Annotated in this window: 59 protein-coding genes and 1 pseudogene (2 of these 60 only partly in view); 26 read left to right on the top strand and 34 right to left on the bottom strand. The window is 73.3% G+C overall.

Annotation, left to right across the window (positions count from 1 at the left end; genetic code table 11):
• From ACFUUZ_RS03665 to ACFUUZ_RS03650, 4 genes are all read left to right on the top strand, one after another.
• Positions 1-476: the 3' portion of a tellurite resistance TerB family protein gene (locus ACFUUZ_RS03665; RefSeq protein ID WP_378692180.1), read on the top strand. It extends 22 nt beyond the left edge of the window; 476 of the gene's 498 nt are visible here — the last part of the coding sequence; its start codon lies beyond the left edge, outside the window; the stop codon is at positions 474-476.
• A 121-nt stretch (positions 477-597) separates the two neighbouring features.
• Entirely contained in the window at positions 598-1,422 is an 825-nt protein-coding gene (locus ACFUUZ_RS03660) for an alpha/beta fold hydrolase (RefSeq protein WP_378692178.1), read from the top strand.
• A 79-nt stretch (positions 1,423-1,501) separates the two neighbouring features.
• Positions 1,502-2,152: a DUF3159 domain-containing protein gene (locus ACFUUZ_RS03655; RefSeq protein WP_378692176.1), complete on the top strand. Its 651-nt coding sequence runs from the start codon at positions 1,502-1,504 to the stop codon at positions 2,150-2,152.
• Between the two features lie 80 nt (positions 2,153-2,232).
• Positions 2,233-2,649: a hypothetical protein gene (locus tag ACFUUZ_RS03650; RefSeq protein ID WP_378692174.1), complete on the top strand. Its 417-nt coding sequence runs from the start codon at positions 2,233-2,235 to the stop codon at positions 2,647-2,649.
• 10 nt (positions 2,650-2,659) lie between these two features.
• Here the strand turns inward: ACFUUZ_RS03650 and ACFUUZ_RS03645 are convergent, their stop codons facing one another.
• Positions 2,660-3,535: a DUF5995 family protein gene (locus tag ACFUUZ_RS03645; protein WP_378692173.1), complete on the bottom strand. Its 876-nt coding sequence runs from the start codon at positions 3,533-3,535 to the stop codon at positions 2,660-2,662.
• An 18-nt stretch (positions 3,536-3,553) separates the two neighbouring features.
• Complete coding sequence (locus ACFUUZ_RS03640; protein ID WP_378692171.1) at positions 3,554-4,453, bottom strand: alpha/beta hydrolase family protein; 900 nt, start codon at positions 4,451-4,453, stop codon at positions 3,554-3,556.
• 62 nt (positions 4,454-4,515) lie between these two features.
• Here ACFUUZ_RS03640 and ACFUUZ_RS03635 point away from each other — a divergent pair, with 62 nt between their 5' ends.
• The 3 genes from ACFUUZ_RS03635 (at position 4,516) to ACFUUZ_RS03625 (ending at position 6,485) form a co-directional block, all read left to right on the top strand.
• Positions 4,516-5,061 (top strand): TetR/AcrR family transcriptional regulator, encoded by a 546-nt coding sequence (locus ACFUUZ_RS03635; protein WP_378692169.1) that lies wholly within the window; start codon positions 4,516-4,518, stop codon positions 5,059-5,061.
• Between the two features lie 16 nt (positions 5,062-5,077).
• Entirely contained in the window at positions 5,078-5,671 is a 594-nt protein-coding gene (locus ACFUUZ_RS03630) for a hypothetical protein (RefSeq protein ID WP_378692167.1), read from the top strand.
• 64 nt (positions 5,672-5,735) lie between these two features.
• Positions 5,736-6,485: an enoyl-CoA hydratase-related protein gene (locus tag ACFUUZ_RS03625; RefSeq protein WP_378692165.1), complete on the top strand. Its 750-nt coding sequence runs from the start codon at positions 5,736-5,738 to the stop codon at positions 6,483-6,485.
• Here the strand turns inward: ACFUUZ_RS03625 and ACFUUZ_RS03620 are convergent, their stop codons facing one another.
• Positions 6,486-7,475: an NAD-dependent epimerase/dehydratase family protein gene (locus tag ACFUUZ_RS03620; protein WP_378692163.1), complete on the bottom strand. Its 990-nt coding sequence runs from the start codon at positions 7,473-7,475 to the stop codon at positions 6,486-6,488.
• A gap of 40 nt (positions 7,476-7,515) precedes the next feature.
• Positions 7,516-8,088 carry a TetR family transcriptional regulator gene (locus tag ACFUUZ_RS03615; RefSeq protein ID WP_378692161.1) on the bottom strand — a complete coding sequence of 191 codons (573 nt, stop codon included), beginning with the start codon at positions 8,086-8,088 and terminating at the stop codon, positions 7,516-7,518.
• Between the two features lie 142 nt (positions 8,089-8,230).
• Here ACFUUZ_RS03615 and ACFUUZ_RS03610 point away from each other — a divergent pair, with 142 nt between their 5' ends.
• Positions 8,231-9,889, top strand: a complete 1,659-nt coding sequence (locus ACFUUZ_RS03610) for a class I adenylate-forming enzyme family protein (RefSeq protein WP_378692159.1) — start codon at positions 8,231-8,233, stop codon at positions 9,887-9,889.
• Here ACFUUZ_RS03610 and ACFUUZ_RS03605 read toward each other — a convergent pair whose 3' ends face one another.
• The 3 genes from ACFUUZ_RS03605 to ACFUUZ_RS03595 all read right to left on the bottom strand — a co-directional run bounded on the left by ACFUUZ_RS03605 (position 9,890) and on the right by ACFUUZ_RS03595 (position 12,555).
• The gene (locus ACFUUZ_RS03605; RefSeq protein ID WP_378692157.1) at positions 9,890-10,975 is read right to left on the bottom strand and encodes a dihydrodipicolinate reductase; all 1,086 of its coding nucleotides are present in this window, start codon (positions 10,973-10,975) and stop codon (positions 9,890-9,892) included. It abuts the gene before it with no gap.
• A complete protein-coding gene (locus ACFUUZ_RS03600) occupies positions 10,972-11,976 on the bottom strand; it encodes a Rieske 2Fe-2S domain-containing protein (protein ID WP_378692155.1) in 1,005 nt (334 codons plus the stop codon). Before ACFUUZ_RS03600 ends, ACFUUZ_RS03605 begins: the two co-directional genes overlap by 4 nt.
• 75 nt (positions 11,977-12,051) lie before the next feature.
• Positions 12,052-12,555 carry a flavin reductase family protein gene (locus tag ACFUUZ_RS03595; protein ID WP_378692154.1) on the bottom strand — a complete coding sequence of 168 codons (504 nt, stop codon included), beginning with the start codon at positions 12,553-12,555 and terminating at the stop codon, positions 12,052-12,054.
• Between the two features lie 122 nt (positions 12,556-12,677).
• On the opposite strand from ACFUUZ_RS03595, the gene ACFUUZ_RS03590 reads away from it, so the two are divergent.
• Positions 12,678-15,005 carry an enoyl-CoA hydratase-related protein gene (locus ACFUUZ_RS03590; RefSeq protein WP_378692152.1) on the top strand — a complete coding sequence of 776 codons (2,328 nt, stop codon included), beginning with the start codon at positions 12,678-12,680 and terminating at the stop codon, positions 15,003-15,005.
• A gap of 92 nt (positions 15,006-15,097) precedes the next feature.
• The gene (locus ACFUUZ_RS03585) at positions 15,098-15,502 is read left to right on the top strand and encodes a DUF3052 domain-containing protein (protein WP_378692150.1); all 405 of its coding nucleotides are present in this window, start codon (positions 15,098-15,100) and stop codon (positions 15,500-15,502) included.
• On the opposite strand, the gene ACFUUZ_RS03580 is transcribed toward ACFUUZ_RS03585, so the two are convergent.
• From ACFUUZ_RS03580 to ACFUUZ_RS03550, 7 genes are all read right to left on the bottom strand, one after another.
• Positions 15,499-16,728: an NAD(P)-binding domain-containing protein gene (locus ACFUUZ_RS03580; RefSeq protein WP_378692148.1), complete on the bottom strand. Its 1,230-nt coding sequence runs from the start codon at positions 16,726-16,728 to the stop codon at positions 15,499-15,501. The genes ACFUUZ_RS03585 and ACFUUZ_RS03580 overlap by 4 nt on opposite strands.
• Positions 16,728-17,294 carry an OsmC family protein gene (locus ACFUUZ_RS03575; RefSeq protein WP_378650677.1) on the bottom strand — a complete coding sequence of 189 codons (567 nt, stop codon included), beginning with the start codon at positions 17,292-17,294 and terminating at the stop codon, positions 16,728-16,730. The genes ACFUUZ_RS03580 and ACFUUZ_RS03575 overlap by 1 nt, the downstream gene beginning before the upstream one ends.
• Positions 17,295-17,320: 26 nt before the next feature.
• Positions 17,321-17,896, bottom strand: a complete 576-nt coding sequence (locus ACFUUZ_RS03570) for a CoA-binding protein (RefSeq protein WP_378692146.1) — start codon at positions 17,894-17,896, stop codon at positions 17,321-17,323.
• A gap of 146 nt (positions 17,897-18,042) precedes the next feature.
• Positions 18,043-19,341, bottom strand: a complete 1,299-nt coding sequence (locus ACFUUZ_RS03565) for an O-acetylhomoserine aminocarboxypropyltransferase/cysteine synthase family protein (protein WP_378692144.1) — start codon at positions 19,339-19,341, stop codon at positions 18,043-18,045.
• A 32-nt stretch (positions 19,342-19,373) separates the two neighbouring features.
• Positions 19,374-19,889, bottom strand: coding sequence for an OsmC family protein (locus tag ACFUUZ_RS03560; protein WP_378692142.1), 516 nt, complete (start codon positions 19,887-19,889; stop codon positions 19,374-19,376).
• Positions 19,890-20,019: 130 nt separating this feature from the next.
• Positions 20,020-20,658 carry a carboxymuconolactone decarboxylase family protein gene (locus ACFUUZ_RS03555; protein ID WP_378692141.1) on the bottom strand — a complete coding sequence of 213 codons (639 nt, stop codon included), beginning with the start codon at positions 20,656-20,658 and terminating at the stop codon, positions 20,020-20,022.
• Between the two features lie 27 nt (positions 20,659-20,685).
• A complete protein-coding gene (locus tag ACFUUZ_RS03550; protein ID WP_378692139.1) occupies positions 20,686-21,252 on the bottom strand; it encodes a VOC family protein in 567 nt (188 codons plus the stop codon).
• 54 nt (positions 21,253-21,306) lie between these two features.
• On the opposite strand from ACFUUZ_RS03550, the gene ACFUUZ_RS03545 reads away from it, so the two are divergent.
• From ACFUUZ_RS03545 to ACFUUZ_RS03520, 6 genes are read left to right on the top strand one after another with little or no spacing between them, the layout of a single operon-like run.
• Positions 21,307-21,933 carry a TetR/AcrR family transcriptional regulator gene (locus ACFUUZ_RS03545; protein ID WP_378692137.1) on the top strand — a complete coding sequence of 209 codons (627 nt, stop codon included), beginning with the start codon at positions 21,307-21,309 and terminating at the stop codon, positions 21,931-21,933.
• Complete coding sequence (locus ACFUUZ_RS03540; protein WP_378692135.1) at positions 21,930-23,153, top strand: CaiB/BaiF CoA transferase family protein; 1,224 nt, start codon at positions 21,930-21,932, stop codon at positions 23,151-23,153. The genes ACFUUZ_RS03545 and ACFUUZ_RS03540 overlap by 4 nt, the downstream gene beginning before the upstream one ends.
• Positions 23,150-24,058 (top strand): hydroxymethylglutaryl-CoA lyase, encoded by a 909-nt coding sequence (locus tag ACFUUZ_RS03535; RefSeq protein ID WP_378692133.1) that lies wholly within the window; start codon positions 23,150-23,152, stop codon positions 24,056-24,058. The genes ACFUUZ_RS03540 and ACFUUZ_RS03535 overlap by 4 nt, the downstream gene beginning before the upstream one ends.
• Before the next feature lie 24 nt (positions 24,059-24,082).
• A complete protein-coding gene (locus ACFUUZ_RS03530; RefSeq protein WP_378692131.1) occupies positions 24,083-24,457 on the top strand; it encodes a nuclear transport factor 2 family protein in 375 nt (124 codons plus the stop codon).
• Positions 24,454-25,614, top strand: a complete 1,161-nt coding sequence (locus tag ACFUUZ_RS03525; RefSeq protein ID WP_378692129.1) for an acyl-CoA dehydrogenase family protein — start codon at positions 24,454-24,456, stop codon at positions 25,612-25,614. The genes ACFUUZ_RS03530 and ACFUUZ_RS03525 overlap by 4 nt, the downstream gene beginning before the upstream one ends.
• Complete coding sequence (locus ACFUUZ_RS03520; RefSeq protein WP_378692127.1) at positions 25,605-26,876, top strand: phosphotransferase; 1,272 nt, start codon at positions 25,605-25,607, stop codon at positions 26,874-26,876. Before ACFUUZ_RS03525 ends, ACFUUZ_RS03520 begins: the two co-directional genes overlap by 10 nt.
• Positions 26,877-26,944: 68 nt before the next feature.
• On the opposite strand, the gene ACFUUZ_RS03515 is transcribed toward ACFUUZ_RS03520, so the two are convergent.
• The 8 genes from ACFUUZ_RS03515 to ACFUUZ_RS03480 all read right to left on the bottom strand — a co-directional run bounded on the left by ACFUUZ_RS03515 (position 26,945) and on the right by ACFUUZ_RS03480 (position 33,495).
• Positions 26,945-28,483, bottom strand: coding sequence for a long-chain-fatty-acid--CoA ligase (locus ACFUUZ_RS03515; RefSeq protein WP_378692125.1), 1,539 nt, complete (start codon positions 28,481-28,483; stop codon positions 26,945-26,947).
• A 137-nt stretch (positions 28,484-28,620) separates the two neighbouring features.
• On the bottom strand, positions 28,621-29,454 hold the full coding sequence (locus ACFUUZ_RS03510; protein ID WP_378692123.1) for an ADP-ribosylglycohydrolase family protein: 834 nt from the start codon (positions 29,452-29,454) through the stop codon (positions 28,621-28,623).
• 112 nt (positions 29,455-29,566) lie between these two features.
• Positions 29,567-29,704 (bottom strand): hypothetical protein, encoded by a 138-nt coding sequence (locus ACFUUZ_RS03505; protein WP_378692121.1) that lies wholly within the window; start codon positions 29,702-29,704, stop codon positions 29,567-29,569.
• 9 nt (positions 29,705-29,713) lie between these two features.
• Complete coding sequence (locus ACFUUZ_RS03500; RefSeq protein ID WP_378692119.1) at positions 29,714-30,232, bottom strand: metallophosphoesterase family protein; 519 nt, start codon at positions 30,230-30,232, stop codon at positions 29,714-29,716.
• A gap of 27 nt (positions 30,233-30,259) precedes the next feature.
• Positions 30,260-30,775, bottom strand: a complete 516-nt coding sequence (locus ACFUUZ_RS03495; protein WP_378692117.1) for an ANTAR domain-containing protein — start codon at positions 30,773-30,775, stop codon at positions 30,260-30,262.
• Positions 30,776-30,878: 103 nt separating this feature from the next.
• A complete protein-coding gene (locus ACFUUZ_RS03490; RefSeq protein ID WP_378692115.1) occupies positions 30,879-31,853 on the bottom strand; it encodes an ATP-binding cassette domain-containing protein in 975 nt (324 codons plus the stop codon).
• The gene (locus tag ACFUUZ_RS03485; RefSeq protein WP_378692113.1) at positions 31,854-32,627 is read right to left on the bottom strand and encodes an ABC-2 family transporter protein; all 774 of its coding nucleotides are present in this window, start codon (positions 32,625-32,627) and stop codon (positions 31,854-31,856) included.
• Between the two features lie 37 nt (positions 32,628-32,664).
• On the bottom strand, positions 32,665-33,495 hold the full coding sequence (locus tag ACFUUZ_RS03480) for an ABC transporter permease (RefSeq protein ID WP_378692111.1): 831 nt from the start codon (positions 33,493-33,495) through the stop codon (positions 32,665-32,667).
• 190 nt (positions 33,496-33,685) lie between these two features.
• Here ACFUUZ_RS03480 and ACFUUZ_RS03475 point away from each other — a divergent pair, with 190 nt between their 5' ends.
• Positions 33,686-34,327, top strand: coding sequence for a TetR/AcrR family transcriptional regulator (locus ACFUUZ_RS03475; protein WP_378692109.1), 642 nt, complete (start codon positions 33,686-33,688; stop codon positions 34,325-34,327).
• Positions 34,328-34,507: 180 nt separating this feature from the next.
• Positions 34,508-35,740 carry a PucR family transcriptional regulator gene (locus tag ACFUUZ_RS03470; protein ID WP_378692107.1) on the top strand — a complete coding sequence of 411 codons (1,233 nt, stop codon included), beginning with the start codon at positions 34,508-34,510 and terminating at the stop codon, positions 35,738-35,740.
• Here ACFUUZ_RS03470 and ACFUUZ_RS03465 read toward each other — a convergent pair.
• The gene (locus ACFUUZ_RS03465) at positions 35,677-37,047 is read right to left on the bottom strand and encodes an ABC1 kinase family protein (protein WP_378692106.1); all 1,371 of its coding nucleotides are present in this window, start codon (positions 37,045-37,047) and stop codon (positions 35,677-35,679) included. The two genes, ACFUUZ_RS03470 and ACFUUZ_RS03465, sit on opposite strands and share 64 nt — an antisense overlap.
• 263 nt (positions 37,048-37,310) lie before the next feature.
• Here ACFUUZ_RS03465 and ACFUUZ_RS03460 point away from each other — a divergent pair, with 263 nt between their 5' ends.
• On the top strand, positions 37,311-38,126 hold the full coding sequence (locus tag ACFUUZ_RS03460) for an RNA polymerase sigma factor SigF (protein WP_378692104.1): 816 nt from the start codon (positions 37,311-37,313) through the stop codon (positions 38,124-38,126).
• Positions 38,127-38,315: 189 nt separating this feature from the next.
• Here ACFUUZ_RS03460 and ACFUUZ_RS03455 read toward each other — a convergent pair whose 3' ends face one another.
• Positions 38,316-38,576 (bottom strand): hypothetical protein, encoded by a 261-nt coding sequence (locus tag ACFUUZ_RS03455; RefSeq protein ID WP_378692272.1) that lies wholly within the window; start codon positions 38,574-38,576, stop codon positions 38,316-38,318.
• A gap of 212 nt (positions 38,577-38,788) precedes the next feature.
• A complete protein-coding gene (locus ACFUUZ_RS03450; protein ID WP_378692103.1) occupies positions 38,789-39,352 on the bottom strand; it encodes a TetR/AcrR family transcriptional regulator in 564 nt (187 codons plus the stop codon).
• On the opposite strand from ACFUUZ_RS03450, the pseudogene ACFUUZ_RS03445 reads away from it, so the two are divergent.
• Positions 39,289-39,765: pseudogene (locus ACFUUZ_RS03445) on the top strand (FAD-dependent monooxygenase); the annotation flags it as partial. The gene ACFUUZ_RS03450 and the pseudogene ACFUUZ_RS03445 overlap by 64 nt on opposite strands.
• A gap of 329 nt (positions 39,766-40,094) precedes the next feature.
• Complete coding sequence (locus tag ACFUUZ_RS03440; RefSeq protein WP_378692270.1) at positions 40,095-40,517, top strand: hypothetical protein; 423 nt, start codon at positions 40,095-40,097, stop codon at positions 40,515-40,517.
• On the opposite strand, the gene ACFUUZ_RS03435 is transcribed toward ACFUUZ_RS03440, so the two are convergent.
• Together ACFUUZ_RS03435 and ACFUUZ_RS03430 are read right to left on the bottom strand one after the other, a co-directional pair.
• Positions 40,490-40,657: a hypothetical protein gene (locus ACFUUZ_RS03435; protein WP_378692264.1), complete on the bottom strand. Its 168-nt coding sequence runs from the start codon at positions 40,655-40,657 to the stop codon at positions 40,490-40,492. The two genes, ACFUUZ_RS03440 and ACFUUZ_RS03435, sit on opposite strands and share 28 nt — an antisense overlap.
• A 21-nt stretch (positions 40,658-40,678) precedes the next feature.
• Positions 40,679-41,209: a DinB family protein gene (locus ACFUUZ_RS03430; RefSeq protein WP_378692101.1), complete on the bottom strand. Its 531-nt coding sequence runs from the start codon at positions 41,207-41,209 to the stop codon at positions 40,679-40,681.
• A 97-nt stretch (positions 41,210-41,306) separates the two neighbouring features.
• Here ACFUUZ_RS03430 and ACFUUZ_RS03425 point away from each other — a divergent pair, with 97 nt between their 5' ends.
• Entirely contained in the window at positions 41,307-42,257 is a 951-nt protein-coding gene (locus ACFUUZ_RS03425; protein ID WP_378692100.1) for a helix-turn-helix transcriptional regulator, read from the top strand.
• Between the two features lie 59 nt (positions 42,258-42,316).
• Here ACFUUZ_RS03425 and ACFUUZ_RS03420 read toward each other — a convergent pair whose 3' ends face one another.
• Together ACFUUZ_RS03420 and ACFUUZ_RS03415 are read right to left on the bottom strand one after the other, a co-directional pair.
• The gene (locus tag ACFUUZ_RS03420; protein ID WP_378692099.1) at positions 42,317-43,540 is read right to left on the bottom strand and encodes a hypothetical protein; all 1,224 of its coding nucleotides are present in this window, start codon (positions 43,538-43,540) and stop codon (positions 42,317-42,319) included.
• Between the two features lie 213 nt (positions 43,541-43,753).
• The gene (locus tag ACFUUZ_RS03415; RefSeq protein ID WP_378692098.1) at positions 43,754-44,248 is read right to left on the bottom strand and encodes a hypothetical protein; all 495 of its coding nucleotides are present in this window, start codon (positions 44,246-44,248) and stop codon (positions 43,754-43,756) included.
• A 494-nt stretch (positions 44,249-44,742) separates the two neighbouring features.
• On the opposite strand from ACFUUZ_RS03415, the gene ACFUUZ_RS03410 reads away from it, so the two are divergent.
• Complete coding sequence (locus ACFUUZ_RS03410) at positions 44,743-45,036, top strand: hypothetical protein (RefSeq protein ID WP_378692097.1); 294 nt, start codon at positions 44,743-44,745, stop codon at positions 45,034-45,036.
• A 6-nt stretch (positions 45,037-45,042) separates the two neighbouring features.
• Here the strand turns inward: ACFUUZ_RS03410 and rho are convergent, their stop codons facing one another.
• From rho to ACFUUZ_RS03395, 3 genes are all read right to left on the bottom strand, one after another.
• Entirely contained in the window at positions 45,043-46,158 is a 1,116-nt protein-coding gene (gene rho / locus ACFUUZ_RS03405) for a transcription termination factor Rho (RefSeq protein ID WP_378692096.1), read from the bottom strand.
• A gap of 231 nt (positions 46,159-46,389) precedes the next feature.
• Positions 46,390-47,385, bottom strand: a complete 996-nt coding sequence (locus ACFUUZ_RS03400) for a DUF3349 domain-containing protein (RefSeq protein WP_378692095.1) — start codon at positions 47,383-47,385, stop codon at positions 46,390-46,392.
• A 54-nt stretch (positions 47,386-47,439) separates the two neighbouring features.
• The gene (locus tag ACFUUZ_RS03395) at positions 47,440-48,945 is read right to left on the bottom strand and encodes a phytoene desaturase family protein (RefSeq protein ID WP_378692093.1); all 1,506 of its coding nucleotides are present in this window, start codon (positions 48,943-48,945) and stop codon (positions 47,440-47,442) included.
• A gap of 131 nt (positions 48,946-49,076) precedes the next feature.
• On the opposite strand from ACFUUZ_RS03395, the gene ACFUUZ_RS03390 reads away from it, so the two are divergent.
• The 3 genes from ACFUUZ_RS03390 to ACFUUZ_RS03380 all read left to right on the top strand — a co-directional run bounded on the left by ACFUUZ_RS03390 (position 49,077) and on the right by ACFUUZ_RS03380 (position 50,802).
• A complete protein-coding gene (locus ACFUUZ_RS03390) occupies positions 49,077-49,493 on the top strand; it encodes a nitroreductase family deazaflavin-dependent oxidoreductase (RefSeq protein WP_378692091.1) in 417 nt (138 codons plus the stop codon).
• 93 nt (positions 49,494-49,586) lie between these two features.
• Positions 49,587-50,162 (top strand): TerD family protein, encoded by a 576-nt coding sequence (locus ACFUUZ_RS03385; protein ID WP_378692089.1) that lies wholly within the window; start codon positions 49,587-49,589, stop codon positions 50,160-50,162.
• A 19-nt stretch (positions 50,163-50,181) separates the two neighbouring features.
• On the top strand, positions 50,182-50,802 hold the full coding sequence (locus ACFUUZ_RS03380) for a tellurium resistance protein (protein WP_378692087.1): 621 nt from the start codon (positions 50,182-50,184) through the stop codon (positions 50,800-50,802).
• Positions 50,803-50,822: 20 nt separating this feature from the next.
• On the opposite strand, the gene ACFUUZ_RS03375 is transcribed toward ACFUUZ_RS03380, so the two are convergent.
• Positions 50,823-51,935, bottom strand: a complete 1,113-nt coding sequence (locus tag ACFUUZ_RS03375; RefSeq protein ID WP_378692086.1) for a hypothetical protein — start codon at positions 51,933-51,935, stop codon at positions 50,823-50,825.
• Positions 51,936-52,068: 133 nt separating this feature from the next.
• Positions 52,069-53,290: the 3' portion of a nitrate/nitrite transporter gene (locus tag ACFUUZ_RS03370; RefSeq protein WP_378692084.1), read on the bottom strand. The gene runs 35 nt beyond the window's last position; 1,222 of the gene's 1,257 nt are visible here — the last part of the coding sequence; its start codon lies beyond the right edge, outside the window; it ends in the stop codon at positions 52,069-52,071.

Below are 53,290 nucleotides of genomic sequence, written 5' to 3'. Positions count from 1 at the left end.
TGAGTTCCGGCCACACCGTCACCCGGCTGATGGACCTGGTGGACAAGGCGCCGCAGTGGCGCTCGCAGCTCATGACGAAGAAGAACGAATTCACCAGCGGCGCGTTCCGGGACGCGGTGATGGGGATGTGCGCGCTGGTCGCCGCCGCCGACGGCACCGTCACCGCCGAGGAGCGGGCGCAGGTCGCCGGGCTGATCACCGCCGACCCGGTGCTGGACAACTTCCCCGCCGACCAGCTGCGCACCCTGTTCGACGGCAACTGCGACCGCCTGGTCCATGACCCCGCCTTCGGCCGCGCGCACGTCATGCAGCAGATCACCAAGGTGGCGAACAAGCCGGAGCAGGCGCGGGCGGTGGTGCAGATCGGCATCATGATCGCGAACGCCGACGGCACGCTCTCCCCCGCCGAGGTGCACGCCGTGCGCGACGCCTGCGCCGCCCTCGGCATCCCGCCCATGCTGGAGCTGCCGCGCTGACGGCAGCGCCCGCTCGAAGCCTCCGCAAACCGTCGGCACCCGCGTAGCGAATCTCCGGTATGGCACGCTCGGAGCAGTCCGCGCCCGGTGCCGTGCGTCCCGACGATCGACGGAGGAACCCATGAACGCCCGACGAACCGCCCGCTTCCGGAGCCGCGCCGCGGGCACCGCGATCGCCGCCGCCCTCGCGCTCGGCATCGCCGCCGCCCCCGCGCAGGCCGCCCCCACCCCGACCGTGGTGCTGGTGCACGGCGCCTTCGCCGACTCCTCCGGCTGGTCCGACGTCGCCGACCGGCTCGCGGCGGACGGCATCGCGGTGCGCACCTTCGACACCCCGCTGCGCGGGATCGCCAACGACGCCGCCCGGCTGACCGAGTTCCTGGCCGGGATCGACGGCCCGATCGTGCTGGTCGGCCACTCCTACGGCGGCGCCGTCATCACCAATACGCACGACCCGGACGTCACGGCCAACGTCTTCGTCGCCGCCTACGCCCCGGAGCGGAACCAGCTGCTGGCCGAGCTGGTGAACCCGCTCGCGCACCCGGGCAGCCTGCTGCTTCCGCCCGCGCTGCTGGTGAAGCCGGTCGCCGACCCGGCGGGGCCCGCCGGGGTGAACCTGGACGCCTTCGTCACCGAGCCGTTCTTCCGCGAGGTCTTCTGCCAGGACGTCGCGCCCGCGAAGGCGGCCGAAATGTACCGCAACCAGCGCACCCTCGCCGCGACGGCGAATCTGGAGCGCACCGGCGACCCCTCATGGGCGGACACCCCGAGCTGGTACCTGGTCTCCACCGAGGACCGGGTCATCCCGCCCGCGCTGCAGCGGGAGACCGCGCAGCGGGTGGCGCCGGGCCGCACCGCCGAGGTCGCCGCCTCGCACGCCTCCTACGTCTCGCAGCCGGACGCGGTCGCGGGCATCGTCGCCGAGGCGGCGCGCGCCGCGGGCTGACCCGCGGAACCAGCCCTTGACTGTGCCGCTGCGGCACGGCCGAGACTGCGTGTCGTACCGCTCGACCGAGAGGAACGACATGACCGCGTGCACCGTCACCGAACCCGAGACCACGCCTCCGACCACCCCGCGCCACCCCGTTCTGGATCAGCTCGGCGGGCCCGCGGGCATGGTCTACACGACCGTCCCGGTGGTCGTCTTCACCGTGGCGAACGCCGTTGTCCCGCTGACCGCCTCGATCACCGTCGCGCTCGCCGCGGCGCTGCTGATCGGGGTGGTCCGGCGGGTGCGCGGGGAAACCTACGCCGCCGCGTTCGCCGGAGTCACCGGAGTGGCAGCGGCCTCGGCGGTCACCGCCTGGACCGGCTCGGGCCGGGACTTCTTCCTGATCGGCATCGCCGCCAGCCTGGCCGGAGCCGTCACCGCCGCCTGCACGCTGCTGATCCGCCGCCCCCTCACCGGAATGCTCTGGAACCTGCTGCACGGCAAAAAATTCCGCTGGCGCGACGACCGCGCGGTGCTGCGCGGCCACGACCTCGCCACCGCGACGCTGCTGCTGCTCTTCGGCTCCCGCTTCCTGGTCCAGTACCGGCTGTACGAGGACGAGGCCACCGGCTGGCTGGCCTTCGCCCGGATCACCATGGGCATCCCGCTGCTCGCGCTCGCCCTGGTCGTGGTCTTCTGGGCATTCCGCCGCTCCACCCGGCGGCTGATCGGACGACCCGTCTGACACCGCCCGGACTCACACCTCGCGGACGCTGGTAGCGTGGACGCTTCCGCCGTCCGGCGCGACGAGAGGATGACGAGTTCGTGGAAGCCGCATCGGCGCCGTGGTCCGAGCCGGGGCTGCCCCGGCGCCGGATCGAGGGGCTGCCGGTCCCGTGGATCACCCCCGTCTGGTGGGGCGCCGCCGACTGGAAGTGCGTCGACACCGACCGCCTGCGGCGCTGCCAGGCCGAATGGCTGTGCCAGGTCTGCGGCGACCCGCTGCCGGAGCGCGCCTGGGTGATCGTCGAGGCCGGCGACTGGGTGCTCGGCGACGCGGCACTGCACGAGACCTGCCTGCGCATCGCCCGCCGCTGGTGCCCGCACCTGGACGGCCTCGGCTGCCCGCGCGTCGAGGTCGACCGGGCGGGCATTCTCGCAGGCGGTCGGCGGCTCAGCGAGATCACCGAGTACGGCGACGAGGAACTCCGCTGGACCCTGGACCCGCACCGCGGGGAGTGAGCGGAGCCGCTCAGAGCCCGCCCAGCCGGGTCAGCACCTCGAAGGCGGCGTCGTCGGCCCGCCAGAGCGCGTCGATCTCGGCGCGCGCCGCGGGCGCGGTCGCCGGGTCCTGCAGCGCGAGGCCGTTGGCGAAGATCAGGACATTGGCGCCCGCGTCCGCGGCGCGCAGCAGGGCACCGCTGCCCACGCCCGCGCCGACCACCCGATCCAGCCCCTCCCCGACGAAGTAGAAGCGCCAGAGCGGGCCGAGGTCGCCGCCGTAGACGTCGCGGGTGCCGTCCACGATGAGCGAGCCGTGCCTGGCGATGGTGTCCACGATCAGGAAGTGGTCGCCCGCGTTCGCCTCGGTCGCGCCGGTGGCCGCGACGGCGTACGCGAGATCGACCGCGAGGTGCGCGTTGTACCCCGCCATGGCGACCCTGGCGGCGGAGAGCTCGCACTGCCCGGTGAGCGCGAAGTAGTGCGCCCACTGCGGTTCGACGGCCCCGCCGGTGAGCTCGGCGTGCAGGTTGTCCAGGAAGCGGGAGAGCAGGTCGAGGCTGATCCGGTGCGCCCAGTCCGGGTCCGCGAAGGAAGCGGGGTCGCGCTGCAGCGGCATGACCGCCTGCTGCTCGACGGCGTCCAGCCCGAGCGCGAAGACGCCGCGCCGATCCCCGTGCCGCACCAGCGTTCCGGTGATCCGGTGGTGCCGGTCGACCGCCGCCTCCAACCGCTCCATCGGCGATCCGGCCAGCGTCGCGGTGTCCGACCAGGCCACCAGGTCGGCGTGCTCGGCCGCGCTCGGCGCCGTGCCGCACACCGCCTCCGGCGCGGCCGCCGCCGAGGGCGCGGCGACGATCGTGGTGCAGAGCGCGGACAGGACGAGCAGGAGCATTCGGCCGATCATGGCCTCGACGCTACCGGCTCATTTGATCTCGATCCGACCGAGCGCCGGGTCGGCGAACGCGGCGCGCGCCTGTTCCCACTCCGGATTCCCGGGATGGAGGGCGCTGCGCAGGAAGGCGGTGCTGAGGGTCTGGACGGCGCGCACCCGGGCCGGGTCGGCGTCGGTGGTCTCGGCGGCGTCGTAGCCGGGGATCCCGCCCAGCGAGTGCTCGGCGCCGGGCAGGGTGAGCAGGGCGCGGGCGCCGGGGCTCAGGTGGTAGGGGTCGGTGAGCCAGTCCGGGCCGCGGGTGGTGAGCGAGCTGGAGTCGGCATCGCCCGCGACCACGAGGACGGGCGCGGTCAGGTGGGAGAAGTCCGGGTTGAGCCACGGGAACCTGGCTGCCGCAGCGGGATTTAGGTCGGCGCCGCCGCGGCCCGCGGTGGCGAGCAGGACACCGGCCCTGACCCGCTCATCGGCGAGGTCGGCGCCGTCGCCGGTGGCGGGGTCGAGGACGCGGAGGCCGAGCAGCACACCGGCGGTCTGGCCGCCGAAGGAGTGGCCGGCGGCGGCGATGCGCTCGGGGTCGAGCCGACCGGGGAGGCCGGGCACGGCGGCGGCGACCGCCTCCAGGTTGTCGAGGACGCGCAGCATGTCCTCGACCCGGTAGCGCCAGAGCAGCGGGTCGTCCGGGATCGGGCCGAGGGTGCGGGAGTCGCGGAAGGTGGGTTGCAGCACCACGAAACCGGCCGCGGCCCAGTGGTCGGCGAGCGGCCCGTAGGCCCGCCCGGACGACCCGAACCCGTGCGCGAACAGGATGATCGGCAGTTCCGCCCCGCGCACCGGCGCCGACACCCGGACCCGCAGGTCGGCGCCGCGCCCCGGCGCGGGCAGCGGCACCGGGTCCACCGACACCACCGGCGCCGTCTCCACACTCACCATCGTGACCCCTCTCGGCTACAATTCCTAGAACGACTGTACAAGTAATCCGAGCGGGAGGCAGCATGGCCGGGCGGCCGATCGACCACCGGCGGCGCGCGGAGCTGCTCGACGCGGCGGTGGACCACGCCGCCGAGCGGGGCTTCGCCGAGCTCTCGCTGCGCCCGATGGCCGCCGCGCTCGGCGTCTCCCCCACCACCCTGGTGCACCACTTCGGCAGCAGGGAGCAGCTGCTCGCCGCCATCCTCGGGCGGCTGCGCGAGCGCGTCGCCCCGGCGCCGGGCGCGTACCCGGATCTCGCCGCGGCCGCCCGCGCGGTCTGGGAGCACAGCGCGGATCCGGCGCGGCACCGCGTCTTTCGGCTCTTCTTCGCGGTCTACGGCAGCGCGGTGCAGGCCCCGGCGGCCAATGCCGAGTTCCTGGCGCAGGCGGGCGCCGAGCTCACGGCCGCGTTCTGCGCGGCACAGGGCCCCGACATCGATCCCGAGGTGGCGGCCCGGCGCGCGACGCTGGTGATCGCGACGCTGCGCGGCCTGCTGCTCGACCTGCTCGGCGGCGGCGATCCGGCCCGAATCCACGCCGCCGCCGCGGATTTCCTGGCCGGGTTGTGAGCGCTACGATCCGCCGGTGGCGATAACCAAGGAAGAGCTCAGCGGTTACATCGAGCGGGACCTCGATGCCGACCTGGAACGCTGGTTCGGCGACCGGCCGCGCGCCGTGATCGACCCGGCGGAGGTGCGGCCGGTCGAGCCGTTCCTGGCCCGGCTCGCGCCCGCCGACGCCGCCGCGCTGGCCGGCTACGACCGCAGGGTGCGGGCGGGCACGCTGCCGGACATCCTGGACATCGCCGATTGGTCCTACGGCTTCGGCTTCGCGGCCAACGACTGCGGGCTGCTGGACAGCGACTACCGCACCGAGGTGGCCGACGACGACGTCTACACCGTCGGGGCGGACGGCGGCGGCAACCTGTACACGGTGCTCCGCAGCGGGCAGGTGGCGGTCTGGTTCCACGAGGAGGAGGTGCTGGAGGGCGGCACCCGCTTCGACGACCTGGACACCTTCGTCTGGTCGCTGGTGCGCTACCACGCGGTGCGCGCGGGCGTGCTGGGCCCGGCCACGGTCACCGCCGACTTCCTGGCGCTCGGCCAGGACGGCGCGGTCGCGCCGGAGGTCGGGCTGCTGGCCACCATGCACCCGCGGCAGGGCGCCGGGTCGCACTGACGCTCGCACCCGCGATGGACTAGCGTCCAGTCGAATGTCCGGGAACCGAGCCGAGGGAGCAGCGATGACGGTCGAGAGCACGAAGCGGGGCCGGATCACCGTCATCACGCTGCGCCGCGAGGCGAAGCGCAATGCCATCGACGCGAGCATCACCGCGGGAATCGACGCCGCGCTCAACGAGTTCGAGGACGATCCCGAGCAGTGGTGCGCCGTCCTGACCGGCGGCCCGCGCTTCTTCTCGGCAGGCGCCGACCTGGCAGCGGGCCCCGGTGAGCCAACCCCGCGCGGCGGCATCGCCGGGATCATCACCAGGGAGCGGACCAAACCGCTGATCGCCGCGGTCGAGGGCTTCGCGCTCGGCGGCGGGCTGGAGCTGGTGCTCTGCTGCGACCTGGTGGTCGCCGCCACCGACGCCAGGTTCGGGCTGCCGGAGCCGAAGCGCGGGCTCATGCCGGACTTCGGCGGCGCCTTCCGCATCACCAGGGCGCTGCCGCCCGCCGTTGCCCGCGAACTCCTGCTCACCGGCGACGACATCGACGCCGCCAGGGCCGAGCGCCTCGGCTTCGTGAACCGGCTCACCGAACCGGGCGCCGCCCTGACCGGCGCACTGGAGCTGGCCGAGCGGGTCTGCGCCAACGCGCCGCTCGCCGTGCGCGGCGCCCTCCGCATCGCGAACACCGCCGTGCACGGCGACGAGTCCGCGCTCTGGGAGCTCTCGCACGGCACGCACGCCGAGCTGCTGCGCTCGGCCGACCTGGGCGAGGGGCTCGGCGCCTTCTTCGAGAAGCGCACCCCGCGCTGGACCGGCCGGTGACTACCGGCGCGGCCGGGTGAAGAAGCGGGCCGCGTCGGCGACGGTCTCCTCGATCGGCCGCGGGGCCCAGCCGAGTTCGCGCACGGCCTTGCCGTGGTCGAGCGGGGTCATGGTGTGCATGAGCCGCATGCTGACCCTGGTCACCCGCACGTCCCTCCGGGTGACCAGGGCCGTGACCTCGCCGAGCAGCCCCGCCACCGGGAGCACCGCGCGCGGGATGCCGTAGCGGGCGGGCGGGGCGCCGGTGGTGCGCGCGGCGAGGTCGTGCAGGTCGCGGGTAGCGCGCCACCCGGCCGAGACGATGTAGCGCTCCCCCGGCCTGCCGCGCTCCGCCGCCAGGACCAGCGCCGCGGCGGCGTCCCGGATATCGACCACCTCGGCGCCCGCCCCGCGCACGTACAGCGGCAACTTCCCGCGCGCCGCCATGGCGACGAAGGCCCCGTGCGGGGTGGGCAGGTAGTCGCCGGGGCCGTACGTATTGGCGACGCACATCGCCACCGCGGGCAGCCCGCGCTCGCGCGCGTACCCGAGCACCAGCTCCTCGGCCAGCACCCGGGAGCGGACGTAGTCCCCACCCCGGCGCAGCCAGTTGTGCGGCCCGGAGTCCTCGTCGACGGGCGCGCCCTCGACGGGCAGCGTGGCGACCGTCGAGGTGAAGACGAAGCGCCGCAGCCCGGCCGCGGCCGCGACCTCGAGCACCGTGCGCAGCGATTCGACATTGGTCCGGTACAGCGGCGCCGGGTCGCGCAGCCAGGGACGGGCGTCCACCACGCAGTGGTAGACGTCGGCACAGCCCGCCATCGCCGCGCGCACCGACTCCGGGTCGTCGAGGTCGCCGTGCACGATCTCGGCATCGACGCCCGCCAGCGCCCGCAGTGAACTCGTCGGCCGCACCACCGCCCGGACCCGCTCGCCGCGCGCGGCCAGCGCCCGGGTGACCTGCGCACCGAGGAAACCGCTCGCGCCGAAGACGACGCTGGTACCGCTCATGCCCCCGAAACTAGATGACTGTCCAGACAGGAGTCAACAATCAGCGGAAGAGCCGCGGCACCGCCGCCTCCAGCTGGTCGGCGACCTCCGGGTAGGGCGCACCGCCGATCCCGGCGCGCATGATGCCGCCGGTGTAGAGCAGCTCCAGCAGGAACACGGTCTGCGCGTCGCCGTCGGGGCCGACGGCGGCGGCGATCAGCCGGTGGATGTGTTTGCCGATTTCGGTGCGCAGCAGCTCGACGTCGGGGTCGGAGCTGTGCAGTGCGGCGGAGACGGCGTGCCCGAAGGCGGGTTCGTCGGCGGCCACCAGGGCGAGGTAGCGCAGCACCCCGACCACTCGGACCAGCACGTCCGGCGAGTCCGCGCCCTCGGGGGTGCCCGCGGTGAGCCGCCGCCAGTACACCTCGGCAATGAGGTGCTCGCGGGAGGAGAAGTAGGTGTACGCGGTCGCCCGCGCCACCCCGGCCGCGGCGGCCACCATGGGCAGCGTCAGCTCCGGGTACCGCACGGTGCGCAGCGTCGCGATGGCGGCGCTCGCCAGCCGCTGCACCGTCTCGGCCCGCTTGCCGGTGAGGCGGCGGCGGGCCGATTCGGCCGGAGCGGGGTCGGACACGATCCCGAACGCTACTACAGCGCCCACCGCCGCCGTCCGCACCGCGCGACCCGGCGCATGGACATCAGTATGGACAACTGTCCACACAATCTCGGAACTTGTTCTATTTTGGGGTTCCCGCCGCGACCGAAGGGTGCGAATGATGGCCGAACCGGAGTCCCCAGCGATCATCGACGTGGTCCGCGCGATCGAGCGCGAACTCACCGCGCCCGGCGCACCCTTCGAGATCACCGAGGTCGAGATCGCCGGGCACCCGGTGCGGACCTACCGGCACGGCGCGCGCGACCTCGCCGAGATCCTCACCGGGATCGAGCACCGGTTCGCCGGGAACACCCTGACCGTCGGCGCCGAGACCCACACCTACGCCGAGGTCTTCGACCGCGCGCGGAGACTGGCCGGGCTGCTGCACCGGCGGCACGGGATCGGCGCGGGCGACCGGGTCGGCATCGCCATGGCGAACCAGCCGTCCTACCTGGTCGCGCTCTTCGCCGTCGCCCGGCTCGGCGCCGTCGCGGTGCTCTACAACAGCAGGGGAAGCACCGCCGAGCTGGCGGCCGCGCTCGACGACGTGCCGAGCCCGGTGATCATCGCGGACCCGGCCAGGATGACGCTGCTGCGCGGCATCGCCCTCGGCACCGCCCTGCTCGGCACCGCCGAGCTCGACGCGCTCCTCGCCGACGCCGCCGACGGGCCAGAGCACCCGGTGCGGCCGGAGGCCGAGTGCCTGATCCTGTTCACCTCGGGCACCTCCGGCCGGGCCAAGGGCGTGCGGCTCACGCACCGCAATATCACCCACGTGGTGCTGAACATGCGCTACGTGACCGAGTGCAACCTGCGGATCGCCGCGCACCGCTATGGGATCCCGCTCGAGGAGCTGCGCGGCCTGGTGCCGCCGGTCTCGACGCTGCTGATCTTTCCGCTGTTCCACGTCTCCGGGCTGGCCGGGCTCTTCTCGGCGCTCGGGACCGGCGGCGCGGTCGCCACCATGACCCGGTGGGATCCCGAGGTCGCGGCCGGGCTGATCCACGACCACCGGCTCACCATGATGTCCGGCCCGCCCATGACCGTGGACGAACTGCTCAGGGTCGACGGCGTGCGGGAGAAGCTCGGCTCGCTGGTGAACCTGACCCCGGGCGGCCAGGCCACCCCGCCCAACCTCACCGCCCGGATCGCCGCCACCCTGCCCGTCGCGCAGCGCAGCGCGGGCTGGGGCATGACCGAGACCGCGGGCAGCGTCTGCACCGCGGGCGGCGCCCTGCTCGGCGAGTTCCCGGAGACGGCGGGCCCGATGAGCCCGACCATGCAGGTCAGGGTGGTCGACGCGGACGGCGCCGAGGTGCCGGTCGGGACGGTGGGCGAGCTGGAGCTGCGCGGCGGGCTGGTGATGGCCGGGTACGTCGGCGCCGAGCCGCAGCACGGCTGGTTGCGCACCGGCGACCTCGGCTACCTGGACGAGCACGGCCTGGTGTACCTGGTGGACCGGAGCAAGGACATCGTCATCTCGGCCGGGGAGAACATCGCCTGCACCGAGGTGGAGGCCGCGCTCATGGCGGGCGACGCCTTCACCGAGGTCGCCGCCTTCGGCGTCCCGGACGAGCGGCGCGGCGAGCGGGTGGTCGTCGCGGTCACCCTGGAGCCGGGGGTCGAGCTCGACGCCGAGCAGGTGCGCGAGCTGGCCCGGCGCACGCTGCCGGAGTACAAGGTCCCGTCCGAGGTGCTCTTCGACCAGAGCCCGCTGCCGCGCAACGCCACCGGCAAGCTGCTCAAGCGCGAGCTCCGGCGGCGCTACGCGGCGCGCTGATCAGAGCCGGAAGCGGCCCGCGAAGCTGCGCAGCGGCAGGTCGGCGCTGGTGATGATGCCGGGCCCGGCCGCGACGACCGAGCGGATGGCGTTCAGCGCGGGCAGCCCGGTGACGGTCATGCCGATCTTGGCGAAGGAGGCCGGGTCGGCGAGGTCGACGCCGGGCTTCGGGAAGATCATGTGCTTGCTGTAGACGCTCGGGTCGCCGGTGACCTGGGTGATGTAGCAGCCCTTGATATCCCAGGACGGGTCGGTGTGCGGGGTCATCTGCCACTCCAGGTGCGACTCCACCCGCGGCACCCCGTCCACCAGCCCCTGGTACTTGATGTAGCTGCCGCCCAGCGACCCCTTCGGCAACCTGTACCAGCCCAGGTCGACGTCCTTGGTGCAGGCGCCGAGCTGGTAGGAGAAGGTGACCTCGTCGAGCTCGAGGTCGAAGGCGTCGGCCATGAGGTAGACGGAGTCGGCGAAGACCGCGGTGTACTTGTAGAGCGAGTCCGGGATGGACGGGTCGTCGGCGGGCAGGCCGTAGCCGACCGCCTTCCAGGTGTCGACCGAGTGGTGGCAGGAGACGTCGACCGATTCGGTGACGGTCACGTTCTCGATCTCGGCGACGTCGGCGCTGTGCACGATGCCGAGGATCTGACACAGCCCCGGGTTCATGCCGGTGCCGTAGAAGGTGGCGCCGCCGCGCTCGCAGGCGGCCTGGATGACCTCGCTGACCTTCCGCCCGGACGGATGCGGGTGATTCCGGTCGCGGTGGAAGCCGGTGATCCAGTCCGCGGTGGTCACCACGTCGATCCCGGCCTCCAGCACCCGAACGTAGAGCTCCTCGTCCGGGAAGACGCCGTGGAAGGTGAGCACGTCGGGCCGCGCGGCGATGATCTCCTCGACCGTGCCGGTGGCGACCACCCCGATCGGGCCGATGCCGACGATCTCGCCCGCGTCCCGGCCGACCTTCTCCGGCGAGTAGCAGTGCAGCCCGACCAGTTCCAGGTCGGGGTGCTCGCGGATGCGCCCGATCAGCTCGGAGCCGAGATTGCCGGTGGCGACCTGGAAGACCCTGACCTTGTCGGTGGTGCTCATGGCGTGCCTTTCGAAAGGGAGGTGGCGGGGTAGAACTGCTGCGCCCACGCGCGCAGCGCGGTGAAGCCGGAGTACTCCTTGCGCGAGAGCGCGGGCGGGTCGGAGTAGCGCTGGTGCGCCCAGATGTGCACGTCGGCGGCGAACTGCTCGATCACGTAGTCGGCCATGGTCTTTCCGTAGCGGCCGAGTTCGGGGCGGTCGTCCCCGGGTTTGCGCCCGATCCACACGGTGAAGCGCACGTCCGAGGTGGAATCGTCGACCGGGGTGACCGCGGGCATGGTGCGGTTGTCCACCATCCCCCAGCTCTTGGTGATCGAGCAGCCGAGCCCGGCGTTGATGGACTCGACCCCGCTGTTCGCCTCGCCCGCGCGCGCGTCGGGGTCGAAGTCGATGGTGAAGTCGACGTAGGAGACCGGGCCGGAGAAGTCGTGCCTGGTGAATTCGGGGACGAACGGCGTCTTGTGCACGAACTTGAAGTGCGCGAAATCGACGCCGTTCTCCATGATGTACTGCGGGTGCAGCTCCAGCCCCTGCCGGAACAGGGTGGCGCCGGGCACCGGCGGGTAGTAGTCGGCGGCGGTCTTCCCGTCGCCGAACGCGGTGAAGATGTCCGGGACCTCGAAGTACGGTGCGCGGCCGTCGACGTCGTACCAGATCCAGACGGCCTCGTTGCGCTCCACCGTCGGGTAGCTGCGGATTCGGCGGCCCCGGTTCGGGTGGCTCTCGTAGGGGATGCAGACATTGCGCCCCTCGCGGCTCCACTCCCAGCCGTGGAACGGGCAGACCAGGTTCTCGCCCTCGACGTGGCCGCCGTACCCGAGGTGTGCGCCGAGGTGCTCGCAGTAGGCGTCGAAGACCGCGACCCGCCCGGCAGCCGAGCGCCAGGCCACCAGCTCGCGGCCGAAGTACTTCATGGTGTGCACCGCGCCGACCGTGATTTCCGAGCACCAGGCCACCTGGAACCAGCCCGTCGGCTCCATCGACAGGGGTGGCTTCGCCATCTCGATCCTCCGCGTGCTCGGTGACGCTTCGATCGTAGAGGCTTCTGTGAAAAACGGGTACCGGTTGGGCGGGGTTCAGAGCTGCTCGGTCAGCAGCTGCCGGAATCGGCTGCCGTGGAAGATGAGCGGCTCCGCGCCGTCCTCGGTGGCGATCCGCTCGATCCGGACCAGCGCGACCTCGTGGTCACCCGCGGGCACCACGGTCTCCAGCACGCCCTCGATCCACGCCGCCGACCCCTCGACGAAGACCGCGCCCGCCTCGCCGCGGCGCACGCCGACCCCCGCGAAGCGGTCGCCCGCGCGGGTGCCGAGGGTGCGGGCCGCCTCGCGCTGCCCGGTGCCGAGCAGGCTGAGCCCGAGCTTGCCGGAGCGGCGCAGCACCGGCCAGGTGGCCGAGCCGAGCTGGACGCAGAAGGAGACCAGCGGCGGGTCCAGCGACACCGGGACGAAGCTGCTCACCGCCAATCCCACCGGGACACCGTCGATCTCGGCGCAGACCGCGACCACGCCGCTGGGGAAGGCCCCGAAGGCGCGACGCAATCCGTCGGCATCGGCCGGGGCACGGAACTGCTGCTGCATGGTCTGAATGTAACATCTGATATATCAGAAGCCAAGGGGCCCCTACCGGACGCCCGGTCTGCTCCGCTCCGACGGCACACGCGATAATCGGTTCGTTCGTCTCGCGAAGGAAGGGCAGGGCAGTGCCGGAGAGCCTCCACGAAGCGGTGCCGCCGCGCACGCCGGTGATCGTCGGTGTCGGCCAGGCGTCGGAGCGGATCGGCACCGACGGGTACCGCGCGCTCTCCGCCGCCGACCTGGCCGCCGACGCGGTGCGCGCGGCGCTCACCGAGGCGGGCGTGCCCGCGGCGAGCATCGACACCGTCGCCGCCGTGCGCGCCTTCGACGTGGCCAGCCCGTACGCGGTGCCCGCGCTCGGCGCCCCGGACAACGTGCCGCGCGCCGTCGCCGCCAGGGTCGGCGCCGACCCGGCCCGCGCCATCCTCGGCCCGACCGGCGGGCAGAGCCCGCAGCAGCTGCTCACCGAGCTGTGCCGGGACCTCGCGGCGGGCCGCGGCGAGACCGCGCTGGTCTTCGGCGCGGAGACCATCTCCACCGTGCGGCACCTGGCCGGGCTCCCCCGCGACCAGCACCCCGACTACACCGAGCGGCACGCGGGCAGCCTGGAGGACCGCGGCTACCGCCTCACCGGCCTCACCCCGGCCTACGCCGCCCAGCACGGGTTCGTGGAGCCGACGCTGGTCTACTCGGCCATGGAGAACGCCAGGCGCAGCAGGCTCGGCGCCTCCCGCGCGGCGTACGCCCGCGCCGTCGGCGAGCTCTTCGCCCCCTTCACCGCGGTGGCCGCGGGCAACCCGCACGCGGCCGCCCCGGTCGAGCGCGGCGCCGCCGAGCTGACCGCGGTGGACGCGCGCAACCGCGCGATCACCGATGTCTACACCCGCTTCGTGGTGGCGCGGGACCAGGTGAACCAGGCGGCGGCGGTGCTGGTCACCACCGCTGAGCACGCGGACCGGCTCGGCATCCCGGCGGAGCAGCGGGTCTACCTGCACGGCTGGGCGGACCTCACCGAGCGCGGGCTGCTGGAGCGCCCCGCGCTCGACCGCAGCCCGGCGGCGGTGGCCGCGGTGCGGCACGCTCTCGACCTGGCCGGGATCGGCCTGGACGACGTCGCCGTGCTCGACCTGTACAGCTGCTTCCCGATCGCGGTCTTCAACCTCTGCGACGGGCTCGGGCTCGACCCCGCCGACCCGCGCGGGCTCACCGTCACCGGCGGGCTCCCGTTCTTCGGCGGCGCGGGCAACAACTACAGCGCGCACGCCATCGCCGAGATCGTCACCCGGCTGCGCCGCACCCCCGGCGGGTACGGGCTGGTCGCGGCGAACGGCGGCGTGCTCAGCAAGCACTCGGTCGGCGTCTACTCCACCACGCCCGCCCCCTTCCCGGACGCCTCCATGGCGGGCCCGCAGGCCGAGCTGGACGCCGTGCCCGCGGTGCCGGTGGTGCACCGCGCCGACGGCTGGGGCACCGTCGAATCCTGGACGGCGAGCTACGGCCGGGACGGCACCCCGAGCGGCATCGTGATCGGCAGGCTCGATGACGGCCGCCGCTTCCTCGCCACCACCGCCGACGCCGCGAGCACGGCCCTGCTCACCGATGCCGAGCAGCCCGCGGGGCACCGGGTGTACGTGCGCTCCACGGACGCGGGCAACCGCGTCACCGTGACCCGCCCGGAGCCGAAACCGGCCGCGCCGCCGCGCGATACGCCACACCTCACGGTGACCACAGCCGGACGGGTGCTGGAGATCGTGCTCGACCGCCCGAACCTCGACGCCGAGGTGCTGCGCGACCTCGACCACGTCCTCGCCGGGTACCAGCGCGACCCCGAGCTGTGGGCCGCCGTCGTCACCGGCGGCGACGACTTCTCCCTCGGGGTGGACCCCGCCGCCGCGGGCTCGCCGCTGGTCCTGCTGCTGCAGTCGCGCCGGGTGTGGAACGGCCGCCCGGACGCGCACGGCGCCAAGCCGGTCGTTGCCGCCGTCTCCGGACGCGCCGACGGCGCCGGGCTCGCGCTCGCGCTCGGCTGCGACCTGGTGGTCGCCGACGAGGCGGCGAGCTTCGCGGTGCCCGACCCCGCGGTGGGGCTGCCGCCCGCGCTCGGCCTGCTGGAGGCGCTGCCACGGCTCGCGGGCCCGGCGCTGGCCCGCGACCTGATCCTCACCGGCAGGCGCCTGACCGCGCCGGAGGCGCTGGCCGCGGGGTTGATCGCGCGCACCGCCCCGCACGGCAAGGCGCTCGACGTGGCCCGCGAGGTGGCCGCCGACATCGTCGCCCGCTCCCCCCTCGCGCTGCGCGCCGCGCTGACCTTCCTGCGCGCGGCCGAGGCGGAGCCGGGCGGCACCGACCGGCACGCCGCCGCGCTCGCCGACGTGGTTCTCGCCGCCCCCGACCCGACCGAGGGTTTCGCGGCGTACCGCCAAGGGCGACAGCCGAACTGGCGGCTCGAATGAGCCCCGACACTCCGGCGGGACCGGAATCGGACGGGAACGCCGATCGACGGTCTACGGTTCGGATCGACTCCGGAATGAAAGGAAGCAATCACGTGGCGGAGGTTTCCACCAGCCCGGCGGACCGGCTCGGGTTCGGGGCGGGCCAGGTCGTCCTGGAGATCGGGTACGACGAGGACGTCGACGACGACCTGCGCCAGGCGCTCGAGACCAGAATCGGCTCCGAGCTGGTCGACGAGGACTACGAGGACGTCGCCGACGGCGTCGTGCTCTGGTACCGCGACGACGACGGCGACCTCACCGACATCCTGGTCGACGCCATCGGCTTCCTGGCGGGCGGCGGCACGCTGTGGCTGCTCACCCCCAAGACCGGGCGGGACGGCTACGTCGAGCCCAGCGACATCGCCGACGCCGCGCGCACCGCGGGGCTGTCGCAGACCAGCTCGGCCACGGTCGCGCCGGACTGGTCCGGGGCCAAGCTGGTCGCCCCGAAGCGCTAGGACGCCTCGATCGGCTGCTGCTGCGGGTCGGCGCCGCCGAGGTGCTCCGCGAGGTGCGCGGTCAGTTCGGCGGCATCGGCGTCCGAGCCCGCGATGTAGGTGGAGCGCCTGCGCCGCAGCACCGGCAGCCCGGTGACGTAGAGCCCGGGCCAGTCCACCACGCCGCCGTGGTGCCGCAGCCGCCCGCGCGGGTCGAAGGCGGGCACCTCCAGCCAGGAGTGGTCCGGCTTGATGCCGGTCGCCCACACCACCGAGCGGATCTCGCCGCGGGTCAGGTCGAGCAGCAGCGGCGCGTCCGGCACCCGGGTCGGCTCCGGCCGCTCGCCGGTGCCGCCCGCGTGCGCGTCGATGCTGTCCAGCAGGCGGTTCAGCTTCAGGTCGGCCAGCGTCACCACATTGCGCAGCGAGCCGGAGAACTGTGCCTTCCCGTCCCGGATCCCGGCCAGCTTGCCGACCAGCCGGATGCCCTGCTCCTGCAGCGCGTTGAAGTCGACCGTGCAGCCGCCGCCGACCAGCTGGAACGAGGCCAGGTTGCGGGCGCGCACCAGGTCGTCGATCCGGTCGAAGCGCTCGTCCAGCAGCCCGATCTCCTCCAGCCACCAGAGGATGTCGCGGTCCCGGTAGCGCCGCGGCACCCGGACGTGCTCGCCGGTGGCGAGCGTGACCGGGCGCCCGGAGCGGTGGATCTCCGCGGCGATCTGCACGCCGCTCGCCGCGCCGCCGACCACGAGCACGCCGCCCTCGGGCAGCTGCTCGGGATTCCGGTAGTCGAGCGCGGCGAGGGATTCGATGCCGTCCGGCAGCGCGGCGGCGAGCGCGGGCAGCGGCGAGACGGTCGCGCCCGCGGCGAGCACGACGCTGCGCGCCGACCAGTCACCCCGGTCGGTGGCGACGGTGAAGCCGGCGTCGGTGGCGCGCACCGCGGTCACCGTGGTCTCGGTGCGCACGGGGGCGGCCGAGTCCGCGGCGTAGCCGGTGACGAAATCCGCCACCTCGGCGGCGCTCAGGTAGCCGTCGGGGTCGTCGCCGTCGTAGGCGTGGCCGGGCAGCCGGGTCATCCAGTTGGGCGTGAGCAGACGCAGCGAATCCCAGCGCTGGGTGCGCCAGGAGTGCGCCACCCGGCCGCGCTCGAGGACCACGTGGTCGATCGAGCGGGCGGCCAGGTGGCGGCTGATCGCCAGGCCGTTGTGGCCTGCCCCGACCACGACGGTGGTCGTCGCGGGCATCAGGACGCGTTGACCTTGACCTCGACATTGGTCGGGTTGGTCAGCGCGTCGTAGACCGCGGAGCGCTTCTGCGACTGCGCGACCAGCGCCTGGATGTCGGCGGGCGAGGCGTCGGCGTCGATGGTGTAGTCGACGGTGATGTTGGAGAAGCCGTTGCGCACCTCGGGGTCGGCGCCGAGGATGCCGTGCAGGTCGAAGTCGGCGCGCACGGTGGCGACCACCGAGTTCAGCTTGATCTGGCGCTGCTGCGCGACCGAGGCGATGCCCGCGGTCAGGCAGGAGCCCAGCGCCACCAGCACGTACTCGGCCGGGGTGATGCCGTTGTCCTCGGCCGCGAACTGCGGCGGGTGGTCGGCGTCGAAGGTGAACTTCTTGGTGTGCGCCTGCTCGCCGCCGAGGCCGTAGAAGGTCTCCACCTCGGTCTGGCTGTGCGTGCCGCGCACCCAGCTCACCGTCGAGCGCCACTCGAACTTGGCGATCTCCGGGCTGTCGGCCAGCGCGGCGCGCGCGCCGAGCAGGTGCTCGACGTTGACGCCGTTGTCGACAGCGGGGGCGGTTCCGGTCATGGGCGATACCTCCTGAATCGTGCGGACTAGCGGACGGTCTTGCGGGCGGTGATCTGGCCGGTGTCGAAGCCGAGCAGGTGCAGCCCGCCGTGGAAGCGGGCGTGCTCGATCTTCAGGCAGCGGTCCATCACGACGGTCAGGCCGCGGGATTCGGCGTCGCGGGCGGCGGCCTCGTTCCAGATGCCGAGCTGCACCCAGAGCACCGGCGCCGGGGTCAGCGCGGCGACCTCGTCGACCACCGACGGGATGTCGCTCGCCTTGCGGAAGACGCAGACCACGTCCGGGGTCTCCGGCAGGTCGGCGAGCGAGCCGTGGATCTCGTGGCCGAGCACGCTGCGCCCGGCCGCGTTGGGGTTGATGAAGAACACCGTGTAGTCGGTGGACTGCACCAGGTAGGTGCCGACGAAGTAACTCGCCCGCGCCGGGTTCGTGGAGAACCCGACCACCGCGATGGACTTCGCCCGGCGCAGGATCTTCAGCCGCTCCTTGGCCGAGGGCCCCAGCCACGTGCGCTCACTGTGCAGCTGCTTGGCTCGCGGCGAGTCCGCGGGCAGCGAGAGCGTCAGCCCGTTCACGGTATGGGTCTCGACGACATCGCTCATGCCGTCTCCACTCGGCACGAGCGAGGGCCCTCCGTGGCTACGCCGCGCTCCCGCCTCCGGGCCTGACTCGCTCATGCTGTGTCCACTCGGCACGAGCGAGGGCCCTCCGTGGCTACGCTGCGCTCCCGCCTCCGGGCCTGACTCGCTCATGCCGCCACCTCCTTCGACGCGGCGTGCAGCGCCTGGTCCAGGTCGTGCAGGATGTCGTCCACGTCCTCCAGCCCGACGCTGATCCGCACCAGCCCCGGCGCCACCCCGGCCTCGACCAGCTGCTGCTCGGTGAGCTGCGCGTGCGTGGTCGACGCCGGGTGGATGACCAGCGTCTTGGTGTCCCCGATATTGGCGAGATGGCTGGCCAGGTCGAGGGATTCGATGAAGGTGCGGCCCGCCGCGCGGCCCCCCGTGACGCCGAAGCCGAAGACGCTGCCCGGCCCGAGCGGCAGGTACTTGGCGGCGCGCTCGTGGTGCGGGTGCGCGGGCAGCCCGGCCCAGTTCACGAAGTCGACGCGCGGGTCGGCGGCCAGCCACTCGGCGACCGCGCGGGTATTGTCCACGTGGTTCTGCATGCGCAGCGGCAGCGTCTCCACTCCGAGCGCCAGCTGCCAGGCGGCCTGCGGCGCCAGCGCGGGGCCGATGTCGCGCAGCTGCTCGGCGCGCAGCCGGGTGAGGAAGGCGTACTCGCCGAAATTGCCGTTCCAGGTGAGCCCGCCGTAGTGCGGCACCACCTCGTCGAAGAGCGGGAAGCGCGGGTTGTGCCAGTTGAACCGGCCGGACTCCACCACCACGCCGCCGAGCGTGGTGCCGTGCCCGCCGAGGAACTTGGTGGCCGAGTGGATCACGATGTCGGCGCCCCACTCCAGCGGCCGGTTCAGGTACGGCGTCGGAATGGTCGAGTCGACGATCAGCGGCACCCCGGCCGCGTGCGCCACGTCGGCCAGCCCCTCGATGTCGGCGATCCCGCCGGACGGGTTGGCGACCGTCTCGGCGAAGACCAGCTTGGTGCGGTCGGTGATCGCGGCGGCGTAGGCCGCGGGGTCGTCCGCGGCGACGAAGGTGGTCTCGACGCCGAAGCGGCGCAGCGTGTTGTCCAGCTGGGTCAGCGTGCCGCCGTAGAGCTGCGCGCCCGCGACGATGTGGTCGCCCGCCCCGGCCAGCGCGGCGAAGGTGATGAACTCCGCGCCCATGCCGCTCGCGGTGGCGACGGCGCCGAGCCCGCCCTCCAGGCTGGCGATCCGCTCCTCGAAGCTCGCGACCGTCGGGTTCGCCAGCCGGGAGTAGACATTGCCGTACTTCTGCAGCGCGAACCGGGCGGCGGCGTCGGCGGTGTCGTCGAAGACGAAGGCCGCCGACTGGTAGATCGGCAGCGCCCGCGAACCGCTCACCGCGTCCGGGATGTTCCCCGCATGGATCGCCCTGGTCCGGAAACCGTATTCACGATCAGCCATGGGCCGCGACCCTACCGCAGCGACGGGCGTTCTCAGCCGAGCCGCACATCGACCGGAACCGAGTTGCGCAGGGTGTGCCCGACCGGGGAACTGGCCTGTACCTTGGCGTGCAGCTCGGCGATCTGCTCCGGGGTGGCGTCGGAGTCGATGGTCACCGTCGCGGTGATCGCGTCGAAGCCCGCGTGGCCCTCGGCCAGCCCCAGGAAGACGTGCAGATCCACGTCGCCGCGCAGATCGATCTTCAGGTCCTTCAGCTCGATCCCCGCCACCGTGGCATTGGCGGCGTACCCGACCGCCAGGCAGTTGCCGAGCGCGCCGAGCAGCTGCTCCACCGGGTTCGCCGCGGTATCACCGCCGCCCAGCGCGGCGGGCTCGTCCGAGGGGGCGGGCGCGAACTGCCGCACCCGCGACTCGGAGGCGAAGGCCCCCTTCCAGGCGACGTGCGCGGCCCAGGTGGTCTGCGCCTTCGCCGGATCCTGCTGAATGGCCTGCACCAGACCGCCGACCGCCTCGATGTCGACATTGTTCAGAACGGTATTCGCGGTCATCGTCCACTCCCTCGATAGCCAGGCCGTTGCGGTACTTCGCAGTGTCCCGACGTCGGAGCGGGGTTTGAACCCATTGACGCAGACTGAGTGAAACCTTGACGGGGCCCGGTGCGTTCGGGCAGGCGCTCCCCTACTCGCCGGAGAGATCGGCGGAGAGGTCGCGCACCGCCACGCCCTCCGGCACCTGGAACTCCTCGATCGGCTCCGGCCGGTCGTCGAACTCCAGGCGCAGCGCGCGGCAGATGGTGGCATGCATGTCGTACATGGCGGTGATGTAGGTGAGCTGCAGGATCTCCGGGTCGCTCAGGTGCTGCTTCAGGACGTCGACGACCCCGTCCGGCACCCGGCCGCCGTCCAGCACCAGCCCGTCGGTGTAGGCCAGCACCGCGCGCTCCAGCTCCGAGTAGGCGGTGCACACCTGCCAGTGCGGGATGGCGGCGATCTTCTCCTCCGGCATGCCGAGCGAGCGCATCTGCTTGCAGTGCTGGGAGTAGACGAACTGGCTGCCCCTGGCGTAGCCGGCCCGGCTCTGGCCGAGTTCGCGCAGCAGCGGGTCGAGCTGGGCGTTGCGGTAGAGCGCGAAGCCGCGCACGGCGTGCCGGAAGACATCCGGCGACTGGGCGAAGACGGTCCACCAGTCGCCCGGGGTGGCGTGGACGGTCCCGTGGTCGACGGCGGGATCCCGATCCGGGCCGAACAGGCGGTCGTAGTAGAACAGGATCTTCTCGTCGGTGACTTCGGCGCGGGGCACCTCACGCAGACGGGGCACGGTGATTCCTCTCGGAAGAAAAGGGGGTCAGGACGGGGTCGGGGTGCGGCGGTCGGCGGCGGTGCGCGGCTCGTGCGCGACATCGGCGTCGGTGAAGGTCCTGGTCCAGCAGGCGAATTCGAGCAGCACGCCGTCCGGGTCCTGGAAGTAGAAGGAGCGGACGAAGGTGCCGGGATGCACGTCGCGGGAGACGCCGCGGGCGCTGTCGTCGTGGTTCAGGACCGCGCTCACCTTGACGCCGTCGGCGGCGAGGCGGCGGAAGTACTCGTCGAACTGCTCCGGCGGCACCGCGAAGGCCACGTGGTTCATCGAGCCGACGGCGCTGGCCAGCTCGCCCTCGTCCGGCAGCCCCTTGGGCGCGGCCAGCCCCGGCGCGGCGTCCGGCGAGTCGGCCAGCCAGAAGAAGGCGATGGTGTTGCCGCCGCCGCAGTCGAAGAAGAAGTGCTGCCCCAGGTCGCCGGGGAGCTCGATGGTCTTGATCAGCGGCATGCCGAGCACGCCGGAGTAGAAATCGATGGTGCGGCGCATGTCCGCGCAGACCAGCGCGAGGTGGTTGATCCCCCGTAGCTCGTACTTGGTATTCGGCGTTCCCATGACGCTCCCTCCAACTGACTTGACAGTCATGTCATCTATAGGGAGAGTGTGGGTGTGTCCAAGACGTCTGTCAATACCGCCGAGACGCTCACCCCGCGCGGCCGCCGGACCCGGGAAGCGCTGCTCGCCGCCGCCCGCACCGTGTTCGAGACGGTCGGCTTCCTGGAGTGCCGGGTGGAGCTGATCGCGCAGGAGGCCGATGTCTCCTACGGCACGTTCTACCGCTACTTCGAGTCCAAGGAACACGTTTTCATGGAACTCAGCACCCAGCTCTTCGAGGACGTGCACCGCAGGCTGCCGCCGGACCCCGAGCTCTCCCCCGCCGAGCGGCTGATCAGCTCGAACCGCGCGTATTACCGGGCGTATCGGGCCAACGCGAAGATGATGGCGATCGTCGAGCAGGTCGCCACCTTCAACGAGGGCTTCCGCGAGCTGCGGCAGGAGCACCGCAGGCAGCTGGTCGACCGCACCTCGCGCGCCATCACCCGCTGGCAGCAGGAGGGGAAGGCCGCGCCGGGGCTGGATCCGGTGCTGGCGGCGCGGGCCATGGCCGCCATGCTGGACCACACCCTCTACCTCTGGCTCATCCAGGGCGACGCCGCCGACGAGGCCGCGCTGCTCGACACGCTCGACCAGATGTGCCTCGGCGCGCTCGGTCTCACCCCGGGGGCCGGGAAGTGACCGGCGCGCTGGACGGCATCCGGGTGCTCGAGCTGGGCACGCTGATCGCCGGGCCGTACTGCGGCAGGCTGCTCGGCGACATGGGAGCCGACGTGGTCAAGATCGAGGCGCCGGACCGCCCCGACCCGCTGCGCGACTGGGGGCAGGCCGCGGGCGGGCACCAGTACTTCTGGTCGGTGCACGCCCGCAACAAGCGCTGCGTCAGCCTCGATCTGCGCACCCCGGCCGGGCGCGCGGTCTTCCTCGAGCTGGTCGCGACCGCCGACGTGGTGGTGGAGAGCTTCCGCCCCGGCACGCTGGAGCGCTGGGAGCTGGGCTGGGACGTGCTCAGCGCGCTCTCCCCCGGCCTGGTGCTGGCCCGCGTCTCCGGGTACGGCCAGACCGGGCCGTACGCCGCCAGGCCCGGCTACGCCTCGGTGGCCGAGGGCATCAGCGGGCTGCGCTACCTGAACGGCTTCCCCGGGCAGGCGCCGCCGCGGCTCGCGCTCTCGCTCGGCGACACGCTGGCCGGGATGTTCGCCTTCCAGGGCGTACTGGCCGCGCTCTTCGCCCGCACCCGCACCGGGCGCGGGCAGGTCGTGGACGCCGCGCTCACCGAGGCGGCGCTGGCCATCCAGGAGTCGACGGTGCCGGACTACCACAAGACCGGCCACGTGCGGCAGCCGTCCGGCACCCGGCTGGACCGGGTCGCCCCCTCCAACCTCTACCGCAGCGCGGACGGGCTCTGGGTGATCATCGCCGCCAACCAGGACACGCTCTTCGCCCGGCTGGCGGGCGCCATGGGCCGCCCCGAGCTGGCCGCCGACCCGCGCTACGCCACGCACACCGCGCGCGGCGCCAACCAGGACGAGCTCGACGAGCTGATCGCCGCATGGGCCGGGAAGTTCCCGGCCACCGAGCTGATCGCGCTGCTCACCGAGCACCAGGTGGTGACCGGGCCGGTCAACACCGTCGCCGAGGTCATGGTGGATCCGCAGTTCACCGCGCGCGGGCTCTTCGTCGACCACGTCGACCCGTCCACCCGCCCCGGCGACCCCGACCACGACCCGGAGCCGGTCAAGGGCGTCGGGGTGATCCCGCGGCTCAGCGAGACCGCGGGCGGGGTGCGCTGGGGCGGGCCGAGCAGGCCGGGCACGCACACCGACGAGGTGCTCACCGAGGTACTCGGCTACGACCCGGACCGGCTGGCCGCGCTGCGCGAACAGGGGACGATCGCATGACACCCGAGGTCGAGATCCGCGAGGTCGGCCCGCGCGACGGGCTGCAGATCGAGGAGCCCATCCCCACCGCGGCCAAGCTGGAGCTGATGGCGGCGCTGGCCGCGACCGGGGTACGCCGGATCGAGGCCACCTCGTTCGTCTCGCCGCGGGCGATCCCCGCGCTCGCCGATGCCGAGGCGGTGGCCGCGGAGCTCGGCAACTGGCCCGAGGTCGCGTTCTCCGCGCTGGTGGCCGGGATGGGCGGGGTGTGCCGCGCCCTGGCCGCGGGCGTCACCGACCTGGAGTACGTGGTCTCCGCCTCGGATGGCCACAGCCGGGCGAATGTCGGCCGCAGCGTGGAAGATTCGATCGCGCTGATCGCGCCGATCGCCGAGCGCGTGCACGCGGCGGGCGGCAGCCTCGAGGTGATCGTGGCGATCGCCTTCGACTGCCCGTTCGACGGCCGCACCCCGCCCGCCCGCGTCGCCGAGATCGCGAGGCGCGCCGCCGATTCCGGCGCCGACTCGCTCGCCGTCGCGGACACCGTCGGCACCGCGACCCCGGTGCGCACCACCGACGTCCTCACCCGGGTCCGCACCGCGGTCCCCGAACTCGCGCTCGGCATCCACCTGCACGACACCCGCGGCCAGGGGCTCGCCAATGCCTGGGCCGCCTACACGCTCGGCGTCCGCCGCTTCGACGCCTCGGTGGGCGGGCTCGGCGGCTGCCCCTTCGCCCCCGGCGCCAGCGGCAATATCGCCACCGAGGAGCTGGCCTACCTCTTCGAGGACGGCGGCATTGCCACCGGCATCGACATCGCCGCGGTGCTCGACGCCGCCCGGCTGGCCGGGCGGCTGCTCGGCAAGCCGGTCGGCAGCGCCCTGCTCGCCGCGGGCGGCCCGCTGGTGCCCGCCGGTCGCCCCTGATCCACCCCGGAACGGAGTCACCCCATGAACGACCTGGCCGACCGCTTCTTCGCGGCCGTGTGCGCGGGCGATACCGCCACCCTCACCGAGCTGTACGCGCCGGACGCGCGGATCTGGCACAACGACGACGGGCGGGAGCAGACCGTCGAGGAGAACCTGCGCATCCTGCGCTGGCTGGGCCAGAACCTGGACGACATGCGCTACGAGGAGATCCGGCGGCATCCGCTGGCCGACGGCTTCGCCCAGCAGCACGTGCTGCGCGCCACCCTGCCCGGGCACGGGCCGGTGCAGGTGGCGGCGAGCCTGTTCGTCCGGGTCGCGGACGGCCGGATCACCAGGATCGACGAGTACCTCGACTCCGCCGCCGCCGCGCCGCTGCGCACCGCGCGGCAGCGATGAGCGCCGAGCTGCGCTCCCGCATGCGGGAGTTCGTCGACGGCGCGGTGATCCCGGCCGAGCCGGTGCTGATCGCGGGCGGCGAGCCCGCCGAGGCAGCGCTGGCGGAGCTGCGCGCCGACGCGAAGGCGCGCGGGCTGTGGGCGCTCGGGCACCCGGCCGAGGTGGGCGGCGGCGGGGTGCCGTTCCTGGAGTTCGTGTACCTGAACGAGATCATCGGCCGCTCCGAGTTCGGCCAGCTCGCCGTCGGCTCGGTCTCCATGCAGGACACCCTCATGCTGCACCTGCACGGCACCGACGAGCAGCGGGCGCGCTGGATCCCGCCCATGGTCGCGGGCGAGGTGCTGCCCTCGGTGGCGCTCACCGAACCCGGGGTGGCGGGCTCCGACCCGACCCTGATCGAGACCCGCGCCGAACTCGACGGCGACACCTGGGTGATCAACGGGCACAAGTGGTTCACCACCGGCGCGGCCGAGGCCGGGTACTGCACCGTCTTCGCCCGCACCGAGCCGGACGAGACGCCGCCGCACGGCCGGATCAGCGCCATCCTGGTCCCCGCCGGGACCCCCGGCTTCGAGATCCTGCGCGCCATCCCGACCATGGGCCACGACCCCAGCGACCACTACGAGGTGCGGCTCACCGATGTCCGGGTGCCCGCCGCGAACCTGCTCGGCGCCCGCGGCCGCGGCTTCGCCGTCGCCCAGGACCGGCTCGGGCCCGGCCGCATCTTCCACTGCATGCGCTGGCTCGGCCAGGCGCAGCGCGCCTACGAGCTGCTCTGCGAACGCGCCAACTCGCGCTACGCGCACGGCTCGCTGCTCGCCGAGAAGGGCGAGGTGCACCGGTACGTCGCGGAGTCGGCGGCGCAGATCCAGGCGGCCAGGCTCATGACGCTGGACGCGGCGCGCGCCATGGACGCGGGCGAGGACGCCAGGGTGCGGATCGGGCTGATCAAGTTCTGGGGCGCGCGCATGCTGCACGACGTGGTGGACCGGGCCATCCAGGTACACGGCGCGCTCGGCCTCACCGCCGACACCCCGCTGGAGCGGATGTACCGGCAGGCGCGCTACGCCCGGGTCTACGACGGCCCGGACGAGGTGCACCGCATGTCCACCGCACGGCGCCTGCTGCGCTCGCCCGAGGCGGCGCCGTGGCGCTGACCCTGCGGGCGGGGGTCGCGGCGCTGCTCGGGGTGCCGGTGGGCGAGCCGCGACAGTTGACCGGTGGCGCCAGCCGGGAGACCTGGGCGTTCCCCGGCGAACGGCCCGCGGTGCTGCGCCGCGACCCGCCGGGGCACGGCGATGCCGCGCGGATGCGCGCGGAGGTGGCCTGCCTGCGCGCGGCCGCCGCGGCCGGGGTGCCGGTGCCCGCGGTGCTCGCCGCCGGGGACACCGCGCCCGGCATCGAGGCGCCGTTCATCCTCACCGAGCACGTCGCCGGTGAGGCGCTGCCGCGGAAACTGCTGCGGGACCCCGGGTTCGACGCCGTGCGTCCGCAGCTGGCCTGCGAGCTGGGCCGGGTGCTCGGCGCGATACACGGCACGCCGGTCGAGACGCTCGGCATGCTCGACGACACCGACCCGCTGGACGCCATCGAAGCCGTCTACCGCGACCTCCGCGACCCCCGCCCCGCGGTGGAGGCAGCGCTGCACTGGCTGCGCGAGCACCGCCCGGCCGATCGGCCGCGGGCCCTGGTGCACGGCGACTTCCGGCTCGGCAACCTGCTCGTGGACGGCACCGGCGTGCGCGCCGTCCTGGACTGGGAACTCGCCCACCTCGGCAACCCCATCGAGGACCTGGGCTGGCTCTGCGTCCGCGCCTGGCGCTTCGGCGCGCAGCCGCCGGTCGCGGGCGTCGGCACCCGCGAGCAGCTGCTCGACGGCTACGCCGCGGTGACCGGCTTCCGCCCCGACCCGGCCGAGCTGCACTGGTGGGAGGCGTACGGCACGCTGCGCTGGCTGGTACTGAGCCGCTTCCAGGCGGAGCGGCACTTCAGCGGCGCCGAACCCGCGCTCGAGCTGGCCGCCATCGGCCGCCGGGTCTGCGAATCGGAGTACGACCTGCTCGCCGTCCTCGGCCTGCTCGTCGACGTCCCCGCCCCCGACCCGGTGCCGTACGCGGCACCGCTGCACGGCAGACCCACGCTCCCCGAACTCCTCGACCTGGTGGCGGGCACGCTCGCCGACGACCTCACCGTGGCCACCGACCGCGAGCGCTACCTGCTGCGCATCTGCGTCTCGCTGCTGCGCACCGCGGGCCGCGAGCTCGCCGCGGGCGACGGCGTCGCGGTGCCGGAGGCCGAGCTGGCCGAGCGGCTGCGCACCGGCGCCGCGCGCTACCGCGACGACGCCGTACGACATGCGATGTCAGCCGCCGTCCTCGCCCGCGTCCGCGTCGTCAACCCGCGCCACGCGGGCGAGTAGCCCGCTCCCGACAGCCGGGAAGGTGGGCGCCGCCGGACCTCCTATCCGCGGCCGCCGCGCACACGTCCCTACCCCTGCGCGGGCGAGAACCACTCGCGCAGATCGCGTTTCAACACTTTCCCGGTAACGTTGCGCGGCAGCGCGTCGACGAACTCCACCCGCCGCGGCACCTGGAACCCGCCCAGGTGCTCGCGGCAGTGCGCCACGATCTCGGCGCGGGCCGCCGAGGCACCCGCGCGCAGCACGACGACGGCGCAGACCAGCTCACCCCAGGTGTCGTCGGGAATCCCGATGGCCGCCGCCTCCGCGACGGCGGGGTGCCGGTACAGCACCTCCTCGACGCTCAGCGAGGCCACGTTCTCCCCGCCGCTGATGATCAGGTCCTTCATCCGGTCCACGACGTAGACGAACCCCTCCGCGTCCCGGCGCACCAGGTCACCGGTGTGGAACCAGCCGTCGGTGAAGGCGGCCGCGGTGGCCTCCGGGTCACGCCAGTACCCGGCCATGACCTGGTCGCCGCGCACCACCAGCTCCCCGACCTCGCCCACCGGCACCTCGTGCAGCTCCGGGTCCACGATCCGGATGTCCGCGAGCGGCATCGGTTTCCCCGCGGCCGCGAGCAACCCGGGCTCGCCGTTCGCCGCGCGGCGGTGCTCGGCCTCGTCGAAGTGCAGCACATTGCCGGCCAACTCGGTCATGCCCATGCCCTGGAAGAAGTCGCAGCCGAGGCGGTCGAGCCCGGCGCGCAGCACCGGCGCCGGAATGGCGGACGAGCCGTAGCCGACGGCCCGCAGCGAGCTCAGGTCGTGCTCGGCCAGCGCCGGATCCTGCAGCAGGAAGTTGATCATCGTCGGCGCCAGCCCAGTCTGCGTCACCTGCCACCGCTGCACCAGCCGCAGGAAGGTCGCGGTGTCGTAGCCGCGCAGGAAGCCGACGGTGCTGCCGACCAGGTGGTTGATGACGGTCACGTACCCGCCGACGTGGCAGAGCGGGAAGCAGAACAGGAACACCGTGTCCGCCCGCACCGACCACCGCATCGCCGAGGAGGTGACGGCGGCGAGCAGGTTGCGGTGCGTGAGCACGGCGCCCTTGGGCTTGCCGGTGGTGCCGCTGGTGTACACCAGCCAGGCCGGGTCCTCCGGCTCCGGGCGCACGGCGGGCACCGCGGCCGGGGCGGCGGCGGTGAATTCGGCCCAGCCGAACCGGTCCGGCCCCGCCTCGCCGCCGATCACGACCACGGTGCGCACCGACGGCATCCGCTCCCCGGCCCGCCGCAGCGCGGGCAGCAGCTCGGCGGTCACCACCAGCACGCTCGCCTCGGCGTGCTCGACGAGCTGCGCCACCTGGTCCGGGTGCAGCCGGACGTTGAGCACGGTGAGCGCCATGCCCGCCATCGGGACGCCGTAGTAGCAGTCGAAGTACTCCAGGCAGTTGCCCGCCAGGATCGCCACCCGGTCCCCCGGCGCGGCCACCCCGAGCAGCGCGTTCGCCAACCGGCGGCAGCGGTCCCGCAGCTCGGCGTAGGTCACCGCCTCGTCCTCGAAGCGCAGCGCGATCCGCTCCGGGTGCTTGCGCGCGCCGTACTCCACGATGTCGCTCAGGATCATGCCGCGTGCTCCTCCGACCACTCTGACGTGACAGTCATGTCAACTAACGGAGTGTGCCGCCGAACACAGCGGGGTGTCAACACTTCGATATCGGCTTCGGAGGCTGCGCTCCTACACCGCGGCGCGGCCGACCGGGCTCAGCCGAGCAGCTTCGCGTCGAGCTCGGCAAGGTACGCGCGGCCGTAGCGGCCGTTCTCCAGGGTCTCGATCAGCACCGGCGGCAGGTCGGGGGCCACCTGCGCCGAGCGGGCGGCGGCGGCCAGCGCGATGGTCGCGACGGTGTCCACGTCCCCGGTGAAGGAGATGCAGCGGCGCAGCAGCTCGCTCGCGGAGGTGCTGGCCGCCAGCGCGGTGAGCGCGGCGGCCACGCTCATCCGCCCCTTGCTGCCGACCTTGCCGTGCCACGGCCGCGCCCACCCGTCGGGGACGTGGCCGTCGATCCAGGCGCCGATCCGCGGCAGCGGGCCGAGGTCGTAGTGGGTGTAGTGCACGGCGAGCGCGGCGGCCTGCGCGGCGGCGATGCCGTCGGGGGTGTCGTGCGTGACGGCGGCCTGCACGCGGGCGTGGTGCAGCACGTCGGCGACGGTGGGGAGCAGGCCGATCGGAGCGGCGCGCATGGCGGCGCCGCTCTTGTCGCTGTCCGGGCGGATGCGGCGCAGGAAGTCGGCGCCGTCCTCGACGGTCAGCATGAAGTCGTGGAAGCGGCCCGCGTACCCCGCGCGCGGGTCGCGCCGGAAAGCGGTGACGAAGCGGTCGGCGAGGTGCTCCGGGGTCCACGGGTCGCCCGCGACCATGAGCTCGGCAACGGCCAGCGTCATCTGGGTGTCGTCGGTGTACCGGCCGGGGCCGATCCCGAGGTGGGTCGGGTGCTGCACGTAGCCGCGCAGCGTGTTGTGCGTGGCGACGAACTCCGGTGGGGCGTACTCGAACCCCGCGCCGTACGCATCCCCCACCGCCAGCTCGATCAGCATCGGATCATGGTGGCAGACAGGCGGTTGTCCGTCGATCGGATTCCCCGGCACGTGCAGCGCGAACAGCCATCCGCGCATCCGGTCAGGCCGTAGCCGGACCAGGGTGGCGGATTCAGTCCCGCCGCTCTTCCGGGTCGTCCGGGTCCGCGTTCGGCGGCACGGAGTAGGCGGGCACGTCGACCTCGGGGTTCTCCGGGGCCTGCTGCTCGGTGGGATCGGCGTCCAGTGGGGTGATCTCCGGTGTGGTCACCGCGGCGTGCTACCCCGGATTCCGGGTCGTACTCCTCGGTATCGCGTGCAGTGTCACATCGCAGACTGTGCGCGAACGGATCTCGGCGGTCAGGTAGGTGTGCTCGGGCTGCCGCCTGCGGTCGGTGGGCGAGCCGGGGTTGAGCAGCCGCAGGCCGGTGTCGGCGGTGCTGTCCCACGGGATGTGGCTGTGCCCGAAGATCAGCACGTCGGTGTCGGGGAAGGCGCGGGCGCAGCGGCGCTCCCGGCCCGCGGCGGCGCCGGTCTCGTGCACGACGGCGAGGCGGACCCCGTCCAGCTCGGCGCGGGCGACCTCGGGGAGCCGGGCGCGCAGCGCGGGGCCGTCGTTGTTGCCGTACACCGCGATCAGCCTGGCGCTGCGGGCCGTCAGCTCGTCCAGCAGCGCGGGATCGACCCAGTCGCCCGCGTGCACCACCACGTCGGCGGCCTCGACCGCCCGCCAGAGCACCGGCGGCAGCCCGCGGGCCCGCTTCGGGACGTGCGTGTCGGCCATCGCGAGCAAGCGCATCGGGAAACCCTAGCGAACGGGGCCCGGCTACGCCCCCGTGCCGAGCAGCAGGTTGTCCAGGTGTCTGCGCAGCGGGATCCCGACCTCGAACCCGGCCGACGCGGCGGCGCAGAGCCCGCGGGCCAGCTCGGTGACGGCGACCCCGGTCTCGGCGGCCCGCCACTCCAGGATCCCGGCCGCCCGCTCCGCGTCGATCCCGTAGACCGTCATGAGCATCCCCGCCGCCTGCTCGACCACGCCGCGGCCGCGGGCGTAGGCGGGCAGTGCCTCGTCGACCGCGGCGCGCTGCTCGGCGGCGAGAAGCTCGGTGAGGTCGACGGTGTACCCGTCGGCGCCGAGCGGGGTCCCGTCGGCGTCCAGGACGGCGTCACCCACCACCACGACCGTGCGGCCCCCCAGCCGCAGCCGCAGGCAGAACCGGCGGCCGCTGCGCAGGGCGGTGGTGAGCGCGGCCCGGTCGTCGGGGTGCACCGCCTCCGGGTTCGGGCAGCCGCCGGAGCGGTGCTCGAAGCGCGCGGCGCGGGGGGCGTCGGGGCGGGTCACGCGGCGGTCCCCTGCGGGCACACCGCCGCTTCAGGTTTGTTGCTCATCTCGTTTTCACTATCGGTCCCGGCACCGACATGTTGCGGTGTCGCCGACCACAGCGTCATCCGCGCGCCGAGCGGTAGAGCCGCCGCACCACGTCCTCGATCTCCGGCTCCTCGATGGTCAGGTCGCGCACCTCGGCGCGCGCGGAGACCGCGGTGAGCAGCTGCGCCGCGGTGCTGCGCTCGGCGTCGAAGGCGAGCCGCTGGCGCATTCCGCCCGCCTCGCTGCCGATCAGGGTGGCGCCGGGGATGTCGGTGAGGTCGGGGGTGGGGGCGGTGAGGTCGACCACAAGCACCCGGCGCGCGCCGACGGTCCCGGCCAGGCCGGCGAGCGAGCCGTCGTAGGCGAGGCTGCCGCGGTCGACCACGAGCACCCGGTCGCAGAGCCGCTCGATATCGCCCATGTCGTGCGTGGTGAGCAGCAGCGTGGTGCCGCGCTCGGCCCGCTCGGCGCGCAGGAACTCGCGCAGCCGCTGCTTGGAGAGCACGTCGAGGCCGATGGTCGGCTCGTCCAGGATGATCAGCTCCGGCGAGTGCAGCAGCGCGGCGGCCACCTCGGCGCGCATCCGCTCCCCCAGCGAGAGCTGCCGCACCGGTGTGGCCAGCGTCTCCGTCATCTCCAGCTGCTCCACCAGCGCGTGCGTGCGCTTGCGCGCGGCGTCCGGGTCGAGCCGGTGCACCGCCGCGAGGATCGCGAAGGATTCGCGCAGCGGCAGGTCCCACCAGAGCTGGGAGCGCTGCCCGAACACCACCCCGATCCGGCTCGCCAGCTCGCGCCTGCGCCGCACCGGCTCCAGCCCGCAGGTGCGGACCGTGCCCGAGGTCGGCACCAGGATGCCGGTGAGCATCTTGATGGTGGTCGACTTGCCCGCGCCGTTGGCGCCGATGTAGCCGACGGCGGCGCCGCGCTCGATCGAGAAGCTCATGGCGTGCACCGCGGTCACCACCTCGCGCCTGCGCAGCGCGCCGCGTCCCCGTCCACGCCGGACGAACTGCCTGGTCAGCTCGGTGACCTCGATGATCGGGTCGGTCATTCAGCCGCCCCCTCCCTGGTAGTGCCGAGTTCCCACCCGCCACAGCGCCAGCCCGAGCAGCCAGGCCCAGAGCGCGGCCACCGGCGTCAGCCAGGCCAGCCAGGAGGGCAGCAGCGCGGGGCCGGGCAGCCCGAGCAGCGCGAGCGTGGGCAGGTAGGCGGTGAAGGCCACCGGGATGGCGAAACCGAAGAGCAGCCGCAGCCCGGTCGGGAAGACCGAGGCGGGCAGGCTCGCGGCGTAGGAGCCGCCGTAGGTGAAGCTGTTGGTCAGCTCGGCGCCGTCGATCAGGAAGAACTGGCAGCCCGCCGCCGCGACGAAGAGCCCGGCGAAGAGCGCGGTCCCGGAGACCACGGCGAGCAGCAGCAGCGCGACCGCGCCCGCGGACCAGTCGATGTCGTTGCGCAGCAACCCGATCGCGAGCACCGTGAGCGCCACGGTGGCCCTGGCGAAGCGGCGCAGCGAGATGTCGCCGGTGATCAGCTGCAGCAGCAGCGGCTGCGGGCGCAGGTGGTAGATGTCGAGCCTGCCGAGCCGGATCAGCGTGGGCAGCGTGTCCAGGTGCCCGAAGAGCACCTGCGCCAGCGCGAAGCCGGTGTTGCTCAGCCCGAAGAGCAGCAGCGCGGCGTCCAGGTCCAGCCCGCCGAGCACCCCGACGGTATGGAAGACAACCCACACCTCCGCGAACTCGGCCAGCCCGACCACCAGCGAGCCGAACAGCTCGCTCGCGAAGGAGAGCCGGTACGCGCGCTGCGCGCGCAGCCGCGAAGCGAGCACGGCGGCATAGGGTCTGGTCCACGGCCCCACCGGCGCCTCAGCCACCCTGCACCTCCAGCTTGCGCCTGCCCGCCGCCAGCAGCGCCTGCCCGAGCGCCGCCACGGCCAGGACCCAGAACAGCTGCACCCCGACGACGCCGAGCGCCGCGGTGCCGGAGACCCGGCCGGAGAGCACGTCCACCGGCGCCTGCAGCACCGAGGGGAAGGGGGTGGCGGTGGCGATCGCGCGCAGCCAGTCCGGGAAGAGGTGCACCGGGACGAAGAGCCCGGCGAGGAACGAGCCGAGCACCTGGTGCAGCGTGCGCAGCCCGCGGGTCTCCACCACCCAGAAGCCGACAAGGGCGGTGACGAACAGCGCCAGCGACGAGACGGCGATGCCGAGCAGCACGCTCACCAACCCGAGCAGGTAGGTGACCGGGGTGTCCGGCAGCTCCAGGCCGCCGTAGACCAGCGCGCCCACCGCGACGGTCGGCAACCCGCGCGGCAGCAGGGTGCAGGCGCCACGGCCCAGGTCGCCTGCGAGCGTGGCGAGCTGCAGGTCGACCGGGCGCAGGAAGTCGACCGCGATGTCGCCGCTGCGCACCCGCTCGCCCAGCTCGACGCCGGTCTCGGTGAAGAGCACCGCGCCGAGCAGCCCCTGCGAGATCCACACGTAGGCGCCGATGCTGCCCGCGTCGTAGCCGCCGAAGGAGCCCGCCGAGCCGACCGCCGCCAGCAGCACCGCGCCGCGCAGCAGCCCGAAGACGCTGTTGGTGAACATCCCGGCGAAGAGCGCCAACTTGTACTGCCACTGCCTGCGGAACCCGGCCACCGCGAGCCGCCAGTAGGCCGCGGCGGCGGAGCGCCGGAGCAGCGCGACGGCAGGCACCGCTCCCCCCTCCCCGAGCCGGACACGAAGCGAGCACATTACCCGCTCGGTGCCGGACTCGGACAGCGAATCGTCCGCGGCGCGCGCTGACCGAACCGGCCGAACAGCCCGCGATCCCATGTCGGCCGATTCGGTGGTCCCCTAAGCTGAGCGACGCTCATTTTCGGGTTCCGGCAGGCGGGAGACGGTGATGCCGACGAAGGCGGCCGCGCAGCGGCGACGCCCCACCCAGGACCGGGCCAAGGCGACCAGGGAGCACATCCTCGACACCGCCGCCCGGCTCTTCGGCGAGCGCGGCATCGCGGGCACCTCGACGAACCGGATCGCGGCCGAGGCCGGGGTCAGCATCGGCACCGTCTACCGCTACTTCGCCGACCGCTCGGTGCTGGTCGAGGAGCTGCTGTCGCGGCTGCTGGCGTCGGTGGAGCAGCGCTTCACCCAGCGCATGTTCGACCTCTCCGGGAAGGACGCTCCCGACGTCTGGGTCGACATCCTCACCGTCATCACCGACGAACTCGTCCAGAACGCCGCGCTGGTCCGCGCACTGGTGGCGGGCGTGCAGTTCTACAGCAGCGGCATCCCGGAGTTCGAGCCCCGGCTGCGGCTGCTGGTGAAGGTGCTGATCATCCAGCTGCTCGGCCCCGGCGACGACCACCGCTACGACGTGATGACCTTCGTGCTGATCAACACCGGTTTCGCGGCGGCGCTGCGCACCTCGGCGCTGGAGGTGGACGGCCCCGCGCGGCACGAGGCGATCGAGATGACCGGCCGCATGATCGGCGCCTTCCTGGAGTCGGAGGGCGCGGCGCCCGCGCGCTCGGCACAGAAGTGAGCACTTCTCACGTTTCTGGCCGCAGCGGCCGCGCGGCGGGCCACCGACGGCGCTGTTCGGACTGGTCAGGCCGGGCCCGGGGAGTCCCGCACAGTCATCTGTAAAGCGGAGTAGCAGGTGAGTCGGCGGGGGCCCTACCGTGTTCCACACCACATTCGGTCCGGGACGAGGAGGTCCGCCGTGACGGTCGAGAGCATCGCTCACCTCACCCTCGAACGAGATCCGCAGGTCCTGGCCAGGAGGCTCACCGCGCGGCTCACCGAGGCGGGCGCGCTCGGCGCCGCGGCCGCGGAGAGCGCGCAGACCGCCACCGTGGTGCGCATGTGCCTGAAGTGGGCCGTGCTGCGGCTGGAGGGGAGGCCCGCACCCGAGCGCACCGACCGGCTCGCCGCCGCCGCCGCGGGCTGGGCCAGGGCGGGCGTGCCGATCGAGACGGTGCTGCACGCCGTGCACGTCGGCTTCGAGCACGGCCTCGACCTGCTCTTCGGCGGCCGGGGGGCGGCCGAGCGGGCCGATATCGTCGCGGGCGCCTTCGTCAGCCTGGAGCTGTTGAACCTGGTCACCGCGACGGTCAGCAAGGCCTACGTCCGGGAGTGCCGGGAGGGCGCGCTGGCGGAGCGGACCGCCGCGCACACCCTGACCTCGATGCTGCTCGGCGGCCACCCCACCTCGGCCATGGCGCGGGCCCGCGGCGTCCGGCTGGCCGAGCGGTACGCGGTGCTCGCGCTCGCCATCCCGCCGCACCCGGACGAGAGCAGGCCGCAGCTGGACGGCCGGGTGGTCGCCCGGCGCAAGCTGCGCCGGGTGCAGTCCGGGCTCGCCGACCTGTTCGGCACCGCCGCGCTCTCGCTGCTCTCGGTGGACGGCGGCACCGTCCTGCTGCCCGCCGACCACCCCGCGGCGGCCGAGCTCGAGACCGTGGTGCGCACGCTGGCGGCCGCGGCCAGGGTCCCGCTCACCGCGACGGTGGTCGAATCGCGGCCGGACCGGGTCGCCACCGCGGTGCAGGACGCGCACGAGCTGCTCGACATCGTCGAGCAGTCCGGCGGCGGCCCCGGGCTGCACCGCTTCCAGGACCTGGCACTGCAGTACCAGCTGACCAGGCCGGGGCTCGGCCGCGAGCTGCTCGGCACCAGGATGCGACCGCTGCTCGGCCACCCGGACCTGCTGGAGACGCTGCGCGTGCACATCGGCAACGACCTGAGCAGGCGGCGCACGGCCGAGCAGCTGCACATCCACCCGAACACCCTCGACCACCGGCTGCGCCGGGTCGGCGAGATCACCGGGCTGGACCCGACCGACCCGCGCCAGCTCTGGTACCTGCGCTCCGCGCTGGTGGTCTGCGCGGATCAGCGACCGGCGCGCCAGCGCGCGATCGCCCGGCCGATCTCGGTGGCGGGCGGCTCGGCGTAGAGCCACTCCCGCGCCAGGGTGTGCCAGTTCGCGGTCACCTCGAGCTGGCCGAGCAGCGCGAAGGTGAACAGGTCGGCGCGCCGGGAGAAGACGTGCTCCGGCGGGAGCAGCTGGTGCCGCATCCCGCGGAACTCCGCCGCGCGCGGGTCGACGGCGAGCACCACCGCCCCGGTGGCGAGCTCCGGGGTGACGGTGATCGGCTCGTCCACCAGGTGCCAGCCCGCCGCGGCCAGGACGTACTCCAGGCACTCGTCCTCGGTGACGCCCGCCGCCGGGTCGATGATGCCGCGCCCGACCCAGGCGGCGTACAGGTCGGCGGCGCGCTGCTCCCCCGCCGCGCGCAGGCAGGAGCGCTCGAAATCCACGTCGGCCGGGTTCATCCGGTCGTACAGCCCGAAGTCGACGAAGGCCACCCGGCCGTCCCGCGCCAGCAGCACGTTGCCGGGGTGCGGGTCGCCGCAGAACTCGAAGTCGTGGAAGAGCGAGCTGATGTAGAAGCGGTAGATCAGCTCGCCGCAGCGGTTCCGCTCCGCCGCGGGCAGCGTGCGCATGTGCTCGAAGGAGTGGCCGTCGACCAGCTCGGTCACCAGCACCCGCGCGGTGCAGTACTCCAGCAGCGCATCCGGAACCAGGATGAACGGGTGGCCGCGGTAGCGCTCGGCGACCCGGTGCTGGGTGCGCGCCTCGCGCGGGTAGTCGAGTTCGTTGGAGATGCTGCGCGCCACCTCGGCCAGCACGTCGTTGTCGGCGGCGCTGGGCAGCGCCGAGCGCCACAGCGCGGAGAAGACCTCGAGGTTGCGCAGGTCGGCGCGGATCGCCTCCTCGACCCCCGGGTACTGCACCTTCACCGCGACCGCGCGGCCGTCGCGCAGCACGGCCCGGTACACCTGCCCGATCGAGGCCGCCGCGATCGGCTCCTCGTCGAACTCGGCGAAGACCCCGGACAGCGGCCCCAGCTCGTCCTCGAGCACCTGCCGCATGCCCGCGAAGGGCACCGCGGGCACCCGGTCGCGCAGCTCGGCCAGCTTGGCCCGGAACAGCTCCCGGTGCGACTCCGGCACCAGCTCCAGGTCGAGCACGGAGAGCATCTGGCCGAGCTTCATGGCCGCGCCCTTCATGCCGCCGAGCACCGTCACCAGCTGCTGCGCCGCGGCCAGCGCGGAGCGCTCGGCGAGCGCCAGGCGCGCCTCCTCGGTGCGGCCGATCATGGCCAGCCGCACCCCGGCCCCGCGCACCGCCTGCCCGGCCGCCAGCCTGCCGAGCCTGCCGCCCCGGCCCAGCCGCGTCCTCGGCACCCGATCGGCCACCGCGGTCACCTCCTCGTGTCCGCCGCCCTGCGTCCGGGCGCGCCGTTATTCTCGGCGCCCCGGCCCGCGCTTGTCGACCGGCACCGACCGGAGCGGACAGCGCTTTCTGTCCACGGAACGAAACACCCGCGCCGGGGTGATCCGTGATGCGAAGACCGGCGCTTCGGCCCGATTGGCCACCGGCCCCCGCGGTAGCCGACGGGTTGTCGCCTCTCCACCCGCGAGCCCGCCGAGTGGGGACAACCGGGAAAGCGAGGATCTCGATGACACTCGTCGCAGCTCACGACAGCTCCACCGCGCGCCGCAGCCAGCGGGGCACCGACAGCTACGACGGGATCGAGCCGCTGCTGGCCGAGCTCGCCGCCATGGCCGACGACGACCCGGGCAGGCCCGCGCTGCGCGAGCGGATCATGCGCCGCTGCCTCCCCCTGGCCGACCACATCGCCCGCCGCTTCACCGGCCGCGGCGAAACCTACGACGACCTGCACCAGAGCGCATCGCTCGGGCTCGTCCTCGCGGTCGACCGCTACGACCCGGTGCGCGGCACCAGCTTCCTCGCCTTCGCGGTGCCGACCATCATGGGCGAGGTGCGCAGGCACTTCCGCGACCACACCTGGGCGGTCCGGGTGCCGCGCCGGGTCAAGGAGACCCAGCTCGCCATCGGGCCGGTCATCGAGAAGCTGTGCCAGGAGCACGGCCGGATGCCGACCGCCATCGAGATCGCCATGGCGATGAATGTCGACCTGCTCGAGGTCACCCAGGCGCTGATGGCCGGTAATGCCTACCGCACCAACTCGCTCGACGCCGCCGCGGACGACGACGAGAACTCGGTGGCCGCGCAGGTCACCGAGACGCTCGGCGACGTCGACCCCGCGTACGACATCACCGACGACGCGCTCGCCGTCGCGCCGCTGCTGCGCGACCTTTCCGAGCGCGACCGGCGCATCCTGCACCTGCGCTTCTTCGAGAACAACACGCAGTCCCAGATCGCGAAGGAGCTCGGCGTCTCCCAGATGCACATCTCCCGCATCCTGGCCCGCACCCTCGCCACCCTGCGCGACCGGGCGCTGCGGGACTGATCAGGCGGCGGGGTGGCGGCCCGGCACGGCCGGGTGGAACCGCTCGCGGTGCCTGCGGACGGGCCGCGCCGCTACTCGGAGCCGCGGTTCGCCGTCACCGGGATCTCCCAGCGCATGCTGACCCGCACCCTGCGCCTGCTGTGCGAGGACGGGCTGCTCACCAGGACCTCGACCGGAACCGGAGCGCGCTCAGTTGAGCTGGGCCTGCGCGCGGCGCAGGTAGGCGGTGTCGCGGCGCTGGTCCTCGGTGTCCGCGTCGCGCAGCGTGCGGCGACGGTTCTCGCACGCCACGGCGCGCAGCAGGGTGTCGAGCTGGCGGTGGGTGCGGCCGTGCGCGCAGTGGCCGTCGAGGTCGTGCCAGCGATGCCAGGAGTTCTGCCACTGCATCGGCGCGACCACGTACTTGACCGGCAGGTCGCCGGTCGCGCGGCCGGGATGTGTCGGGCTCATCTCCTCCACCGTAGACCTGTCGGGTGACAAATGATGCGCGACAGCCGGGCATTGAGGTTTGCCGCACTATTGCCTGCCAGCCCATGCGACCCGGAGCGAACCGTCATATGGTCTGTTGCGGCAGGGTTCGGCGGTAACTCCGGACTTGCTATCTCGGATACCGGTTCCGTCGCGAGCCCCGTCACAGCGGGGCCCGCGGCGGCATCCGCGGGTCAGCGGCCGCGCCGCTCCATCAGGGCCGCGAGCCCGTCCAGGATCCGCTCGATCCCGAAGGCGAGCGCGCCCTCGCCGCCCGCGACCGCCCCCTCCTCGCCGAATGCCGCCACGGTGGCCGGGTAGCGCTCGGCCGCGGTCGCGAGCCCGGTGTCGGCCAGCGCGGTGAGCGCCGCCTCCATCCAGGCCATCTCGTTCGGCCCGACCGGCCGCGACCCCACCGCGACCTCCAGCGCCCATGGGTGCGCGCGGAACCGCTCGTAGAGCGTCGCGCACCAGCGGCTCAGCCCGGCCCGCCAGTCGCCCGCGGGCAGCTCGGGCGGCTCGCCGAGCGCGGTGTCCAGCATGAGCGCGACCAGCTCGGCCTTGCCCGGCACGTACCGGTACAGCGACATCTTGGTGAAGCCGAGCCGCTCGGCCAGGCGCTGCATGGAGAGCGTGGCCAGGCCGTCGGCATCGGCGAGCGCGATCGCCTCGGCCGCGATGCGCTCCGGCGTGAGTGCGGGTTTCGGGCCGCGGGTGGGGCGGCGCTCGACACCCCAGAGCCGCTCGAGGGCGCACAACGACCGTCCTCGTCTCGGGCGCGGGCATCGCCGGGCCCGCCCTCGCCTACTGGCTGCACCGCTTCGGTTTCGAGGTCACCGTCGTCGAGCGGGCCCCCGCGCTGCGCTCCGGCGGCCAGGCCGTCGACTTCAAGGGCCGCACGCAGCGCACCGTGCTGGAGCGCATGGGCGTGTGGGACGACATCGTGCGGGTACGGACCGGCACCACCGACACCGTCTTCGTGGACGCTCGCGGCCGCGAGCTGGCGACCATGCCCGGCGAGTTCACCGGCGGCGACGTCGAGATCCCGCGCGGCGACCTGTCCCGGATCCTGTACCGCCGCACCGCCGAGCACTGCGCCTACCGCTTCGGCGACGGCATCACCGCGCTCACCGAGACCGCCACCGGGGTGCGGGTCGAGTTCGAGCACGCCCCCGCCGAGCGCTTCGACCTGGTGCTCGGCGCCGACGGCATGCACTCCCGGGTCCGCGCCATCGCCTTCGGCCCGGAGGCGGACCACGTCGAGCACCTCGGCTACTGCTACGCCGTCGCCGGGGCGAGCCCGCGCGCAGGCGGCCCCGGGCGGGCGCGCGTCCACGGGCACAACGCGCCCGGCAGGCTCGCGGTGAGCGGCGGCCCGAAGGCCGAGCAGCTCTACCTCTTCGCCTGCCCCGCGCCGGACCACCGGGCAGGCCCCGCCGCGCACCGTCGGCTGGTCGCCGACGCCTTCGCCGAGCTGGGCTGGGCTGGGAGGTACCGCGCATGCTGGCCGAGCTGCCCGACCTCGACGACTTCCACCTGGACGCCATCGCCCGGGTACGGATGCCCGGGTTCGTCCGCGGGCGGGTCGCGCTGGTCGGCGACGCGGGGTACGGCAACACCCTCGGCGGCTTCGGCACCGGCCTCGCCGTGGTCGGCGCCGCCGTCCTCGCCGGCGAACTGGCCGTTGCCCGCGGCGACCACACCGCCGCCTTCCCGCGATACGACGCCATCATGCAGCGCTACGCGAAGATCGCGGGTACCAGCAATGCCGGGCGCTTCCTCGCACCGCGCACCACCACCGGCATCCGACTCCGCAACCTCTTCCTCCGCTCCCCCGCCTTCGCGCTCATGGGCAGGTACGCCGACTCCGCCGCCGAGGACATCCAGCTCCGCGACTACCCGGCCGCGCTCATCACCCGCTGATCCGGTCCCTGGCAATCGCGGCCGATCTCGGCGAGCAGCGAGCCCGACTTCAGGTCCCCGTCCGGCTCGGGCGCCACCGCCTCCGTCAGGACGGCCCGCACCTCGGCCTCGGTGCTCCGGCCGTTGGCCGCAGCGCGCAGCCGCAGCCGACGATCGGGCGCTCAGCCCATGGTCTTCTGACCGTCCAGCGACTCCCGGATGATGTCCGCGTGCCCGGCGTGCTGCGTGGTCTCGGCGACGATGTGCATGAGCACCCGGCGCGCGGACCAGGCGGTCTCCTGGAACCAGGGGGCGGCGGGGAGGGGGAGCTCGGCATTCAGGTCGACGGTGCCGACCAGGGCGTCGGTGCGGTCGGCGACCCGCTGGTACGCGGCGAGGACGTCGGCCAGGGTCTCGTCCGGGAGCAGCCGGAAGTCGTTGTCGCGCGCCGCGAAGTCGGCTTCGGTCATCGCGTCCATGTTCGGCATGGAGGACGGGTCGACGAGGAAGTCGGCCCAGCCGCGCTCGGTGGCGGCGACGTGCTTGACCAGCCCGCCGAGCGAGAGCTCGCTGGCGGTCGGGCGCTGCCGCGCCTGGTCGTCGGTGAGGTTCTGCACCGTGTAGCGGAGGAAGAAGCGGGCCTGGCCGAGCATGGCGAGCAGGTCGCGGCGCTCGGTGTCGAGGACGGCGGGGGTGGCGGTGCTGGCGGTCATGGTCTGGCCCTTCGGTCGAGTGGGTTCCGGCTTCGAGAACTACGGTAGAAGCCATTGCGGCCACTTTCCGGCCGCAATCCCGCGCAGAATCGAGAACATGGCGAACACCAGCACCCGAACCCTGCGGCTGCTGTCGCTGCTGCAGACCCACCGCTACTGGCCGGGCGGCGAACTGGCCGACCGCCTCGGCATCTCCCCGCGCACCCTGCGCCGCGATGTCGAGCGGCTGCGCGAACTCGGCTACCCGGTGCAGGCGAACCGCGGCGTCGACGGCGGCTACCAGCTCGCCCCCGGCGCCGTGCTGCCCCCGCTCATGATCGACGACGAGGAGGCGGTCGCCCTGGTCATCGGGTTGCAGACGGCCGCGCACGGCGGCGTGGCCGGCGTCGCCGAGCCGTCGATCCGGGCGCTGGCCAAGGTCATCCAGGTGCTCCCGCCGCGGCTGCGCAAGCGGGTCGACGCGCTGCGCGCCATGACCGTCCCCGCGACCTGGGACACCACCGCGGCGGGCCCGGACCCCGCGGTGCTCACCGCACTGGCCGCCGCCTGCCGCGACACCGAGCGGCTGCGCTTCGGCTACACCGCCGCCGACGGCCGCAGCGCCGACCGGCACACCGAGCCGCACCGCCTGGTCTCGCTGGGCAGGCGCTGGTACCTGGTCGCCTACGACCTGCACCGACACGACTGGCGCAGCTTCCGGGTGGACCGGCTCACCGGTCCGCGCGGCGACGGCTCCCGGTTCCGCCCGCGCGAACTGCCCGCCGCGGACGCGGCCGCCTTCGTCCGCACCGCCGTCGAGCAGGTGCCGCGCCCGTACCGGATCGAGGTCATCGCGCAGACCTCGGCCGAGCAGGTCAGGGCCAGGATCGGCCGCTGGTGCACCGCCGAGGAGATCGACGCGAACAGCTGCCGGGTGCGAATGACCGCCGACTCCCTGGAGTGGCCGATCATGGGGCTCGGCGTGCTGGAGGCCGATTTCGAGGTGGTCGACCCCCCGGAGCTGCGCGACCGGCTGCGCACCCTGGCGGCGCGCTTCGCCGAGGCCTGACCGCCACCCCGGCGCCCAGCGGCCACCCGCCGCGGGTCGCGACGGGTGGCCGGTACCGGTCAGATGCGGTCGAGCAGCCAGCCGCAGAGCTCTTCGGTGATCTTCGTGTGCGGCTCGCTGGTCGAGGCGAGCACGAAGTCGTCGAGGGCGCTCTCCTCCGGCGCCAGTTCGTCGATCGGGGTGTAGAGCTCGGCGTGCGTGTCCAGGTTCCTGATGTCGACCGCGCTCACCGCGGGGACGAAGCAGTGCTCCGGGATCGGGTTCTCCACGCCGAGCCCGAAGACCTTGTTCAGCCCATCGGCGAGGATCTCGAACCCGGCCAGGGTGCCGCCGGGCGCGCCGTCGATATCGGGCAGGTCGGGGGTGTGCACCTCGTTCTTCGACACGGTGACCACGCGCAGCATCGCGGCGAGGTCGTCGCCGCCGATGGGCGTGGTGCGCAGGTCGGTGCCGACGATCCCGATGCCGCGGCCGCGCAGCGCCGTCCGCCCGGCCCCGATGCCGTTGCCGACGCCGTCGCCGGGGCCGTTGGCGAGCCCGAGCAGCCGCGGCCTGCGCGGCCACTCACCGACCCGACGCAGCTCCTCCAGGAACTGCACCCGCAGCTCGCTCACCATCGGCTTGTCCGACCAGTCCGCGATGTGCCGCCACAGCAGCTGCTGGGCCGCGGGGCTGTTCATCTGGTCGGAGAACCGGCTGTCCAGGTCCCGGATGTAGTGCGCGAAGCTCTGCAGCGAGAGCGGGATGTTGGCGCCGCGGTGCGGGCTGTCGTAGGAGAAGTAGACGCTGGTCTGGTGGTCGATCCCCTGCGTCTCCAGCGCCGCCAGCGCGTGCCTGGTGACCAGCCCGCCCATGCTGAACCCGCCGACCACCAGCGGTTCGCTGCCGAGCCGCTGGGCGATGGCGCGCATGATCGCGGCCCGCGCCGCGTGGCTGTTCTCCAGGATGGAGGCGCTGCGCTCGAGGAAGCCGAGCAGGATGACGTCCCGCCCCCGCCTGCGCAGCTCCGAGATCAGCGGGTACTCACCGTTCTCCAGCCCCGTGTAGGAGAACTTCAGCGTGCTCGGCCCGCTGTTGAAGCCGTCGGCCAGGATCACCGGCCGCACCAGGTTCCCGTGGCCGTGGTTGCCGTAGTAGACCCAGGCCATGCCGCTGGGCAGCTCCCAGGTCTCGTCCGGGGTCGGCGGCTCCACCGCGGGGGCGACCACCGGCCCCGATCCCAGCAGAATGGGGGACGCGGCCCGCAGCGCCGCGGCGACATCACGTTCGTTCGGTTCGCTCATTCCAGCTCCCTCACGTCGCTCCTCGGCCGCACCCGGCGGCGCGGCCGGGATCGAGTATGGAGCGCCCGCGGTGCCGTCCGGCGAGGTAACCGCAGATCATCGGGGGTTCACCGGCACGCCGTCGGCGCGGGCCGCCGTCCGGAAAACGAAGGTCTCGATCGCCGGGCGTTCGACGTGCCACCCCCGTATTTCCGGCCGGAAACGATGCGGGCGTCAGGGAATGATCGGGAACCCGTCCTCCCGGATCGAGACCACTACCGCCAGGTCGGCGAAGGGCGCCGAGCCGCGGGCCACCCGGTGCCCCCAGCGGGCCAGCGTGCCGCGCATGCCGTACTTGATCCGGATCCCCTCGCGCACGGTGTTCAGCACCGAGCCCTCGCCGAAGATCAGCGCCTCGCCCTGCTGCTCGCGGGAGCCGAGCGCGCGCGCCCCGCGCCAGTCACCCGCCTGCACGATCACCCGCGGATCGCGGACCAGCTGCTCGACCTCCGGCGACCAGGACGAGACCCGGAACGCCAGCCTGCCGTCGCCCGCGGGCACCACCAGGCGCTTGCGCGTCTCCCGGCGGCCGGGCTGCACCTCGTGGGTGACCAGGACGGTGCCCGCGTCCCACCAGGGCGAGCCGGGGTGCCAGTCGGCCGGGCGGCCGAAGGCCCGCTCCGGCAGGTTCTCCGCTTCCACGCTATCGGCCTCGATCGTCGTCGTCATGAATCCCACCTGCCCCTTGCGCCACACCGGTCTCGTCGAAGCACTACCCGCGAAACATTCTCCGAACCCGGCCACGTTTACCCGCGCGGCCGGTGGCTAAGTCCTCTTCGACACCGAGCCCCCTGCCGGGGCGACACCACCACGGACCGGGCCGAGCGACTCGACACGACACACCGTTCCGTTCCACTCGCACCGGCAGGGGCCGTACGGCCGGGGCGCCACCCAGCGTACCCGCGGTGATCGCGCGGTCCCCGCCCCCTCGGGCGGCGGGTGAGCCCGGTCACCCCACCGGCGCCCCGGCCGCCCCGCCCGCGCGGCGGACACACCTGCGGCCACCTGGCATTTCACCGCCACCGGCGGGCCCACCGCCGCCCCCGGACCGACTGTCGGCGCGTCGTATTGACGTAACACGCCATCGGGGCCCCACGATTGAGAGCGTGACGACATTGGTTGACGCGTCTTCGTTAGGGGAAAATCTCGTGGAACCGTGGACTGTGACGAGTCCATCCGACGGCGTGCTGCGCTTCACCAACGCCACCCACTCCCGGGCCGCGATGATCGCCGTCGAGCCGGTCGGCGACGTCCAGCTCGGGCCGATCGATCCGGGCGACCCGTACACCAGCTTCGTGTCCGAGGGGCGCGCGCCGGGCGAGTACTTCGAGCGCCGGGTCTCCAGGCGCACCGGCTCCGGCCCCGCCGGGGTGCGGGTGCGCTGGATGATCGCGGGCATCGGCCCGCGCACCTGGGTGCACAGCCTCACCGACCTGCGGGCCGGAACCGCGCACTGACGGCGCTCAGCGCCCCGCGCCCGCGACCCCGGCCAGGAACTCGGCATTGGTGCCGACCTGGCGCAGCCCGGTCAGCAGCAGCTCCAGCGGTCTGCCGGAGGCGGCCGCGGCGAGCGTGCGGCGCAGCAGCCCGTCGGCGGCGAGCTCGCCCGCGGTGAGCAGCAGCTCCTCCCTGCGGGTGCCGGAGCGCGGCAGGTCGACGGCGGGGAAGGTGCGCCGCTCGGCGGCGGCGCGGTCCAGCACCAGCTCGGCGTTGCCGGTGCTCTTGCACTCCTCGAAGATCACCGTGTCGGCCAGCGAGCCGGTGTCGACCAGCGTGGTGGCGACGATGGTGAGCGAGCCGCCGTCCTCGATATTGCGGGCGGCGCCCAGGAAGCGCTTGGGCGGAAGCAGCGCGGCGGAGTCGACGCCGCCGGAGAGGATCCGGCCGGAGGCGGGCGCGGCCAGGTTGTAGGCGCGGGCCAGCCGGGTCAGCGAGTCGAGCAGCACGACGACGTCGCGGCCCGCCTCGACCAGCCGCTTGGCCCGCTCGATCGCCAGCTCGGCCATGGCGACCTGCTCGGCCGGGGTGCGGTCGAAGGTGGCGGCGGCGATGTCGCCGGGCACCGAGCGGCTGAAGTCGGTGACCTCCTCCGGGCGCTCGCCGACCAGGACCAGCACCAGTTCGCACTCCGGGTGGTTCTTGGCGATGCCGTGCGCGACGGCGCGCAGCACCGAGGTCTTGCCCGCCTTGGGCGGGGCGACGATGAGCGCGCGCTGCCCCTTGCCGATGGGCATGGCGAGGTCGAGAACGCGGCCGGTGAGCTCGTGCGGCTCGGTCTCCAGCCGCAGCCGCTGGTCCGGGTGCAGCGGCGTGAGTTCCGCGAAGGCGGGCCTGGCCTTCGCCCGCGCCGGGTCGAGGCCGTTGACGGCGGTCACCCGCAGCAGCGGGTCCCGTTTGCCGCGGGTGCAGGGGCCCGCCACGCCGGCGACGAAATCGCCACGGCGCAGGCCGTTCTCGCGCACCAGGCGGGGCGCGAGGTAGAGGTCACCGTCGTCCGGCAGGTAGCCGCGCACCCGCAGGGTGGCGGTGCCGCCGACGGTATCCAGGATGCCGGTGACGGCACGTTCTTCGGTGTTCATGGGAAAGTCCTTGCGAGAGTGAGAGTTCGGAAGCATCCGGGCAGCGGCCACGGACGTGCGCAGGACACAGAAGCTGCGCGGGGCGAGAGGGATTCTCGGAATTCCGGTGCGGGAGCAGTGCTACATCCGCGGGGAGAAGACGCGGCCAGAGTACGTCCGGCGGCGCCGCCCGGTCAAGGGCCGGTCTCGCTGACCGGTGCAACAGCGCCGGTCAGCGCGGTATTCCCGGGTTCAGCGCGAGATTTCGTCCCGGCGAACGCCGGTCACCATGAAGACCGTGCGCCTGCCGACCTCGACGGCATTGTCGGCGAAGCGCTCGTAGTACCGGCCGATCAGGGTGAGGTCGACGGCGGCGGCGACGCCGTGGTCCCAGAGCGGGCCGAGCACCGTGGCGAGCAGCTCCTCGTGCAGGTGGTCCATGGTGTCGTCCTGGTCGGCGAGCCCGGCGGCGACCTCGGCGTCGCCGGATTCCAGCACCTCGGCGGCGGTGGCCGCGATGGCCTCGGCGGCCGCGCCCATGCGGGCGACGAGCGGGCGCACGGGTTCGGGGACGACGTGCGCCGGGTGCCTGCGCCTGGCCGCGGCGGCGATGTGCGCGGCCAGCGCGGCCATCCGGCGCAGGTGGGTGCCGAGCTGGATGGCGGTCACCACCTGCCGCAGCTCGCCCGCGACCGGTGACTGCAGGGCGAGCAGCCTGGCGGCTTCGCGCTCGATCTCCGCGCACCGCGCGCCCGCCTCGGCGGCGAGGTCGATGGCGGTCTCGGCGCTGCTCAGCTCGGCGTGCACCAGCGCCTCGGTGGCCCGCGTGACGACCGCGCCCGCGCGCAGGCACAGGCCGTGCAGCAGCTCGGCCAGGCCGCGCAGGTCGTCGTGGTAGCCGATGCGGGCATGGTGCTCGGACGGCCCGTCGGGCAGGATCGGCGGCCGCCAGGTCTCCTCGACCGGCCAGTGCGCCGCGTTGAGCCGCTCCCGGACCCGGGCGAGGTCGGTCTCCCGCGGCAGCTCCCTGGTGAGCCGGGTGATGGCGATGCCCGCCTCGACCCGGTCGGCGGGCAGCGCGCCCTGCGCGACCAGCTCGGCGACCACCTGCTCCACCTCGTCGTCGCTCAGCCTGCGGCCGAGCAGCGCGAGCAGCGGCACCCGGTCCTGCTCGGGCACGCCGTCCGGGTACCCGGCCCGCAGCCAGTCGACGATCCGGCCGAGCAGCTGCGTCCATTCGAAACTCACGCCATCACGCTCCCTGTGCTCGCCGCGATGCCCACTCCGGGCGGCATCGAAACCCTATCCGCCGGTCCTTTCCCGCGCCGGTCCCACCAGCCCGGCCACTATGCGTGCCGAGAGCAGCACCAGCGGGAGCCCGCCACCGGGGTGCGCCGAGCCGCCGACCAGGTACAACCCCGGCACCGGCGCGGTATTGGCGGGGCGGAGGAAGGCCGCGCGCGGGCCGTTGGAGGACGACCCGTAGATGCAGCCGCCGGGGGTGGCGGTGCGCCGCTCCAGCTCGGCGGGGTGGATGATCGCCCGGTGCCGGATCCGCCCGCGCACGTCGACGCCGCGCTCGGCCATGAGCCGGACGAGGTGGTCGGCGTAGCGGTCGGCGAGTCCCGGTGTGTCCCAGTCCATGTCGCGCTCCGGAGCGTGCCTGGGCGCGTTCACCAGGACGAACCAGGCGCCGGTGCCCGGCTCGGGCACGATCTCCGGGTCGTCCGGGGCGCTGATGTACACGGTGGGGCGGCGCACCGGGCGCAGCGGCCCGCGCCTGCCGAAGACCGAGTCGAACTCGTCGTCGTAGTCCTCGGGGAAGAGCACGCAGTGGTGCGGCAGCGGCGGCGGGTCGTCCAGCGCGAGCAGCAGCACGAACCCGGAGAGCGAGGGGGTCGCGCGGCGCAGCTTCTTCTCGGCGCGCCGAGCGGCCCCGGTGCGCACCAGCTTCCCGTAGACCTGTCCGGCATCGGCATTGGCGACCACCAGGTCGGCCGTCCGGCGGGTGCCGTCGGCGAGCACGGCGCCGGTGACGCGGCCCCTCGGGTCGGTGACGAGCTCGGTGACCTCGGCCCCGGTCTCCAGCGTGCCGCCCAGTTCGAGCAGGCGGTCCCGCAGCGCGGTCGCGATCCGGCCCAGCCCCCCGCGCACGTACCAGGAGCCGAAGGCCTGTTCACTCCACGGCACCGAGGCGAGCGCGGCCGGGGCGCGGCGCGGGTCGGAGCCGGTGTAGGTGGCGTAGCGGTCGAGCAGGGAGCGCAGCCGCGGGTCGTCCAGGTAGCGGCGGCCGAGCCCGCGCAGCGTCTGCCACGGCGCGACGGCGCGCACCTGGTCCGGGGTGGCGATGCCGCCGATCATGGTGCGCAGCCCCATCGGGGACTCCAGGAACGGCTCGTGCGTGACATCCCAGATCTCCTCCGCGCGGCGCAGCAGCGCCGACCACTGCGCGCCCCGGCCGGGGCCGAGCGCGGCGTCCAGCGCCGCCGGGATGTCGGCGAGCTCGCCCGGCATGTCCAGTTCGGTGCCGTCCGGGAAGCGGTAGCGGGCCGCGATCGGCAGCCGCTGCAACTCCAGCACGTCGTGTACGGAGCTGCCCGCCGCGGCGAAGGTCTCCTCCAGCACGTGCGGCAGGGTCAGCAGCGAGGGCCCGGTGTCGAAGCGGAATCCCTCGACGTCGAGCACGCCGAGCTTGCCGCCGATCTCGGCAGCCTGCTCCAGCACGGCCACCTCGTGCCCGAGCGCCCGCAGCCGCAGCGCCGCCGCCAGCCCGCCGACGCCCGCGCCGACGACCAGAACCCGGCTCATCCGCCCTCTCCTTCCGTCGCACCCGACTCTACGGGCGGCCCGTTTCGCCCCGCCGCCGGTGGGAAAACCGGAATGTGCCCGCCAACCCGCTCCCGCCCCTCGCCCGCTGGCTCGGTCGACAGCCGTGGGTGATGCGCACCGCCCCCCTGGTGCTGACCACCGAGCGATTCCTGCGCGGGGTGAGCGGCAACCGCCTCGGCGTGCTCGACATCGCCGGGCTGCCGACGCTGCGGCTCACCGTCGCCGGTCGCAAGACCGGGGTGCCGCGCGAGACCTCGCTGCTCTACGTCCCATACGGGTCGAACTTCCTGATCATCGGGTCGAATTGGGGAAACGCGAAGCACCCGGTCTGGTCGACCAATCTGCGCGCGGCCGATACCGCCCGGGTGCGGCTGCACGACGAGGTCTTCACCGTGACCGTTGCCGAACTGGAGGGTGCCGAGCGGGAGCGGGCCTGGGCCGCGGCGCTCACTTTCTGGCCCGGGTACCGGGTCGAGGAGAAGATGGCGGCCGGACGGCGTTTCCGCATCTTCGAGCTGCGCCGCTGAGCCCTTCGCCGCTCGGACGGGCGGCCCGCCACCGCGTGCTAATGTCGGTTTTGTCCGATTTTACGAGCTGATCGAAGGGAATGGGATCTGCCGATGGGTGTCAGTCTGGCCAAGGGTGGCAATGTCTCGCTGTCGAAGCAGGCACCGAATCTGACCTCGGTCGCGGTGGGGCTGGGGTGGGACGTCCGCTCGACCACGGGCGCCGACTTCGACCTCGACGCGAGCGCACTGGCCACCGGAGCCGACAACCGGGTGGTCTCCGACGGGCACTTCGTCTTCTACAACAACCTGCGCTCCCCCGAGGGCACCATCGAGCACACCGGCGACAACCTCACCGGCGAGGGCGACGGCGACGACGAGGTGATCAACGTCGACCTGGCCAACACCCCGCCGACGATCACCAATATCTTCTTCCCGGTCTCCATCCACGACGCCGACGCGCGACAGCAGTCGTTCGGCCAGGTCCGCAATGCCTTCATCCGCGTGGTGGACCGCAGCAACGGCTCCGAGCTGGTGCGGTACGACCTGACCGAGGACTCCTCGACCGAGACCGCGATGGTCTTCGGCGAGCTGTACCGCAGCGGCGCGGAGTGGAAGTTCCGGGCCATCGGGCAGGGCTACGCCTCCGGGCTGGCAGGCATCGCCCGCGACTACGGCGTCAGCCTCTGAGCCGGGCGGAACCGAACCGATGAACGCACCCGCCAAACTCACCCTGACCAAGTCCGCCCGCAGCGTCACCCTGACCAAACCCGGTCAGGGCCAGGGCGTCATGCGGGTCAACCTGAACTGGACCCAGCCCGAACCGGTCAAGAAGGGCTTCCTCGGCAAACTGCTCGGCGGGCCCGCAGGTGTCGACCTCGACCTCGGCTGCCTCTACGAACTCGCCGACGGCAGCAAGGGCGTCATCCAGGCGCTCGGCGACAGCTTCGGAAGCCTCTCCGGCCCGCCGCACATCGCGCTCGACGCCGATGACCGCACCGGCGCCGCGACCGGCGGCGAGAACCTGCGCATCGACCTGACCAGGCCCGAACTCTTCCGGCGCATCCTGATCTTCGCCATGATCTACGAGGGCGCGCCGAACTGGGCCGCGGTCGACGGGGTCGTCACGATGTACCCCACCGCGGGTCCCCAGGTCGAGGTGCGGCTCGACTCCCCCGTCGAGGGCAGCAGGCTGTGCGCCATCGCGCTGGTGACCAGCAGCGGCACCGAGGTCAACGTGCAGCGCGAGGTGCAGTACGTCGACGGGAACCAGGCCGATCTCGACGCGGTCTACGGGTGGGGGTTGCGCTGGGCGGCGGGCAGCAAGTAGCCCGCTCCGGGGCCGGGCGGTCAGCAGCCCGACTGGAACGGGTAGCAGGTCGGGATGCTCGGAGCGGGCGGCGGGGCGGGGACCGGCTCGGGGCGGTCGGCCACGGTCTGCACCGGGAGCGGGGTGCTGTCGAGCGGAGCGGCGTCGTCCGCGGCGGCGCACCGACTGAAGAGCCACAGGGCCGTGCCGAAGGCGATCAGGGCGAGGGTCGCCAGCAGGAGTGAAATGAGGGGGCTGCGCCGACGGGCCACGGAGGGCAGGGGGCCGCCGGGCGGAGGTGGGGTCTCCGCGGCCTGGGCGGGGCCGGTCGTCCTCCGTGCCGAATCATCGGGTGCGGGAGCGGTTCTCGCGACGGGCGGCGCTACCGGATCGGGCACCGCCGCATCGGGAGCTGCTCCCGACGCCGGGGGATGCGCCGACCCGGGCACCGGCGCTCCCGGACCAGTTCCAGACGCGGGAGGCACCGCCGTCGCAGTAGCAATTGGCCCGGCCACACCGGCTGCCGGAGGAACGGCCGCAGGGGGCGGAGACTCCGCTCCCGCCCCGGGGAATCCCAGCGCGCCGAGCTGCTCGTCGGTGAGCCCGTGCTGCTCCCCCACCAGCACGTCGAGCGCTTCGCGCACCCGCCCCACGGTCCACGCGACCGGCCGCACCCGATCGACCGCCGCCAACCGCTCGTTCAACTGATGCGGATGCTCCGCCAGCAGCACATCGGTCCCCGCGGGCAACCCCTCCCGATCCACGTTCAGCGTGATCGGCACCCCGGCGAACGGCACCACCACCAGCAACCCCAGCACCTCGAGGGCCGAATCCTGTTCGCCGAGCGCTGCTCCCACCGCCTCGGTCGTCTCGGTCAGCCGATCCAGCGGATTGGTGTCCCGCAGCCGCACCTCGATCGGGTCACCGGCGATCCCGGCCATCCGCCACGGCTCCGCGGCGGGACACTGCATGTCCCCCGTCATCGGCTCGGTCGGCATCTCGACATCGATCACCAGGCAGGTGCGCGGGGTGAACACGACCAGATCCGCGTCGAGTCCGGTGCGCAGGACCTTGCGAATCCCGCCCGGCGACGGCAGCCTGCACCCGGCGACGGTGAGCCCGGGCAGCTCCCCGGCCTGGAGCCAGTCGATCACCAATTGCTCTGTGTCGGAGACGGCTCCGCGGCTTCCCCGTACGACGAACACCGCAGATCACTCCTTCACGCACGCACCGGCAGCCCGGCTTGCCGGAGCGTTACCCCGGATTCGCCGCGCCAACCGGGCGGCGCTACCTCCGCCGCGGCAGCGGGACGTCGATCCCCTCGGCCGCCATCCGCGTCCTGGTCTTGCGCCGCGTGACCAGCACGCCGGTCACTGCGACGATCCAGATCGGGTACTGCGCGGTCCAGGCGAGCCGGAAGGCGTCGAAGCTGTAGCCACCCGCGTGCTGCAGCACGATGCCCATGGCCTCGACGACGAGCAGGGTGGCGAGGAAGCCGCCGACATTGACGATGCCCTGGGCGGTGCCGAGGCTGCGGTCGGGGTTGAAGGTGCGGGCGTGGTCGAAGCCGATCATGGAGCCGGGGCCGCCGAGCGAGATCACCACCACGAGCAGGGTGAGCAGCCAGAGCGGGGCGGGGCCCGGCAGCGCGAGGACGGCGGTCCACGCGGTGATGTTGGCGCCCATGATGACCAGGACCAGCCGGGAGCGGCGGAACGGGTGCCTGGCGCTGAGCACGCCGAAGATCGGGCCCGCGGTGAGCGCGGCCAGCACCGAGACGGTGAGCAGCACGCCCGCGGTGGCGCGCGACAGCCCCTGCGCGGTGACCAGGTACGGCACGCCCCACATGAGCGCGAAGGTGGTGATGGAGAACTGGGTGCCCATGTGGGTGAAGAAGCCGAGGCGGGTGCCCGGGTGCGCCCAGACCTCGCGGATCCTGGTCTTGCGCGGCGGGGTCGCCGGGGTGGGTGCCGCGCCCGGGGGTGCGTCCCGGATGGCGGCCAGTGCCAGTACCGCGAGCAGCACCCCGAGTGCGGCGGCCGAGAGGTAGGCGGTGGTCCAGCCCGCGGCGTTCAGCACGGCCAGGAACGGGATGGCGGAGAGCACCTGGCCGAGCTGGCCGAGCATCCCGGTGAGCTGGGAGATCAGCGGCACCCGGCGGGCCGGGAACCAGCGCGGCACCAGCCGGAGCACCGAGATGAAGGTGAAGGCGTCGCCCATGCCGACCAGCACCCGTCCGGCAACCGCGAGCGGGAGCAGGTCGGTGAGCGCGAGCAACCCCTGCCCGGCCGCCATGAGCACCGCACCCGCCGCGATCATCACCCGCGAGCCGACCCGGTCGAGCAGCAGCCCGGCCGGGATCTGCATGCCCGCGTACACGATGACCTGCAGTACCACGAAGCCGGAGAGCGCGGCGGGGCCCGCGTGGAAGCGCTCGGCGGCGGTCAGCCCGGAGACGCCGAAGGAGGTGCGCTGCAGGACCGCGACGACGTAGGCGGCGACCCCGATC

The sequence above is a fragment of the Nocardia sp. NPDC057353 genome, from assembly GCF_042667085.1.
GTDB lineage: Bacteria > Actinomycetota > Actinomycetes > Mycobacteriales > Mycobacteriaceae > Nocardia.
The sequence above is the reverse complement of the archived record's forward strand: the minus strand, read 5'-3'. Positions and strand labels throughout refer to the sequence as shown.

What these genes read in the sequence shown, in the direction of transcription:
- ACFUUZ_RS03390 (WP_378692091.1), top strand. Translation starts at nt 49,077, where the DNA reads ATGCGCACCGCCCCCCTGGTGCTGACCACCGAGCGATTCCTGCGCGGG.
- ACFUUZ_RS03635 (WP_378692169.1), top strand. Translation starts at nt 4,516, where the DNA reads ATGGCCGGGCGGCCGATCGACCACCGGCGGCGCGCGGAGCTGCTCGAC.
- ACFUUZ_RS03490 (WP_378692115.1), bottom strand. Translation starts at nt 31,853, where the DNA reads ATGACCGACCCGATCATCGAGGTCACCGAGCTGACCAGGCAGTTCGTC.
- ACFUUZ_RS03550 (WP_378692139.1), bottom strand. Translation starts at nt 21,252, where the DNA reads ATGGGAACGCCGAATACCAAGTACGAGCTACGGGGGATCAACCACCTC.
- ACFUUZ_RS03385 (WP_378692089.1), top strand. Translation starts at nt 49,587, where the DNA reads ATGGGTGTCAGTCTGGCCAAGGGTGGCAATGTCTCGCTGTCGAAGCAG.
- ACFUUZ_RS03600 (WP_378692155.1), bottom strand. Translation starts at nt 11,976, where the DNA reads ATGGCGAAGCCACCCCTGTCGATGGAGCCGACGGGCTGGTTCCAGGTG.
- ACFUUZ_RS03610 (WP_378692159.1), top strand. Translation starts at nt 8,231, where the DNA reads ATGGCCGAACCGGAGTCCCCAGCGATCATCGACGTGGTCCGCGCGATC.
- ACFUUZ_RS03605 (WP_378692157.1), bottom strand. Translation starts at nt 10,975, where the DNA reads ATGAGCACCACCGACAAGGTCAGGGTCTTCCAGGTCGCCACCGGCAAT.
- ACFUUZ_RS03660 (WP_378692178.1), top strand. Translation starts at nt 598, where the DNA reads ATGAACGCCCGACGAACCGCCCGCTTCCGGAGCCGCGCCGCGGGCACC.
- ACFUUZ_RS03380 (WP_378692087.1), top strand. Translation starts at nt 50,182, where the DNA reads ATGAACGCACCCGCCAAACTCACCCTGACCAAGTCCGCCCGCAGCGTC.
- ACFUUZ_RS03515 (WP_378692125.1), bottom strand. Translation starts at nt 28,483, where the DNA reads ATGATCCTGAGCGACATCGTGGAGTACGGCGCGCGCAAGCACCCGGAG.
- ACFUUZ_RS03570 (WP_378692146.1), bottom strand. Translation starts at nt 17,896, where the DNA reads ATGAGCGATGTCGTCGAGACCCATACCGTGAACGGGCTGACGCTCTCG.
- ACFUUZ_RS03525 (WP_378692129.1), top strand. Translation starts at nt 24,454, where the DNA reads ATGAGCGCCGAGCTGCGCTCCCGCATGCGGGAGTTCGTCGACGGCGCG.
- ACFUUZ_RS03460 (WP_378692104.1), top strand. Translation starts at nt 37,311, where the DNA reads ATGACACTCGTCGCAGCTCACGACAGCTCCACCGCGCGCCGCAGCCAG.
- ACFUUZ_RS03500 (WP_378692119.1), bottom strand. Translation starts at nt 30,232, where the DNA reads ATGCGCTTGCTCGCGATGGCCGACACGCACGTCCCGAAGCGGGCCCGC.
- ACFUUZ_RS03655 (WP_378692176.1), top strand. Translation starts at nt 1,502, where the DNA reads ATGACCGCGTGCACCGTCACCGAACCCGAGACCACGCCTCCGACCACC.
- ACFUUZ_RS03620 (WP_378692163.1), bottom strand. Translation starts at nt 7,475, where the DNA reads ATGAGCGGTACCAGCGTCGTCTTCGGCGCGAGCGGTTTCCTCGGTGCG.
- ACFUUZ_RS03425 (WP_378692100.1), top strand. Translation starts at nt 41,307, where the DNA reads ATGGCGAACACCAGCACCCGAACCCTGCGGCTGCTGTCGCTGCTGCAG.
- ACFUUZ_RS03415 (WP_378692098.1), bottom strand. Translation starts at nt 44,248, where the DNA reads ATGACGACGACGATCGAGGCCGATAGCGTGGAAGCGGAGAACCTGCCG.
- ACFUUZ_RS03530 (WP_378692131.1), top strand. Translation starts at nt 24,083, where the DNA reads ATGAACGACCTGGCCGACCGCTTCTTCGCGGCCGTGTGCGCGGGCGAT.
- ACFUUZ_RS03580 (WP_378692148.1), bottom strand. Translation starts at nt 16,728, where the DNA reads ATGCCCGCGACGACCACCGTCGTGGTCGGGGCAGGCCACAACGGCCTG.
- ACFUUZ_RS03510 (WP_378692123.1), bottom strand. Translation starts at nt 29,454, where the DNA reads ATGCTGATCGAGCTGGCGGTGGGGGATGCGTACGGCGCGGGGTTCGAG.
- ACFUUZ_RS03575 (WP_378650677.1), bottom strand. Translation starts at nt 17,294, where the DNA reads ATGACCGGAACCGCCCCCGCTGTCGACAACGGCGTCAACGTCGAGCAC.
- ACFUUZ_RS03565 (WP_378692144.1), bottom strand. Translation starts at nt 19,341, where the DNA reads ATGGCTGATCGTGAATACGGTTTCCGGACCAGGGCGATCCATGCGGGG.
- ACFUUZ_RS03430 (WP_378692101.1), bottom strand. Translation starts at nt 41,209, where the DNA reads ATGACCGCCAGCACCGCCACCCCCGCCGTCCTCGACACCGAGCGCCGC.
- ACFUUZ_RS03395 (WP_378692093.1), bottom strand. Translation starts at nt 48,945, where the DNA reads ATGAGCCGGGTTCTGGTCGTCGGCGCGGGCGTCGGCGGGCTGGCGGCG.
- ACFUUZ_RS03645 (WP_378692173.1), bottom strand. Translation starts at nt 3,535, where the DNA reads ATGATCGGCCGAATGCTCCTGCTCGTCCTGTCCGCGCTCTGCACCACG.
- ACFUUZ_RS03625 (WP_378692165.1), top strand. Translation starts at nt 5,736, where the DNA reads ATGACGGTCGAGAGCACGAAGCGGGGCCGGATCACCGTCATCACGCTG.
- ACFUUZ_RS03475 (WP_378692109.1), top strand. Translation starts at nt 33,686, where the DNA reads ATGCCGACGAAGGCGGCCGCGCAGCGGCGACGCCCCACCCAGGACCGG.
- ACFUUZ_RS03560 (WP_378692142.1), bottom strand. Translation starts at nt 19,889, where the DNA reads ATGACCGCGAATACCGTTCTGAACAATGTCGACATCGAGGCGGTCGGC.
- rho (WP_378692096.1), bottom strand. Translation starts at nt 46,158, where the DNA reads ATGAACACCGAAGAACGTGCCGTCACCGGCATCCTGGATACCGTCGGC.
- ACFUUZ_RS03420 (WP_378692099.1), bottom strand. Translation starts at nt 43,540, where the DNA reads ATGAGCGAACCGAACGAACGTGATGTCGCCGCGGCGCTGCGGGCCGCG.
- ACFUUZ_RS03595 (WP_378692154.1), bottom strand. Translation starts at nt 12,555, where the DNA reads ATGCAGCAGCAGTTCCGTGCCCCGGCCGATGCCGACGGATTGCGTCGC.
- ACFUUZ_RS03455 (WP_378692272.1), bottom strand. Translation starts at nt 38,576, where the DNA reads ATGAGCCCGACACATCCCGGCCGCGCGACCGGCGACCTGCCGGTCAAG.
- ACFUUZ_RS03640 (WP_378692171.1), bottom strand. Translation starts at nt 4,453, where the DNA reads ATGGTGAGTGTGGAGACGGCGCCGGTGGTGTCGGTGGACCCGGTGCCG.
- ACFUUZ_RS03440 (WP_378692270.1), top strand. Translation starts at nt 40,095, where the DNA reads ATGCTGGCCGAGCTGCCCGACCTCGACGACTTCCACCTGGACGCCATC.
- ACFUUZ_RS03535 (WP_378692133.1), top strand. Translation starts at nt 23,150, where the DNA reads ATGACACCCGAGGTCGAGATCCGCGAGGTCGGCCCGCGCGACGGGCTG.